The organism is Okeania sp. KiyG1 (assembly GCF_014132355.1).
GTDB lineage: Bacteria > Cyanobacteriota > Cyanobacteriia > Cyanobacteriales > Microcoleaceae > Okeania.
Map to the genome: position 1 here is coordinate 1 of NZ_BLZO01000018.1, position 56,339 is coordinate 56,339.

Genomic DNA, 56,339 nt, shown 5'->3' on the forward strand with positions numbered 1-56,339 from the left:
TCCCACCTGAATCAAATGATGCTCCAATAAATCCTCCAACCAACACATCGCACGGTCATCAGGAGCTTCTACTTTCCCCCGCAAAAACTCCGTCAACACCTCCTCAGCTTTTTGTCGAGAAATAGCAACCATAATCTCAGTTTTCGACTCCCCATTCGTCATCACCCACGCCAACTCCTGCAATAACCTATCCCACCAACGTCGAGAACTTTCATCAACGGGAACATCTTGCTTGAGGCGACTCCTATAACTCTCAGTAAAACTCCGAAACACCAATCCCAGATTGCTTGGTATTACTTTATTATAGCCAAACACCGAACACAACATCAACAAAAACATCGGAGTTTCTCCCAACTCCCGCAACCTCCCCTGCAACTGCTGCCATAATTTTTCTCCCTGCTCAGGCAAATAAGCACTGATAAACTCCCGCATTTGAGATTCAGTCAGAGGTTGCATTTCCCACCTTTTCTCTATCCCCAAATCTCCCCCCAGACTCAAATCTCGCGTCGTAAACACCATGGCAGTTTGGGGGTAGTCTTGCCGAAACGTTCTCACCTGTTGTCGTGCCGCTTCCGATGCCATTTCGTTAAACCCATCGAACAGGAGCAAAAATTCACCTTGACGGAGCCAAGTTTCTAGAGTTGCTGTATCTATATTTATGGTGGGGTGGTGTTTGTGGATAAATGCTTGAATTCTGGAAAGTATGGAAGATTGACTGTAGCGGAGTTCGATGAGGATGGGAATTTTTCGATCCCCCCCTGCCCCCCTTGGAAAGGTTTTATCCCCCCCAACCCCCCTTGGAAAGGGGGGAGTTTTTCCTGTTTCCCCTTCCTCCTCCGTCTCCATTGGAAAAAAAGTATTTTCTCCTGTTTCCCCCCTTCTAAAGGGGGGACTAAGGGGGGATCTTAATTTCTCCGCCTCTTCCAACAACAATCTAGCCAAAGCAGTAGATTTTCCTGACCCCGGCCGCCCCAGCAACAACACATGATTTGGAGCATATTTGCGCAAACCCTCCAAAACGGTCAACCGTTCAATTTTCTCTTCTTGTCTTTCCCTCTGTTTTTCTTCCGCAACAGTTTGTACCATCAAACCCAAATCCAACAGTGGGGAAATATGCTGCTGCTGCTGAAGAGACTTTTTTCCCCTCACATCCGTCAGAGTATAAACCTCCCACCATTTGGCATAGTCCCGACAAACCGATTCTAGATAGGGCTTCCAATTAATCATAAGTCAAAAGTCAAAAGTCAAAAGTCAAAAGTGAGAAATTTTAAATTAAAAGTTAGAATTTAGGAGATTCAGTAGTATTTTAAGTCAAAAGTCAACAGTTGCACCAGTTTCGCTAAGGCGATCGGTAGTAACGGTACGGAAAGAAAGGCAGGAGACAGGAGGGAAGAAAAGGCGCTTACGAGAAAAAGTTTTTGCATCACTAATTATCCGGACATAATATTAATCAGGGTTTTAATAATTCTCACAGCACCTCAAATGGTCTTAGTGCATAAGTTTTTGTACCAAAACTACCGAACGCCCAATTACTTCAATATTTAGTCTACTCCCCCACTCCCCCACTCCCCCACTCCCCCACTCCCCTACTTAGTATCATTGCCTATAAATTAGAAGCACGAATTGCTGCACCAATTAATCCCACTTGAGGGTTTAACACAATATGAACAGGTACTTTTTCTAACAATGCTCTCATTCGTCCCTTATGATGAAAAGCTTCCATGAAAGTACCTGACTTCATCAATGGCAGGATTTTAGCAGCGATACCACCTGCTATATATAAGCCACCATAAGGTAAAAGTTTCAATGCTAAATTACCTGCTTCTGCTCCATAACCTTCCACAAAAAGCTCTAAAACTTTCTCGCACAAGCGATCGCTCTTTTCCAACGCAGCTTTCCCAATAATTGCACCTGGATCTACTGTAATTTCATTTGAGCCAATTTCTGTTTCCCACTTTCTTAGTACTTCCGCTATTTCAGGAGATTCAGCAGCAGATTTGCGATCGCGTAAAAATTGATAAATTGCCACAATTCCCATGCCTGAAACTACTCTTTCTACAGACACTCGGTCTATATTATGCTTTGCTAATAAATATTTTAATAGATCAAATTCCAACTCAGAGCGTGGTGCAAAATCTGCATGACCCCCCTCTGTGGGATAAACTCTAACCGTTCCCGCAGCTCTAACCAAAAAACATTCTCCTAACCCAGTACCTGCACCAATTACAGCTATTGGGGCATCACCTTGGGGTTCGCCAGTTTGTAAAGTCTCTAAATCATTGTCAGTTAAACCCAAAATTCCATAACCCACTGCTTCAAAATCGTTGATCAGGCTAACTTGAGATACCCCTAATTCATTTTCTAGCAGTTTAGCATCCAGCATCCAAGGCAGATTCGTCAATTTAACAGTATTGTTGACAATAGGACCAGCGATCGCAAAACAAGCTTTTTCTGGTTGGAATTGCTGTCCCAATTGCTCATTTGCTTCTGCCAAAAATTTTTGTACTATAGGTACTAAATCTGGAAAATCGTGACTAGAGTAACGATTCTCATAAAGGCTCTGAAATTCCACGGTAGCCTTTGATTCTTCTCGTGTAGCCTCTACCAGTTGTAGTATTGTTTTAGTACCGCCAATGTCACCAGCTAGTAGCAATGTCATAGATTATATCCTCCTGAACAACTATTTAGTTTTTATTATCATATCCTGTTTGGTAACTTTGGTAGTGAGGATGACAAAGGTTTTTTATTATACTCATTGACTAATTTTTGGTATAATTAAGTAATGCTTTTTCAATTGTATAAAAATATTCTGGGAAAAAGCAACAAAGGTTCAACAATTATTAATTATTAATTATTAATTATTAATTATTAATTACCTCTCCTTGAAAATAAGAGGATTGACTTAAAGGAAACTTTTTTTCTCTCTTGGTCGATTGGATATGGCGAGGAGACCCGCTCTTATCAGAGCCACTCCGCTTTTTCGATCGGAATGCGCTCGCATTCATGTCGGCGACAGCCGTTAACGTAGTTATGCGCTAGCAAAACGCCATCCCATCCTAACGGACTGCTCCGCAAACGACCGCTTGTTTCTCCTTTAAAGGAGAGGGTTTAAACCTTAGTTATTCGGTAAGATTTCAAAACTGTTTATCCATTTGGGATTTGTTGATTTTTTTTTACTTATGCAAAAAGTCTATTTTTAAATCATACTTCTTCCTTCTTACTTCTTCCTTCTTACTTCTTCCTTCTTACTTCTTCCTTCTTACTTCTTCCTTAAACTAAATTATTACCAGTACAAAATATGAGTTATTGCTACAATCCTACTTGCCAAAAACCTCAAAACCCAGATAAAAATAGATTTTGCCAAAGTTGCGGTGCAAAACTCATCCTGAGAGAACATTACCGCCTCCTCAAACCAATCGGAATAGGTACATTTAGCAGAACATTCTTAGCAATCGATGAAGATATTCCTTCCAAACCAATATGTGTAATTAAACAATTTTTACCTGTAGGTATTCCCGGCAAAAATGCAGCACAAAATATTAGTGAAATAGAAAAAGCATCAGCCTATTTTAACCGAGAAGCATTACAACTAGACAAACTGGGAAAACATCCACAAATTCCTAGTTTATTAGCCTATTTTGTTGTATCATCTTATAGGTATTTAGTACAAGAATATATAGAAGGCAAAAATTTAGCTCAAGAATTAAAAGAACAGGGGACATTTAATGAACAAAAAATCAGAAAATTTCTGAGAGAAATACTGCCAGTTTTGCAGTTTATCCACAAAAATCAAGTAATTCATCGGGATATTAAACCAGAAAATATTATTCGTCGTGGTACTAATGAGAGTGAATATGACTGGGGAATAAATTTATATTTAGTAGGTTTCGGCGCTGCAAAAGCTATTTCTACTAATCCCGCAGTCAAAAGTGGTACGGTTATCGGTTCTCCAGAATATACTGCACCGGAACAGTTAATTGGTCAAGCAGTATTTGCTAGCGATATCTATAGTTTAGGTATTGTCTGCATTCAGTTAATGACTCTACTCGACCCCTTCGACCTGCGTCATGGTGAAGAATGGTTATGGCAGCAACATTTACCTAGACCTGTAAGCACATCTTTGAATAATATTATCGAACGGATGTTACAACCATCGCTGCAACAACGCTATAGTTCAGCAGAAGAAGTACTGAAAGATTTAATGCAGACAACAAAGAGTTCTTGGGAAGGGTCTGAAAGTATAGAAAGTCACGGCGATAAAGTCAGAACAGTAGCATTTAGTATTGACGGTCAGACTGTGGTGAGTGGGGGTGAGGATAATAGCATTAAAGTCTGGACTCTGAAGACTGGTAGCGAACCCCGTACTTTGGGAGGGTGGATGTTTAGTCATTCGGGATGGGTGCAGGAGATCGCTTTTAGTTCAGATGGTCAGACTTTGGTGAGTGGTAGTAATGACGGTACTGTAAAAGTTTGGAATTTGGGGACTGGTAAGTTAGTGCGAACTCTAGGTGGTTGGTTGGGTCAAGACTGGGGTCCCGTGCAGGCGATCGCTATTAGTCAAGATGGTCAGATATTGGCAAGCGGTCATGGTGACAAGACGGTGAAGGTTTGGTATCTCAATAGTGGGAAAATGCGAGGATATTTGAAAGGTCATACTGCATGGGTGGAGTCGGTTGCTATTAGTCCTGATGGCAAGGTCTTAGCGAGTGGGAGTGGGGATAAGACGATTAAGTTGTGGGATGTGGGGACAGGGAGGTTGTTGTTGACTTTGACTGGTCATAGTGATGTGGTGCGGGGTGTGGCGATCGCTCCTGATGGTCAGATATTGGCGAGTGGGAGTAGTGACAATACTATTAGGTTGTGGCAGTTAGCGACTGGAGATTTATTGGGAACATTGCAACATCCTGATGGAGTGAATGCTGTTGCTATTAGTCCCGATGGTTTGATTTTAGCAAGTGGATGTCGAGATGGGAATATGTATTTATGGAACCCTTATACGATGGAGGAGTTAGGAGTATTGAGTCAGGAAGCAGCAGTGAATGCAGTAACGTTTAGCGTAGATGGTCAGATGTTGGCAGCAGGTTGTGGTGATGGGAGTGTTGGTATTTGGCGGAGGTTGAGTTAGAGTAGAGGAGTAGGAGAGTGGGGGAGTAGGGGAGTGTGGGAGTGGGGGAGTTAGGGAATAGGAGAGTAGGGGAGTGGGGGAGTTAGGGAGTGGGGGAGTTAGGGAGTAGGAGAGTAGGGGAGTGGGGGAGTGAAGTAATTATAGAATTATCAAATATTTTCTTGCATCCTGTTTAAGTCGGAAATACTGATAACTGATAACTGATAACTGAAATTACCTACTACCGCGCCGACCAAATTTTAATAGTTTTGTCATCGCTACCACTAACAATAGTTTGTCCGTCGGAACTTATGGCAATAGAAGTTACGACCCATGTATGACCAGTGAGAGTATTTTTGAGACTACCCGTTGCTAAATCCCAAATTTTGATAGTTTTGTCCTCGCTACCACTAACAATAGTTGTATGACCCCCAGTTGTAATTGCTAACCCCTTAATTTCTTTGACAGGACCAAAATCGATTAATACAATTTTTCCATCAGATTTTCTCCGCATAATATTTTGCAGTTTTAATACCAAGCGTGAAAAAAGAATGTTACAAATGATTAGGAGCGATCGCATAAATTAAAAATCGATGTCTGGAATACTAAAAATTAATATTACAGAGTCAGAAGAAGTCCTAAAAAAGTTGTTTTTGGACCAAAAAACGGCTAAACACAGAGAAAGAGTACAAGTTTTATATTTGCTTGTTACTAATCAGGCTGAAACTGTTGGCCATTTAGCTGCTTTGACTGGTCACCCCGTGAGGTGACAATTTCTAGGTGGTTAAGTCAATATCGTCAAGGTGGACTAGAAAATTTATTAACAATTAGCACAAGTCCAGGTCGTCAATCATTAATTCCAGAAACAGTTAAAGATAAATTAAAAGGAGAATTAGAAGACCCAGAAGGTTTTGATAGTTATACTGAAATTCATGGCTTGGCTCCATAGTGTTTATGATATTCAAGCAAGTTATTCAATCCTCTTCCTTTTAGGGAGAGGTAATTATCAATTATCCATTATCAATTATCAATTATTGAATCACCTTAATAGTATTTGCAAATGAATTGTTTTTAGAATTATTTGCAGAGCAATTCAAAGATGAAATTCACATAATTCAGCTAGACAATGGTGGTTTACACAAAGCTTTAAACTTAAATCTTCCTGAGAATATTATTTTATTGTTTCAACCACCATATAGTCCACAAATTAATCCCATAGAAAGATTATGGCAATACATGAAAGAAGATTTTAAGTGGATTAATTTCGACAGTATAGAAGAGTTACAAAATGCTCTGACTAAGAGTTTAAATAAATTAACCCAAAAAGTAATATCTCAAATAACTGGCTGGGAATTTATTATCAATGCTTGATCAATGGCCAATATTTAGCACTGCGATCGCATTTAAGTATCCAATATTTTCAAAGTGATTGCACTAAAGTATTTGTAACATTCTTTTTTCACGCTTGGTATAAGCACTGTAAGCCTTTGCCAGTAATACCAAGGGTGATAAATGTTTGTTACAAATGGTAGGGACGTTGCATAAGGGCGTCCCTACGAAAGAAGGAAGAAGTGATAAATATTTAAAAAAATGGAAAAACGATATAAATAACTATCTAAAATGAACTAGACTAGCTATTTTTAAGCATATCCGATCGAGGTCTACCTTTTTGTAGCATTCTTTTTTTAAATTGGTATAATATCTTCAGTCTTCAAAATAAATCGTTTTTTGGAAGAACTTTGTACTCTCCAGTTATTAATTATTAATTAATAATTATTAATTATTAATTACTAAAACTCCTTCCATTTTACTCAACCAATCTATTAAACTTTCTAACTGTTTATCAGCACTTAAAACACCTAAACCACGAACTGTTACTTTACCCTTACTAAACACAAAACGAGACTTTAAATGACCTGGTAATTTCTCCTTTAATAAATTCCATGCAGGTTCCTCCATTGGTGTTTCTAAAACAACGTGTTGTTTGCCTTCTACTTTAATTCGAGAAAAGCCTATTTTTTTGGCAATTTGTTTTAATTCCATCATCCTTAATAACTGTAAACCAGCTTTTGGGATACTACCGTAGCGATCGCTCCAATCAATTTCTATTTGACTCAACTCTTCCCGACTATTAGCAGCAGCAACTAACCGATATGCACTCATTTTTTGATCTAAATCTAGAATATAGTCTGCGGGAATAAATGCAGTCAAACTCAAATCAATTTGCGTATCATCCACCTGCGGAATTTCTTGACCTTTAACCTCACTAATTGCCTCTTGCAGCATTTCTGTATACAGATCGAACCCAATAGTATTAACCTGACCAGACTGCTCTGCACCCAAAATATCCCCCGCTCCCCGAATCTCCAAATCTCGCATTGCTAACTGATATCCAGAACCCAACTGGGTAAACTCCTGAATTGCGCGCAACCGTTTTTGAGCATCATCTGTCAGCGCTATCCCACCGGAAGCAGTAGTCGGATAAAACAACCACGCATGAGCTTGCACCCCCGCACGACCAACCCTTCCCCGCAACTGATACAACTGAGACAAGCCAAACTTTTGAGCATCCTCTATTAATATCGTGTTAACGCGAGGAATATCCAAACCAGACTCAATAATTGTGGTACAAACCAAAATATCAGCTTCACCAGCACTAAACGTGAGCATTATTGACTCCAATTCGTTAGCATCCATTTGACCGTGACCAATATTTATTCTAGCTCCGGGAATCATTTCTCGTAACTTTCCCGCTAATTCCTCAATACCCTCAATGCGCGGCACAACATAAAATACCTGTCCTCCTCTATTCAACTCTTGGCGAATTGCAGTGCGAGCAGTTTCCAGATCGTAAGGTGCAAGATGAGTTTTTATCGGACGACGCAATGGGGGTGGAGTCGCAATTAAACTCATTTCGCGAATTCCTGAAAGCGCCATATATAAAGTCCGAGGAATTGGCGTTGCAGTCAATGTCAGCACATCTACCTGAGCTTTGAGCGCCTTAATTTTTTCCTTCTGGTTAACGCCAAACCGTTGTTCCTCATCCACCACCAACAACCCTAACTCCCGAAAGTTAATTGTTTTGCTTAAAATAGAATGGGTGCCAACAATAATATCCAACTCCCCAGTCGCCAACCTCCGCTGAATTTCTTTCTTTTCATTAGTAGTACGGAAGCGGTTGAGTAAACCTATTTCTATAGGATAAGGTGCAAAACGTTCCTTGAGAGTATGATAATGTTGTTGAGTTAAAACTGTAGTCGGGGCGAGAAATGCTACTTGTTTGTTAGCAGTGACTGCTTTGAAAATTGCTCGAATAGCAACTTCTGTTTTACCAAAACCCACATCACCACAAACAAGACGATCCATTGCTCGCTCACTTTCCATATCCCGTTTCACATCTTGAGTTGCTTTCAACTGGTCGGGAGTAGGTTGATAGGGGAACGAATCTTCCATTTCTTCTTGCCATGGGGAGTCAGCAGGAAAACTATAACCTGTTTGTTTGGCGCGTTGAGCATAAAGTTTCAGCAGGTCAACGGCTAATTTTTTGATTGACTTACGGACTTTATTTTTGGTGCTTTCCCAAGTTTTACCCGTCAGTTTATTGAGCTGCGGTTTTTTCTTATCCGTACTTCTCAACCGCGACAGGGAACTAAGTTGGTCGGCGGCAACTCTGAGTAAACCGTCCGCATATTGAATTACTAGATAGTCGCGGGTTTCATTATTCAGAGTCAGACTTTCTAATTTGACAAACTTGCCGATACCATGTTGACGGTGAACCACATAATCTCCGGGACGCAGTTTGTTGGGGTCTACTTGTTTGGAAGCTGCTTGACGACGTTTGCGAATATAGGTGGGAGTAGCGAGGGTGTGTTGTCCATAAAATTCTCGGTCGGTGATGACAACTAACCGGAATGTGGGCAAAATAAATCCTTCTAATTCTGCTAAACCACTATATTTGAGAGCAACAGGGGTATGTTGGGTTTGCAGTCTGTCAATGGCAGGGTAGTCGCGGGGGGTTGGGGATGAACTGAGCGGGACAGTCGTGTTCCTGGAGTAGGGATACGGAGCGCGATGGTTGAGCGGAAATGAGGAATACGGAAAATTTCCGTTCCCTTTCCTGGCGCAGGTTTTCTGCCAGTTTTGCGTATTGGTGCGGCATTACTGGTAAGGGACGACTGGCGAGGTTGAGGGTGTATTCCACTGAGCTGGTAATACTGCTATTGCTTTCTTTGACGAGTTCGGATAAATATAGTCTGGGAAATAATTCTACTTCTGCGAGGGAGTCGGCAAAAGTACGATGAATTTTTGGTAATGGTTGGGATGTTTGGTCAGCGTTGAGTTGTTGCCAGTTTTCTTCTACCAGTTCAAACCAGCGATCGCCATGAGCAGCACATTGGTCAGCTTCGTCTATGGCGACTAGGGTATTTTCTGGCAAATAATCTAAAAGGGAGACAAATTTTGAGTCGGTTATTGACTCTAAGTTTCCCCACCCCCACTGACTAAAGTTTGTGGGAGTCACTACTATTTTGGCAATTTTGTCAAGGGAGCGTTGAGTCGAGGGGTCAAATTCCCGAATTTTTTTCGAGTTCGTCACCAAACCATTCTAGGCGTACTGGTAATTCTGAGGCGACAGGAAATATATCTATAATATCCCCTCGGCGACTCCACTGACCCTCGGTTTCTACTAGGGGTACTCTTTCATATCCCATCTTGGCTAGTTTTTCATCGAAGGTTTTAGAATTGCTGCTAATACCTGGGTTGAGTTTTAGGCAGTATGGTTGAAATTGTTTAACTGTGGGTAGGTGGGGTTGGAGCGATCGCTCTGTTGCCACTACGGCCATTTTTGCTTTATTGCTTGCATTTTCTGGCGCATTCTCACTCAGCAAGTCTGCCAATACCTGCATTTGTCCCCAAATCATTTCTTCGGACTGGGAGGTTTCGTAGGGTGATGCTTCTGAGGTGGGATAAAAGTGTACTGTCGGCCATCCTATTGCTTCTAATTGTGCCGCCCACCGTCCCGCTTCTTCTAAGGTAGCAGTGACAATGAACAAATTTTGCTGTTGTTGTTGGGCCAGGGTAGATGCAACTAAGCCTTTGGGTAAACGGGGAGCGCCGTTTAGTTGTAGGCATTGGTGTTGTTGGAGTTTGTTTAGGAGTTCGGTTGTTAAGGGCGATCGCCCTAGTAGTTTAATAATAGAAGATAGTGTCATTTCAGTTATCAGTTATCAGTTATCAGTACCTCCGACTAAAGCCAAAGGCTTGAAATACTTAAGTTTACTTTTTCTTGGTCGATTGGATATGGCGAGGAAACCCGCTCTTGACAGAGTCGCTCCGAATGGCGTCATCCCACCCTTATGATACATATAGTGTTTTTGTCGGAAAATCCTTAAGTCCTGTTGGAATTGGAGCTGAAATAAATCTTCTTTCTTTGACAATAATTAGGCAAAACCACTGTATATAGTAGATAAAAACTATAGCACTATGGTACATATAGTGTTTTTATTGGAAAAATCTTTAAGTCCTGTTTGAATTGGAACCGAAATAAATCTTCTTTCTTTGACCAGAATTAGGCAAAAGCACTATATTTAGTAGATAAAAACTATAGCACTATGATACATATAGTGTTTTTGTCGGAAAATGCTTAAGTCCTGTTGGAATTGGAACCGAAATAAATCTTCTTTCTTTGACAATAATTAGGCAAAACCACTGTATATAGTAGATAAAAACTATAGCACTATGGTACATATAGTGTTTTTATTGGAAAAATCTTTAAGTCCTGTTTGAATTGGAACCGAAATAAATCTTCTTTCTTTGACCAGAATTAGGCAAAACCACTGTATATAGTAGATAAAAACTATAGCACTATGGTACATATAGTGTTTTTGTTGGAAAAATGCTTAAGTCCTGTTTGAATTGGAACCGAAATACATCCTCTTTCTTTGACCAGAATTAGGCAAAACCACTGTATATAGTAGATAAAAACTATAGCACTATGGCACATATAGTGTTTTTTTTGGAAAAATGCTCCCTACTCCCTTACTCCCTATCTTCCTACCTCCCCTCAGATGAGTTATATAGCAGTCTAAGGAAAGGTTAGGACAGATCGCTCATCTTAAAACTCAGACAACGCAATATTTTTCCTTCTTCCTTCTTCCTTCTTCCTTCTTTCAATTGGAAACTATAGTTCATAAAAATATAGTCAAATATGACATATCCTTATTTTGCAGGTGTTATTCTGACTGGGTGAACTACAACACCCTCTATCCCATGGTCAAAGACATTTGGGACTGCTTTTTTCATTATGTTTAGAGAACCGTTCACATCAGCATTAATCAATCCAATGCTTGTGGTACGATACAAACCTCTTTTTACTCTTTTTCCAGAAAAAGTGACATGATTATTCTCACCTTCCTTGTACACTGGAATCAAATCATTATCTATAAAACTCGCTTTTGACGTATAAGATTCTTCTGTAATAATTACATCTATCCCTACCATCTTGGCTTTATAAGATAAAATTTCTATTAACTTGTTGTAGGGAACACAGACAAAATTTTGATTATTTCTTTTCCCTAGATTTATCTTCTGTTTCCATTCTTCATTGTGCCCAATTATCAATGTTCCTATTTTCTGATTAATCAGGGTATTAATAATTAAACGAGATGATTTATGAAGATAATCATTGATTTTGAATTCTCTCTTATTACAAAGCTTTTTTAGTCTCTTACTTGATTGATTTTCCCGGAGTTGAGATTGTAGTAAGCTTTTAACTTTATTATAGTATTGATTGATAGATTTTAACGGTCTGCCATTTATCAAGAGTGGTTTGATTCCGGCTTGATTAAAAGTTAATGTAGCTAGATTGTTTAATCCTATATCAATACTGGCACAACGATTTTTCTCTAGCTCGTATTGTTTTTCGCATTTCTCATAAATCACCTCAATTACATAATGGTTAAGTCTAGGCACGAGACGAACTTGCTTAATTTGTGAAGTAGGTACTAATGTTTTTAGATAAATTCCGGTTTTACTGGGATTAATAATTCCTTGTTTAAGTTGCCTCTTGCTGATAGCTTGTGTCGTATAAACTACAATATTTCTTCCTGTTATTTTATTCTTATATCCAGGAATACGAGGACGAGCATTAAACTTTGATGGGTTCTGTTGATAAACTTCGCTTGCTGCTAAAAAACTCTTCCAGTTTCTATCTAGTATCATCAATATTTGTTGAGATACTTTAGCTGGCATTGCTTGATAATCTGGTTGAGTAGAGAGTGTTTTTTGCAGGTCGTAATAGTGACGATAATTATTTTCAAAGATGAAAGATTGACGAACTAAATAATTAGCATAGTTATAGAGATTTTTAGACAAGAAACACAGTCGGTCTATTTCAGGATAAAACCGATGATTTTTTTGAATAATATGTCTCTCAACTAATCTCATAAATCAAGGGGTTAAAATTATATTAGGATTCGAGGACGCGCGGAATTTTGATGATTATTTAGTCTGGAACTAAGCGTGCCAATTTCATTATACTATTAAACAGATGGCCTTTGAGTTATTAAATTTTGTCAAATATTTAGTAACTCTTTTGCACAAATCAACGAAGATATTTGACATTATTTGACTATATATGACTATATTTACGTATAACTTTTATTATACCAGAGCAAAGTACTATATTTTTAATTCCCTATATTTTGATTTTGGGTTTAATACCCCACCGTCAACGGTCGTGTTCAAAATTACTTGGGGAAGGCTAGACGCAGAGCGGCTATTCGTTGACTATCCATAAGTAATTTCCCTCCTGTCTCCTGTCTTCTGTCTCCTGTCTCCTTCTTCAATATGTTATCAAAATACCTGAAATTGATTAACTGGAAAAATTTTAATACATTTTTATTATTAACATTTACCTGGATAGTTATACCTCTGTTTTTGGTAGAAGTTGTGATGATTGTTTTGGAGCCTTATCTATTTAAAGGTCTCTATCAGTACGATTCAGATTTAGGATTTAGAGTACGACCTTATATTAATGGAAATAATCAATTTGGTTTTAATGATAGAGATTATCCTTTGCAAAAAGACCAGAATAAATTTCGCTTGTTAGTAGTTAGTGATTCGTTTAATTGGGCTGGTGGAAAGGAGGGAAATTATACGGCTTTGTTGGAGAAAAAATTTGAGAATTATTATGGCAAAAATCAGGTTGATGTGATTAATGTAGGCTATCCAGGAACTCATACTGGGGAGCAGTTAGCTATGTTGAAAAAGTACGGGTTACAATATAATCCCGATTTGGTAGTATTGGGTTTTTTTGTTGGTAATGATTTTCGAGATGCTGACCCAGAAAGAAAACGAATTATTGTCAATGGCATATATATAGATATAGATAAGGAAGATGAATTAATTATTTTTGGTTATCCGATTATTGGTAGGTCTAGATTGTTGATGTTTTTACAGCAGAAATATCAAGTTTACCAGGAATTACAAAGGGCTAAACAGGATTCTGCCCAGTTATCTAGTAGTTCTCTAGTCGCTAGTTTAAATTTAGCATCAGCTCCAATTATTGAACGGGAAAAGTCACCGGGAATTTTATCTGAAAAAGCTTTTCTGCGGGTAGAAAAAAGTAGGCTCAAGTTTTGTAAGATTAGAGATTTACTTGAGGGTAAGCGAGACGATAATGTTAACTATATTTTTCAGAGTATTTCAGAAATGCAAGCATTATTAGAGTCTCGAAATATTCAGTTTGTGGTGGCAATTTATCCCGATGAATATCAAGTTAATGATGAATTATTGAATGATATTTTTGCCGAATATGATGATTTGAAGCCAGAGTCTTATAATACGACTTGTCAGCAAGAGATTTTAATCAAGTATTTAGAGGCTAATGGTATTCCTTATATAGATATGTTAGATAGATTTAGAAGAGAGCAAAAAAATCGTCCTTTATACTTACTGAGGGAACCTCATTGGAATAGTTCTGGAAATTTATTAGCTGCGGATATTTTATTCGATTATTTAGTTAAAGATATAGATGAGTTTTTTGAATAAGCAAGATTGCTATAGTAGAAGGAAGAAGGAAGAAGATTGCCTTGTCTAAGAGGATATCTGAAAAGTTTTTTGATACTGAATTTTGCCCCCCTAGCCCCCCAAGTTTGGGGGGAACAAGAGTTAATTTGCTTGCTCTAGTCCCCCTTTATTAATCCCCCTCCCGTCCCCCGCAGGATCGGGGGAAGCCAGAGGATGCTGCGCTTTTTTTTGAACGGAGGATGCGCGGGGGCTTGGATGTAGCAAATGGGACTTCTCAGACAACCTCTAAGTTATAAACTTTAAACAGAACTGATATAGCGGTCCAAGGAAAGTTTAACATAGATCAAAAGCTGATACAATTTCTCCATAAATTTGCACTGAATATAAAGATGAGAATAGTCAGTGTAATAAGGTTTGAACAACAATTATTCAGCACATTGTTACAGAATAAAAATGATATTAAAGCATTAAAACTTAAAAAACGTAAGATTTTCCTTCTTCTTAATTTATTCCTTCTTCCTTCTGCTATACCCGTTTAATTTTTCTCTTTTGACGGTTCATTTTTGATTAACTTTAAGAGTTATTCCCGTGATAAATTCAGTAATTGAATTAGTATTTGAGCATATTCATCAGCAGACAAGTTTAATAAAGTTTCCACAACTTCTAATACCAATTTTAAAAAAGAATGCTATGAAAAGTGCCACTCTATCAGATATGCTTAAAAATAGTGACTATCGTGGATTTTAGATAGTTATTTATATCGTTTTTACATTTTTTTCAATATTTACTTCTTCTTCCTTCTTCCTTCTTCCTTCTTTCTTACTTCTACTATTTGTAACAAACACTTATCAAATTGGTATAATAACTCTTGGTCGAGTTCGTCAAATCGATTTTTTAGCAAGCTTTCCAGTATAATCTTTCGTTCTTCTTGTTGTCCTTCTTGTCGTCCTTCTTGCCTTACATCTTCACGCCATTTTAGATAAGCTGGTGATAAATTCATAATTAATTCTCTCTCCTCATTAGTTAAATCTTGTTTAATTTCTAAATTAGTTCTCCAAATTGAAACCTGTTCTAGTGCCAGATTTTTAAAAGGGTTTTCTGGCGATAAATCAACCAATTCTAATATGGCTAATTCTTGAGTTTTTCCCTTGCCTAAAATTCTTAACCACAATGTTTCTGGAATTACTGGTAATTGGTTAATAGCAATTAGATTTATTTTCCATCCTGCTGGAGAAACATAAACTCCTGTAACCCAGTTTTCTTGGTCTAACTGAAAACCAAAACTATTGATCAATTTCTCAGAAGCAGAAGTAGCTAAAATCCTTGAAGAAGGAAGAAGGAAGAAGGAAGAAGAAAGAAGAAAGGAAGAAGAAAGAAAGAAGGAAAAAAAATGGATTGGGACTCAAAACCCAACCAATTGTAAACACCGTGTAGACGGCGCTTTTTTCAACCCAAAAGATAAATTAGGCAAATATAATTCTGGAATATATTCTTGATTCCGTTTTGCTTATCGCTGCAATTCACTCTGAAAATAAAATAACTTCAGCAAACAACTACTAACTTCATTCAAGGTTGTTTGATTCTGAAATGGTTCAATTAAAGAATCACTCAATAATATTTTATCCAATACTCCTAAATTTAGGCCAGAATTAGGAGGGTTTGATACCGGAGAAAAATAAATATCTACCTGTCTAACTTCCCCTGTTACTTCTCGACTAATTTCGACTTTACCAAAAGGTCATTTCAGTTACCAGTTATCAGTTATCAGTTATCAGTTATCAGCACCTCCTGTAACGGGAGGCTACGAAAATACGGAATTCTCTTTTTTTTATCTCCTTAAAAGGGGAAGCTATTGACCTGATTTTTTGGTCATTTAATGTTAGGTTTTTATTTGCTAGTTATATTCAGATATGAGAAATAGTTTTATAGCAATTATGAAAAAGAAGACTAAGTACCTAAGCAAAATTAATCGTGTATTTATACTCTATTTTATGAACGTTAAATATCCTACTCTATCTAAGCTGCAACTATTTTTTATGAAAATTAAAATGCACTGGTTATTTTGTGTATCTTCTTCCCTAAAAAAATTTAATTTTTGGCTAAAAATTAGCTTTTACCATCCTCTGTACAACTTATTTATATCTCTAAATTTTTTCCTATTCCCTCTTCCCTCTTCCCTCTTCCCTCTTCCTTCTTCCTTCTTCCCTATTTATTGAAACAACACTAAGATTTTGACCATTCTTATTAACAATATGAATACCAGGAATTAGATAAAATTTAGCAGTATCTGTATCTAATGCCCAAGCTTTAACATTAATATTTCCTTGGGGAAATTTATGAGTAGATAATACCTTTTGCCATCCTGACTTAAAGTATTTTTGACCCTTAAATCCTTGCACCAGATAAGGTCTTGATATTGTCATATCTGCCACAGCAGAAACAATAGATTCACCTTGAGAATTATCATAACTCAAAACAATGGCATCTACAGGTAAACCCGTATCACTAAATATTGCCCAACCAGTTGCTAGTAAATTATTACCACCAATGAATTCTAGCTTTTCAAAAAGACCTTCTACTTCTCTCTCATTATTAGTATTTACAAGGTCTTGAATGCGATTAGTTTGAATTAAACCAGGGTGTAAAAAACCCATTTCGCTTAAGTAACGCGCCCGCTGTCTGTAAGATTCAAAATAGTAAGAATCAATCAAATTTTGACAGTTATCGTGAGTAAAATTAATGAGTAATAAACATCCTTTATATTTCAAATAATTTTGTCGCCATAATTGCATCTTTTCTATACCATAAGTAAAATTATGTATTTGCAGAACAGTTATTATCCCGAGAAACCAGCAAATTATTTTTGATAATAAGCTTCTATTAATTAACAAGTATTCTTTTTTATCCAATCTTCTCCCACAATTATCATTAAATGAATTATGGAGATAATTAGATAAGTGGAAAAGGTTGTATATCTTGAGGAAAGTGCTTGTTCTATACCAAATGAAACTCTACCAAAGGATGTAACTAAGGCACTAATAATTGTATATGAACCAAGCATAATCCAACCAATGGTTTGAGACAGAATTTGATAGTCTTTAATCTGCCATAGTACATAAGAACATAAACAAATAAATAGAGTAATAGTTATTGAGCCAAGAATAATTGAATTATTGAGGGGTTGTATACTGCTACCTATACCAAGAGCAGTACCTATAAATGCTAGAAAATATTGAAATATTTGATATGGATATTTAATAGATTCTACTGGATTAGGGTGAGATAATGGCTTTTGATAATCGTAAAAATATAAAGCTATATTTGCTATAAATCCAATTATCCATAGGAGATATAAATTGATATTTTTTAGTATATCTGACCAAGATTTTAGTTTGGCTAAAGCTAAAACTGGCAAGACAATTACCCAGGCTAATAAACCATTAGCATAAGAAAAAGTGCTGATGGTTGCCAATAACATACAAATTAAAAATTTCGCTGTATTATTCAGTCGAGAATAAGCAATTAATATAGAGGTAGTAATACAGGCGATGGGAATAAAAACAACTATTTGAATACCCCATAACCAATTTTCATATTGCACGGCAGAAAATATAAAAATATTAGATACGAATGCTATAGTCAGACTTTTGATAAAGGAGGTATTAATTGTTAATCGATTTAAAAGATAAATATTTACAGCAACTATACAGGCAAGTAAAAATATGACTAACATTTCATATCTAATATTCCATTTTGTCAGAAATGCTAGGGCAATAAAAATTAGTCTGGGGAAAAATTTTCTGCTTTCATTATGCTGTGCCATTAAATCGCTGAAAGACAAAGTTCTGGTATTAACTTTTTCAAAAATAGCAGAAATTTGCCATTGGTCTTGAATCGGTACATTAAGGCTATACTTAAGAATAAGAATTCCCAGAACTATAGCTGGAATTATCGCTAAACATAAATTGATTCCTAAAACTAATTTAGAATGAGTACGTTGCATATTTATAAAAAAAGGGAACAGGGAACAGGGAACAGGGAATGGGGAATAGGGAAAAATTACACTCAAATTTAATTTTCCAGATTGCCAAATCTAAACCTCCCTTATAGCGCTTCTCTATCTAGACAAAATTAATTTAGAGGTATTTTTAAACTGGTGTTATATTAACATCTTAGCAATCGCTAATCTAGATTAACTGTACTTAATCCAGTCAAAACATTGCATATTTATAAAAAAAGGGAATAGGGGAATAGGGAATGGGAAATGGGGAAAAATTACACTCAAATTTAATTTTATAGACTGCCAAATCTAAACTTCCTATATCGCGCTTCTCTATCTAGAAAAAGTTAATTTATAGATGTTTTTTTACTTGTTTTTACCCTGTATAAAAAAGAATGTGTTTGAATAATAAGTACGATTAAAAGACTTTTCGGAGATATTCCTTTGATAAAAAAATAGAATTACCTACCTAAAAATTGGTATTAAAGTCATTCATTCTGACTCCTGAGTTCTGACTCCTGAATCCTAATAAAGAGCCTAGTCATTTGTAACAAACATTGATAAAATTGGTGTTATATTAACATCAAGTGCGACCGCTAATCTAGATTAACTGTACTTAATCTACTCAAAACTTTCATACTTGAAAATTTAATAATGAAAAGATTTTTTCTATCCTCCGTCAAACAGCAATTATATCTTTAATAACTTTTGGCTTAACAGAAGTCACATTCAGAATTTATCACAAAATTAATCCATCTTTTATGTTTTATGACCCCTCATCTTATAATCGTTGGCGTGGGAAACCATTATCTACAGATTATGACTTCCAATTAAATTCTCGGGGATTTAAAGATGTAGAATTTAATAAACAAAAAGCAGAAGGTACATATAGAATTCTGGGTATAGGTGATTCTTTTGCTTATGGAGGTATTCCCTACAAACATAATTTTCTAACTCTATTGGAGTCAAAACTTAATCAAGATAGTCAGCAACCAATAGAATTAATAAATATGGGAATAATTGCTATTGGGCCAAAAGATTATTTATCCCTATTAGTGAATGAAGGATTAGAATTAAATCCTGATATGGTGTTGTTATCTTTTTACGTCGGAAATGACTTTTCTGATAACTATAAATCACAACAAGACCGGAGATTACTTAAAGTTCAAGATTCTTATGTTTTCTCATTTTTTATTTTCTGATTAAGGTAAATAGTAAGTTTGAAGGTAATCTTTATCATCATAATATTGAGTATCGAGAAGATTTACCTACTGTACCGGATGACTTTCATCTGGAAGAGGCAAAAAAGAGGAGTTATATTTTTCTCAAAAATCCTGAAGAAACTGAATTTAAAGAACATTTTAATGATGCTTTGGGCGACTTATTAAAAATCCAAGAAATCTGCGATCGCAGAAATATTACTTTAGTGGTAGTCTTAATGCCTGATGAAGTACAAGTTATCGAAGAATTAAGAGATAAAGTAGTTGCTAGTTACAATTTTACTCCTGATAAATTTGATTTTCGACAGCCTAACAAATTATTATCTCAAGCACTTGTCAAAAATAATATATATTATCTTGACATTGTTGAAGAATTTGTGGCTGCAGGTACTCAAACTCCTCTTTATAAACCTAACGATATTCATTGGAATATTGCTGGTAATAGATTAGCTGCTGAAGTAATAGATAAGTATCTTTCTGGAGAATTTTTTCAGTAGATATGGCAATTCGCTCATTGGTTGTGAAAATTTCTATAATAGACATCTGTTCAACAATTAATAATTAATTAGGGTTTGCTGATTAAATATCAAAGCATTGACTGATATTGGTTTTAGTATTTTTTGGTCTAAAAAAGTGCCAGCTTTTCAGCTCAAAAAGCTCAAAAAGTTAGTATTTTAGGATGATTATGACAGAAAAATCAAGGGATAATTTTTCCGACTACCTCTTCTATAATTCCCATTTCTCCTGTCTTCCCCTCCTGGGAGGAGGGGCGAGGGGTGGGTTGTCTCCTGTCTCCTACCCCTACTAAAAGACTTTTTCAGCAGACCCTAATTATTAATTATTAATCCCACATTCCACACTTCAATTTGTAACATGAAAATTAGTATAAAATCTGTAGCTTGCTTAGGTATTTATACTATATAAATGATCTTAATTTACCTTTATCAGGAGTCAAATTCTCAGTTAAATATTAAGCATAAATACTTACTGAATCCTTGACTCCTATTGACCACTATAATTTACTTCTTACTTCTTACTTCTTACTTTTGACTTTTGACTTTTGACTTTTGACTTTTGATTTGGAGCAAGTATATTAAAGATTGAATTAGCTATATATTCAGACAAAATATTTTCTCCAGTTTTCGTATAATGGCAGCAACTATCAATATAAACTATCTCTTTTTCATTATCTAAAATATTCACACCATTAAAAATATTCACGCCATTATTTTTTAAATCATCTATCTTGTTCAAAAGCACTGGATACCCCAATTCTGTTGCTTCTTTAAAAGGAGTATCAGAATCAAAAGCAATTTTCTTTTCTGCTTCACTGTAAATTCTATTGGTCGGATAATATTGATTTGGCTGTAGAATATGAAAATATAAAATATTATTATTAGCAGCAATTTGCTTCATCATTATAGACGCTTTTTTCCAGTGTTCTGCCATAATCTTATATAATTCTGATTTTTCTAGTTGAGGAGATTGTGCATAAAAATAAACAATACTAGCTTCAGTTTCTCCCGCAGCTTGTTTAGCTGCTTTTTTCCTTTCTTTATCAAATATTTTTACATTTTTGCGATAGGTACTTGCTAGATTTTGTACATAGATTGATGTCAAGGCATAACAGTAAGCTACTTGACACTTATCTAAAGTTTCTAAAGCATCTTTCAATTTACCTTTACTGTCGTTAATTTTTAACATTGCTCTAATAGATTTTGTCGAGAGACTATTATTCGCTATATTAGTTAACGGCACAACGTGATTGGTACTTGGCATCATAATATCAATATTATTTTTATTGTTTGCTTTTGCCAAAGTTACCTCATTAAAACCATCTATATTGATAATCATATCAAATTGCTGACCAATGGAAAGAAAGTAGTTTAATAATATTAATTGCTGTGGTTGTTTATAGCCTCCCGTGGCAAAGGATAAGATAATAAATTCCCGGTCTTTAAATTCTGGAATTTGTCTTAATTTCTTTTCTAAGATTTGATTCTGAATTTCATATATTGAATAGTTTGAGGCAACGGAACCACCGAAAATTCCAATTATATATTGATTATCATGCTTCTTTTGATAAGGATAATCATAAGGAGAAATAAAACCAGCAGTATTATATTTAAAACCTTTTCTAAAATCTGGTCCGGGTTTTTGTACATACCCAAAGTAAGGATGAATTCTTTCTATTACAGAATCTTCTAATCTAATTCCTGCTAAGTTGATTCCCATCGGATTTGTATTGGTATTAATATTTTCATTTTCTTCTTGATTTTCTAGTTCTTCTCCTTGATTATTTTCTGCTACTTTTTCTCTGGTGTAGAAAAATTGCTTATATTTGAAAAAATACCAACCCAGAGAACCCAACTCTAAAAATACAAATAAGAAAATTATATTTATCAAAATTATTTTCCATAGTTCTGAGGTTTTATTCAAAATACTCAAGTTTTTCATGGCAATTTTATAGCAAGTAATTTAGAGATTTTTTCAATTTTGCTTCAGCAGAAGTATCTAGTATTCCTGACTGATGTTCTATTTATCCTAAGAGTTATCCGATGAAGGATTTTTCTGATTATATAATAGTCTTTAACCTGGTTATTTAAAAGATATCTGGGAATTAAATAATACTAATTTCATCAAATATTACTACAGTCATGGCATAGGGAACAGGGAATAAGGAAATAAATGCATATAAAAAGGTTGTTTTTTGACAATTTATAGGACAAGTATTGGGTTATATAATTTACAGCAGATTCGGTGGTATATGAAGTACAGAGATTAACAATTAGGGCGTGATAGATCAAATATAAAAGCACTGACAGATAAATATTTTAGCCTTTAAAGAATGGAAAAAAGTGCCTAGTATCATGTTGAAAACGCTCAAAAAGTTACCATTTATAAGCAGAATAATAGCAGAAAAATCACTCTGACAAATATATCCGACTATATCCTAATTAATTCCTCGTTTCTCCTAACTACTCCCCACTCCCCCACTCCCCACTCCCCTACTCCCCTACTCCCTACTCCCCTACTCCCCTACTCCTTTCCAACTTATACTTATCACATAAATAATTTGACATGATTTTTCCTACAAATTTATGACCTTCAATATTCCAATGACCTCCACAAGGTTCTGCATTATCAAATCCATACAAACACTTGCCTGTTTTTTGTGCTTCATTTCCTAATGGTCCAGATAAAATATAAACTGGAATATTTTCTTGTTTGCCAAACGCTTCTATTCTCCGGTCTGGATAGTATAAATCTGATAAATTATGATTATTTTTAAATTTTTCACGGTGTTCTAAATTGGGATGCACTTGATGAGAATCACTAATTGCTATAACCATAAAACCTGCACCTCTTTCATATACTTCATCTCTCATTAATTTAATCAAACCTTCTGTAACTTTCCAAGCTTCATCCCACTCGGAATTTAATTCAGGTTCTCGATAAAAAGAAATCAAACTTTTACCTTTTTCATCTAAAAATTGACGTGGTTTAGCATCCATATCAACTTTTCTGATTAGCTGTAAAATTCGGGAATTTCTCACTAACCAAATTGGTAATATATCAACCATTGAAAAAACATAACGACCTCTTTCCCAAGGTTTCATTGTCTGGAATGACATATCTAATTCTAACTCACCATTTTTATAGACAAAATAAGGTCTGAGGTAGTCGTGGTCTAGAGGGCGATAATTATTCCGAAGATCATTAGCAGCATAAAAAGCTAATATAACTAAATCTGGTGCATAATCCCAAACATGATGCCTTAAAGTCATCAATTCTTGAGCTGTTCCATAACCCTGTGATCCAAAATTCATTACCTCAACTTTTTGGTCTTTTAATACAGAACATTGTTGTAATTTTTGCTCCATAATTGCACCATAAGTATCCTCCAATTTGACATGAAACGCTTCTGTAAAAGAATCTCCTAATAAAGCAATTCTTAATCCATTTTTTGGTTTAGTTTTACTACGTTCATAATCACGAAACCCTCCACTATTCATTTTCAATTCTGAAGGTATACCTTCTCCTGTCCAAAATGCTGTGGCGTTAGGATTTCCTGCCCAACCTCGATGAGGATCTTTGCTAGTATATAGAGATTTACTTTCTGATTTTTTATCTGTTCTTGGTGGTGGGGGATGTTTAATCCTAATATTCTTAATCCTATTTCTCCTACTATCAAAGCGAATATAAATGTACCTATTGTTATTCCTAGATTTACTACTAAATTTTGTGTTTTTTTCATTTTTTATACTAAGTTTTCCATCTGGACTTTCGGTGAAACTAGATAAGCAAACAGCCGTCAGCTATCAGCTATCATCTATCAGCTTCATTACTGAAAAATTCAGGTCTAAAGTCTCCCTTTTTAAGGGGATAAAAAGCGGTCGAGAGATGGCGAGGAAACTTCGCCATATCTAATCGACCAAGAGAAAATAGCATATTCCGCATTTTCTTGCCTCCTTATTGTAGATGTACTGATAACTTATAACTGAAATGACCTGTAGTTGACAACTAAAGAGCGTCGTTCTTGTGCTTCAATTCTCTGGTTGAAAATATAGCAGAAGTTAAGTGAATGCTTGTTTCATTCATTAAAAAGCTAAGAACTAACTACTAATAGTTGAATCCTTATGAAACTAGAAAGATAATTAGGGTTTGCGCTCAAAAGTCTTTTGGTAGGGGTAGGAGACAGGAGACAACCCACCCCTGACCCCTCCCAACCCACCCCTCGCCCCTCCCCTCCCAGGAGGAGGGGAAGACAGGAGACAGGAGAAATGGAAATTATAGAGGAGGTAGTCGTAAAAATTGTCCCAAGATTGTTCTGCCATAATCATCCCAAAATACTAGCTTTATGCAGCTCTTTAGACCGAAAAGCTTGCACTTTTTAAAGGCAAAAAAATGCTGAAAGCAATATCAGTCAATGCTTTGATATTTAATCAGCAAGCCCTAATTACTTCTAAGGTTTGGTCTGGGGACTTTAGCAGTAACTTTTTATTCTTTCTCAATTTCAAAGATTGCTTTTACCAAATAATTAATAATTAATAATGAATAATTAATAATTAAGAGTTGATAGTTAATAATTAAGAGTTGATAGTTAATAATTATTCATTCAACAATTCACGCCTTGAAGCCTCCCCTTTTAAGGGGATAAAGTGGTCGTAGCGCAGCTTCCCGGAGGGTGGGATTGCTCCGAAACCTGCGCCATATCCAATCGACCAAGAGAATCAAAAAAAATCCTTTTAGTCAATCCTATCCGTTTTAAGAAGAGGTAATTATTAATTGTTAATTGTTAATGACTGAAGCAGACCCAAAATTAATAACTGACGGCTGAATACTTACGGTTGAAAATGTAGCATAAGTTAAGTGAATGCTTGTTTCATTCATTAAAAAGCTAAGAACTAATTGCTAACAGTTAAATGCTTATGAAACTAGAAATATAATTACCGAATAATTAATAATTATTAATTAAATAATTAGCAATATTTGCCTCCCCAAGGCGAGGCCGCGAGCTGTTGCTCTACAAGGGAAAAAAAGTGCTAGGATATTTCCTTATATTCAATTCCGTAACGGTTAAAACCCGAAGTAATTATCCATTAATGAATATAAGCTTTAACCATTCAACTATCATCTCAAGTCAAAACTATTGACTGTAATAAATTTTAATTTTATCAAAGTCATATAAGGCAAATATCACTCTTTTTATACTTTATAATTCTCCTTAAATCTCTCAATACTAATTCCTGTGAGAAAAGCCATGAATTAATAGCTGATAGCTGATAGCTGATAGCTGAATGCTTACTCTTCCATGATAGTTTTGATGGCATTAACAATATATTCTTCTAATATTGTCTGACCCATCATATTGTAATGGCAGCAAGCATCTCGATAAACTATTTCTTTTTCCCCATCAAAAATATTCACAGTATTAAATATATTAACCTCTGCTTCTTCTAAGCTATTAATTTTAGAAAATAATACTGGATAACCTTTTCTAACTCCTATGGCATAAGGATGACCTTCAATAATAAAAATTTTTTCTTCTGGGCTAAATACTCTTTCTGTCGAATAATATTGATTAGGCTGAATAAAGTGAAAATACCATATATTTCTCTCGGCTAGAATTTGACTCATTGTTAGTGATGACTCATACCAATTTTGAGCAACTTTCTCAAAAGCAACTTTATCCTCTAATACTTCTGACATTTTCTTCAAAGATACTAGACTATTACTCCCATCAATTTTGCTAGAATTTCTGGCGACTTGTTCATCATATTTGATAATCTCTGCTTGATATCTATCTAATAATCCTTTAACCTGCAAACTTCTCCAACCATGACACAATGCTAATTTACAACTTTCCAATTTATTAATAGCAGTTGATAAATTATTTTTCAGTTCGCTAATTTGAACGATCGCCTTCATTACTGACAAATCATTGCTAGCTAACTGTGTTAAAGGTAGGATATGTTGTATGCTTGGCAAAGATAAATCTATTCTTTCCTGATTATTTTGGTGAGATAGTGCTACTTCATTGAACCCATCTATATTAATAACTAAATCAAATTCTTGCCCAATAGAAATAAAATAGTTAAGCATTAATAACTGTTGTGGTTGTTTATAACCCCCACCGGCAAAAGATAAAATGATAATTTCTTTGTCTTTGAATTGAGGAATTCGTTTTATATATTCAATAAATCCTTCATTTCCTCTAGCTTGATTAATAACCGAATTTAGAGCCAAATCATTAGCAACTGAACCGCCAAATACACCGATAACAAACTGATTTTTATTGCTTTTAACAAAAGGATAATCATACTTAGATAGAAAACCATAATTATTAACCCTTATTCCTGATTCTTCGTGGGTAAAACTTCCTTCTTTTAATACATAGCCAAAAAAAGGATGTAGTCGCTCTAAGATTGATTCATTATTTATATCTGTATTTAGTCTAGTTCCTGTTTTTTCCAACTCTTCCCGAACTTGAGAAACAGTATTTTTTCTAGTATAAAATAGTTGCTTTTCCTGAAAATAATAAAATCCTAATGAAACAGCCTCTAAGCCAATAAATGCTAAAACCAAGTTAATACTAACTAAAGTAAATCCTGTTTTTATTCCCTGCATTAATTTAAAAATTTTCATAGCATTGCTGAATTTTTGTTTACCCTAATTGCGTGTTGTTATAATTAGGTTTGCTGAAAAGTCTTTTAGTAAGGGGAGGAGTCAACCCATCCCTAGCCCCTCCCAGGAGGGGAGGAGCGAGTTAGGATAAATGGGAATTATAGAGGAGATAGTAGGAAGAATCGTCCCTTGATTTTTCTGCCCAACTCTTGACCAAAATCCTAAATTTTTGAACCTGAGCCACTTAAAACTGCGCACTTTTTGATACTTAAAAAGGCACTTACTTTTATCTGTAAACACTTTTAGATTTAATCAGCAAGCCTTAATTAAATGTACTTATTGTTATTCTTAGTGCAGGATGGCGGAAATAACTGACCAGTTACAAAATCCTAAAAGCCTTACTTTTGACTTTCTTGAGTGCGTCTTACATTCTGAGGAAACCTCGCCAATTAGCACTCGCTTTTGTATGGGGGAATGGCTATTCCCCCATACTGACTTTTAACTTCCGCGTAGCGACACTAGGGTTACTACTAAATTTTGTAGCTTTTTCATTTTTTATACTAAATTTTCCATCTGGATTTTTGATGAATGCTTACTCTTTCTTTTCCATAGCAGTTTTAAATGAATTAGCAATATATTTGTCTAATATTGTTTGACCAATTTTTTTCAATATTTACTCCTTCTATCTTAGATAACTAAACTTCTTCTCTCCTACCTCCTAGATAACTAAACTCCTTCTATCCTAGATATAATTGTTCAACTTAAGGATGAGACAAAAATAGAGTAAAATCTTCAAATAGAATTGAGGGGAGTTTAAAGAATGACTTATAGTTTAGAGTTAAGAAAAAAAGTAATAGTAAATGATATTGAACATGATTTTAGTGCATTAAAGAGAGCCAGAATGTATGCCCCTTCACATAAATCTTTAGATGAAATTATCCGTGATTATTGTATAGCTTAATGTCTCATACCAAATTGATAAATATTTGCTACAAATAGCTAGGATATTTCTTAGGAGTCAGGAGTCAGGAGTCAGGAGTCGTATGGGAATAGCTTAAATACCATTTTTCAGGTCGGAAATCATTCTTTTTGTCAAAGGACATATCCTGCATTTGTCTTTTTATTTCTCTTACTATTCGTAACATTCTTTTTTCAAATTAGTATCATTCTTAAGTCAAATAACTATAAGTAAACTCCTTCTATTCTAGATAAGTAAACTCCTTCTTCTCTCTTCCTTCTTCCCTCTTCCTTCTTCCCTCTTCCTTACTTCTATTTACTTAGCAAAGTAGTATATCTTTCACAAAGATAATTTGCCATTATTTCCCCTACAAATTTATGACCTGCCATATTCCAATGACCTCCACAGGGAATTGCATTATCAAAACCATGGAAACATTTACCTGTTTTTTTAGCCTCATCCCAAATAGGTCCGGCTAAAGTATAAACTGGTATATTTTCCTCCTTACCAAAATTTTTTAGCCTGATATCTGGATAAAATAAATTTGGTACATTCAAAGACTTTCTCAATCCATCACGCCTTTGAATATCCGGTAAAACCTGATGAGAATCACTAGCTGTTATCACCATAAAATCTGCCCCTTTTTCGTAGACTTCATCTCTCATTAATTTAATCAAACCCTCAGTCACTTTCCAAGTTTCTTCCCAATCATAATTTGCTTTTGGATCTTGATAGAAAGCCATATTAATTTCACTATAATCTTTTTCATACTGACGGCGTTTTCCATCAATATCTACCTTTCTAATTAGCTGTAAAATCCGAGAATTTTCCACTAACCAAAATGGTAAGAAATCCACTAGAGAAAAAGCATAACGATCTCTCTGCCAAAACTTCAAATCACGGAATGACATATCTGCCACAAGTTGACCATCTTCATAAATAAAATAGGGTCGTAAATGGTCATGTTCCAAAGTACGAGAATTATTACGAAGGTCGTTAGCAGCAAAAAAAATTAAGATGACTAAATCTGGTGAATAATCCCAAACATGATGTCTTAAAGTCATTAATTGTTGTGCTGTTCCATAACCCTGTACTCCGAAATTCATTACCTCAACTTTCCGGTCTTTTAAAACAGGACATTGCTGTAAACTTTCTTCTATTATTGCAGCATGAGTATCTTCTAACTTTACCTGAAGTGCTTCCGTAAAAGAATCTCCTAATAAAGCAATTCTCAATCCATTTTCCGGTTTAGTTTTACTCCGTTCATAATCCCTAAACCCTCCACTATTCATTTTTATTTCCGAAGGTATACCTTCTCCAGTCCAAAAAGATTTGCCATTAGGGTTTCCTCCCCAACCTCGATAAGAGTCTTGGAAAGTGTAGGGAGTATTTTCATCTACTTCCGCATCCATTCTTGGCGGTGGGGGATGCTCAATTCCTCCTACTCTTAGACCTATTTCACCTATAGCGATAGTAAATATTAATGTACTGAGTGTTAATCCTAAATTGATAGCTAAATTTTTCAGTTTTTTCATTCTATAAAATTTACTTGAGCAAGAAATTATTCTTAGTTTTAGTATTGAGAATAAGTTAAGTTAAAAATCAAGTTATATATAGTAGCCGAAAATTGAAACAATTCTGGGAATTTTCTTATTTTGTAAGCATTCAGCCGTCAGCTATTAGCTATCAGCTATTAATTTTGGAGAAGATAAAAGCAACCTTTTCAATTGAGAAAGAATAAAAATTTACTGGCAAAGTCCCATTTCTAAACCGGAGAAGTAATTATTCATTACTAATTAGCTGATAGCTGACTGCTAATAGCTGTTTGCGCAGCATTCCGCAGGAAATGCTTACCTTATTTTTGAAGATACAACGTGGAAATAATAGTCTCTTGCCAAATTTTTTCATTCATATTTTATACCAATTACTAAAAGTAATGCTATGCTTCAGCTATACTTCAAAAGTTAAATAGTTGCCAAGGTTTTTATCTTTTTTTGACAATTATTTATCAATCAGTCTTGATTGAGACTACTTTGACTTCTCCCTGTTCCCTCTTTTCTGAAGAGGTCTAATATTAATATTTAATCTCATACCATTTTTGAGCGTTAATAAAACGACTCAAATGCTTAACATTTGCGGTAGCAACTACGAGGTTTTGACCAGGATTTTCGATTTGCATTAGTTGACATTGAGCTGCAATAATTACATCAACATCAATATTTTGAGGATTAGCTGTAGGCATCCCTTGAAAACGAGAAATTGCCCACAACTGGGCAGCTTGTTGCATCACTGATTTTGTAATAGGTAAAAAATCAATTAAATTGTCTAAATTATTTAGATTATCAATACTTTGATTTGATGTTCCTCTGATTGATTTTAAAATTAAACTTCTTCTGACTTCATAATCACATAAATCTGAACTAATAACATAAACACCTTTTGATAATAAGGAGTATAGCCATTCTTGACATTGTTGAACTTCTAATTTTTCGTTTGGAGATTATAGTAAACCTAAAACACTACTATCAATAAAAACTATCATTTTTCGCTATATAATTTATGTCCTAGTGGTCTGAAGCTGTCAAGAATTTGTTTGAATTTTTCTAAGTTTTCTTTTCTGGTTTGTATTTCGGTTTCTGTGACTTTTTCTTCTATTTGTTTTTTTAACCATTCCATTACTGGTTGATTAAGACGTAATTGTTCTTCTATTGTGCGACCTTGATGTTTTAAATAGGGAGCAAAATTATTAGGATTTTCTTTGTAATTAGACATAATTTTATTCTGGTTTTTTCAGTTCAAATTCTAATAATTAGTTATTGTAGATCATTGCGACTAGAACAAAGTGGAAGGGAGCAATCTTGAAAATCCCTGAGATTGCTTCCTCTCGTCGCAATGACCACTTTTCAGCCGGGTTATATCTACATATATATAGTATAGGCATGAAAAAAATGTAGGGACTTTTCATGGTTAGGACTTACACAGATACGCTATATATAGTACTTGTAACTATTGGACAATAGTTACTGGACTCTATACATAGTGTCTTTGCGTAAGTCCTGATGGTACATCCCTACAAGTTCTCCATCGAAGCTTTAAAGCCAGGACTTACGCATTTTTCCGATAAAAACACTATATATACCATAGTGCTATAGTTTTTATCTACTATATATAGTGCCTTTTCGTAAGTCCTCAAAGCTTTAAATTTTGCCTCTCCTGTCCTAAACTAAACCATCCGTACCTGGAGGAAGTGCCCAGAAACCAACAAACTCGTCTCGATAGTTAAGTGTATCAAGCACTAACTGCCTATTCTATTATTTGGATCGGAAGTATAAAAATGATTGACTACTCTCCTGGCTAAAGCCGAGGGGATTCTAAGTTGATACTACGCAACAGGATAAGTCCATGTTGCTCCGTTTTTTCTTAGCTGACCAAAGATACACTCTCTGGGGACAAGTCAAAGTGCCCCTACACAGTCGGCTTAAGTTTAACCCTAGCTTTCTGCTTACTTTTGTGATGATATTTGCAGCCCCATTACAGTCTGCATTAATCAAGCAATTATTACCAGTTCTATACAAACCACGCTGTCTTGATGCAGTCGCTCATGGGGGAAACCCCCAAGACCGCGCTGCATCGCTTTATTCTTTTTCCTGTTTCGCTGCGCGACATGAAAAGCGTTTGCGTAGCATTCCGTAGGAAAGCTTGTCTGAAAGACTTAGGTTTCCAATCATTGGGTTTCTCACCATAAATAGGTAGATAGTCACCATCTAAAAATGAAGGGGCGAATGCCATTCGCCCCTACAAGTATAACTTTCTTCGGTTTCTATCAATATTATTCCATATTCGTCGCACAACTGAGCTATTCTTTCTTTGATTCTAGCTGTGGGAATTGGTACAAATTCTGAATTACTTTTCTTTCCTAATTCTATTTGATTTTTCTGACCTTTATTCCAACCAAATACAATTTTACCAATAGAATTTTTAAACAATGATTAATTACTATTCTAGCTGCTTTGTTAATACCGTCACGGATTTGGCGGTTACGAATTTCAGTAATGGCAGCTAGCTTATTTGACCAAAATCCTTGAGATTTATTTTCTTTGATAGTTGATATCTGTTTGTTGTACCAACGATTCATTGATTTGAGATGTTTACCATCTACAATTAAACTAGTACCTACATTAGAGACACAACTCAACCAATTATTTACACCATGGTCAATTCCTAATACATTGTCTTGATTTAATTGAGGTTTAATTACCACTTCTTTTTCATAGACACGCTTCCCAATAAAAACATTTATTTCTGGGTAATATTCTCAGTTCTTTCAGAGATGAAAATTCTAGATTGCTCGGCATTGGAATTAAAAAGCTATCTACTCCAAACCAGCGTTTACAGGTATTACAAGCGTGGCACTCTAATTTGATTACCTTTAAGTTTTAATGCTTGCTTGGGGTAACTTACTGTAGCCATTCCCCCTTTTTTTCTGTAGTTAGGAATTTTTGGTCTGTCTGAGATTTTTCCTTCATTGTAGGCAATAATCAGACCATAATAAGAGCGAAATGATTCAGCTACAGTTCTCAGTATTTGTTGTGCTGAAGAGCGAATATAAAACTTTGTAATGATAGTTCTTTTTGTAGACTAATTCCTGCGTCATACTTACCCAGAGTTTTGTGAGACTTAAAATATAATTGTCTGCCATAATATATTCCCATGTTAGTGAGCTTGTGAGACTGTTCGCACAAGAATGTTAAAATAGCAATTAATTCGGGATTTTTACCTACTAAAACTTGCTGACAAGAGTACATTTGAAACGAGGATTAGATGGCTTTATTCTGAGTAATAATTAACTTGAGCTGAACATCTTTAAAATTCTGACTGATAACTGATAACTGATAACTGATAACTGAAAAGACTCCTAACTCCTATATTTCTCGCACAAATAATTTCCCATTATTTCCCCTACCAACTTATGACCTTCTACATTCCAATGACCGCCACAGGGAAGTGCATTATCAAAACCATGTAAACATTTACCTGTTTTTTTAGCCTCATTCCAAATAGGTCCAGCTAAATTATAGACTGGTATATTTTCCTCTTTCCCAAAATTTTTCAGCCTGATATCTGGGTAAAATAAATTTGACACATTTAAAATTTTTTTCAAGTTATCGCGCTCTTGAAGATCGGGCAGTACTTGAGAAGAATGACTAACTGTTATCAGCATAAAATCTGCCTTTTTTTCATGTACTTCATCTCGTATTAACTTAATCAAACCCTCAGTTACATCCCAAGCTTCTTCCCAATCAGAATTAGGTTTTGGTTCTTTGAAAAAATCTATATTAATTGCATTGTAATCCCGATTATACTGACGGCGTTTAGCATCAATATCTACCTTTCTAATTAACTGTAGAATTCGAGAATTTTTTATTAACCAATATGGCAAGAAATCTACCAGAGAAAAAGCATAACGATTTCTCTGCCAAAACTTCAAATTTCGGAATGACATATCTGCCACAAGTTGCCCATCTTGGTAAACAAAATAAGGGCGTAAATGGTCATGTTCTAGAGCACGATAATTGTTACTAATATCGTTACCTGGATAAAAAGCTAAAATGACAAAATCTGGTTGATAATCCCAAACATGATGTCTTAAAGTCATTAATTGTTGTGCTGTTCCATAACCATTTACGCCAAAATTCATTACTTCTACTTTTCGGTTTTTTAACCCAGAGCATTCTTGTAATTTTTCTTCCATTATTGCACCATAAGTGTCTTCTAACTTGACATTAAGTGCTTCTGTAAAAGAATCTCCTAATAAGGCAATTCTTAATCCATTTTCTGGTTTATTTTTACTCCGTTCATAATCGCGAAATCCTCCACTATTCATTATTATTTCAGAAGGGATACCTTCTTCCTGCCAAAATCCTTTACCATTAGGTTTTCCTGCCCAACCTCTGTACATATCTTTGAAAGTATGGAGAGGATTTTGATCTCCATCTATTTTTATCGTTGGATGCTCAATTCCTGCTATTCTTAATCCTATTTCACCTACTGTCAGAGTAAATATTAATGTACCTAATGTTAATCCTAAATTGATGGCTAAATTCTTGAGTTTTTTCATTCTATTGGAGATTTTTTTGTTAAGAAAAAGTCTTTTGGTAAGGGTAGGAGTAAGAATTCAGGAGAATTACAGAGAAGGAAGGAAGAAGAATTGTCCCTTAATTTTTCTGTTCTCATCTACCTAAAATACTCCCTTACTCCCTTACTCCCCTACTCCCTTACTCCCCTACTCCCCTAAGCCCTTTACATAAATTTTCAGCAATAATTTCTCCTGCCAATTTATGTCCTGTAGCATTCCAATGTCCTGCACACATTGCCGTATTTTTAAACCCATGAACACAAACAGGATTTTCTGCAACATAATCATCAAAAGGTTCAACTAAATCAATCACAGAAAAATTATAAGTTTCTCCTAAATTTTGCAGTCTTTTTATCGGATATAACCAGTCTTGAATATTCATGATTTTCATATATCCTTCTCGCCATCCTTTATGGGGATGAACTTGCATCGGAGTCATCACTGTAGCTACTTTAAATTCTGCTCCTTTTTCTTGAACTTCTTTTGCCATAATTCCAATTAGTTCATCTGTAATTTTCCAAGCTTCTTTCCAAGCATAATTTGGTGGTTCTCTAAAATTATTTGCTTGTAAATTTTCAAAGTGTCTTGCCGCATTTCTCTTCCTTTGGTCTGCCTCTACTTTTTTGATAATCTGTAAAATTCTTACATTATTTACTAGCCAAGTCGGTAATTTATCAACTGTAGTAATCATGTAGCGGTTTGCTTGACTAATAGTTAGCTGTCTAAATGATAAATCTAATTCTAACTTCCCATTTTCATAAACAAAAAAAGGTCGATAATGATTATTTTCTAACTTTCGAGAATTATCCGTAACATCATTGCCCATAAAAAAAGCTAAAAGCACAATATCAGGCTGAAAATCCCATACTTTTTCTCGCAGAGTTAATAATTGTTGGGCTGTACCATAACCATCCACTCCAAAATTAATTACCTCTACTTTTTGACTTTTTAAATCGACACATTTTCCCAATTCCTTCTCCATTACTGCCACAAAAGTTTGCTGATAAGAAATCTGCACTGCTGAAGTAAAAGAATCTCCAAGTACAGCAATTCTTAGAGTATTTTCTGGTTTTGCTTTAGTAATTTCCGGTCCTCTAAGACCATGACTATTAAACTCTAAATAAGCCTTTCCTTCGCTCGTCCACCAACCAGAAACATTACCTCTATATTCCCAACCTCTAACCGGATGAGGAATAGTATGAAACGTAGGATAAAATTCTGCATGGGTACTTTCCGGCATTTTTTTTAAACCCTCCAAACCAGCAATTCTTGCTCCTACTTCAGCGATCGCTACCCCAACAAATAAACTGGCGAAAATCATACCTAAATTTACCGCCAAAGTTTTTAGTTTAATCATCCTCTCAGCTATAATTTTTTTGTATTTTGATCGTGTAGATTGGGTTGAAAAAAATTAGCGGAGTTTATCCGCAGGATAAACCCAACTTTTCAATTATCAGTTATTAGTACCTCTAGTTGAAACCTTCTGCTGGAAATGGAAATATAGAATATTCTCTTTTTTTTATCCTCTCAAAAGCAGAGAGTCTTTAGCCAAAATTTTCGGTAATTTCAGTTATTAGTACCTCTAGTTGAAACCTTCTGCTGGAAATGAAAATATAGAATATTCTCTTTTTGTATCCTCTCAAAAGCAGAGAGTCTTTAGCCAAAATTTTCGGTAATTTCAGTTATCAGTACCTCTAGCTAAAACCTTCTGCTAGAAATGGAAATATAGAATATTCTCTTTTTTATCCTCTCAAAAGCAGAGACTATTTACTCAAAATTTTCGGTAACTTCAGTTATCAGTACCTCTAGCTAAAACCTTCTGCTAGAAATGGAAATATAGAATATTCTCTTTTTTTTATCCTCTCAAAAGCAGAGAGTATTTACTCAAAATTTTCGGTAATTTCAGTTATCAGTACCTCTAGCTAAAACCTTCTGCTGGAAATGAAAATATAGAATATTCTCTTTTTGTATCCTCTCAAAAGCAGAGAGTCTTTAGCCAAAATTTTCGGTAATTTCAGTTATCAGTACCTCTAGCTAAAACCTTCTGCTAGAAATGGAAATATAGAATATTCTCTTTTTTTTATCCTCTCAAAAGCAGAGAGTATTTACTCAAAATTTTCGGTAACTTCAGTTATCAGTACCTCTAGCTAAAACCTTCTGCTAGAAATGGAAATATAGAATATTCTCTTTTTTATCCTCTCAAAAGCAGAGAGTATTTACTCAAAATTTTCGGTAATTTCAGTTATCAGTACCTCTAGCTAAAACCTTCTGCTAGAAATATAGAATATTCTCTTTTTTTTATCCTCTCAAAAGCAGAAGCTATTTACCCAAAATTTTCGGTAACTTCAGTTATCAGTACCTCTAGCTAAAACCTTCTGCTAGAAATGGAAATATAGAATATTCTCTTTTTTTTATCCTCTCAAAAGCAGAGACTATTTACCCAAAATTTTCGGTAACTTCAGTTATCAGTACTCCTAGCTAAAACCTTCTGCTAGAAATATAGAATATTCTCTTTTTTATCCTCTCAAAAGCAGAAGCTATTTACCCAAAATTTTCGGTAACTTCAGTTATCAGTACCTCTAGCTAAAACCTTCTGCTGGAAATGGAAATATAGAATATTCTCTTTTTTATCCTCTTAAAAGCAGAGAGTCTTTAGCCAAAATTTTCGGTCAAGGAAGACATAGGTAAAGTTAAAAAAACTTTTTCCTTTCTTCTTTACTGCCAACATAGTCAGATTAAAACAAAGTATAAATAAACGGCGCAATTACAGAAGACTGACTCAGAACAATCAAAGCTCCTAACAAAACTAAAGTAATAATCAAAGGCAATAACCAATACTTTTTCCGCTCTCCCATAAAACCCCAAAGGTCTTTAAGAAACTCTAATATTCCTTCAAACATTTAAAAAGGTCGCTCCATACTTTCTCTAGTTTTTAATTGACTCATCACCCGATAAGTTGAAGTTTCAGTATTAAATTGTCGCTCCATAGGGTCTTTTTTAAACATTCGCATAATCAAACCCATTGGCATAACTACAAGATAAAATACTAACCCCATCCATAGGGGAGTCATTATTGTACTCAGGAAAATTCCCACCCGCATCCAAAACTTATAAACAGGTCCCAAAGTAGAGGGTGAAACAATTGCCAATACCAATAGAGGAGTAGCAATTATCCAAGGCCATGGATGCGGAGGCCAATTTCTGTGGAGTAATGGTAGTAATAGGCCAAATAAACCGCCAAAAACACCACCTACTATTAGACCAAACTCCCTGAGACCCTTTTTATCAATTTTCGGTATCATAAACACTCAACACAAATATAGTCTTATGTAGTTAAATATAGTCTTTTGTCTCCATAAATTTGGGCGACTATTGACATAATCTAACAATGCCTGTAATAATAGAAAACTAAATAGCCTCAAGAGTCAACGATCTGAGTTCAATAGGGTGAAATTCCTGGACTGACACGCTACCTCTAGACACATAAGAACCTACGTCCAAGCCTCTGTATTATGACCAAGTAGAAATTGAATCAGGGAGATCATCATGCAAAGAGGAAAAGAAAAAGCAGTCCCAAATGCTTTTGGCTATGGGATAGAGAAGCCAGTGCGTTGGGCGGGTCCCCCGACTTGAAGCAACTGGCGTGGTGTTGTAGTTCATCCAGTCAGAGTAAGACCTGCAAAATAAGGATATGTCATATTTGACTATATTTTTATCAACTATCTCGCGATCGCTCATTAGTTATCCATAAATCAATATTTTGTTAACTTTTAACTCGTAGCAGAAAAGTAATCAAAAGTCAATGTAGGTTGGCTAGAACGATAGTGTTAGCGTAGCTTATCCGTAGGAGATACCCAACAAATATTTGTTGATGTTGAGTTTTCTCTATTGAAGACCCTGTGGAAACGGGACATTCCTTAATCTCATATATAAATACTAATCGGTCATATTTGTCTTCCTTTTTCCTTTCGCATACCACAAAATTGTCAATTTCTCAAACTGCCCAAAAGTTAGGAGATAAAAATTTGTAATTTATGCTTGAGGAACACAAGACTATTTGCCTCTAAAACAACGAAATAATCAGTATTTGCAGCGTCAAAATTCTCTTAAGCAATACTTACTCTTGGATTTTTCTATTATTTAGAGTATCACACAACTGAGCTAAAGTGCTAAAAACATTGAAACTTAGTTAGGTGCATCAGACAAATCTTCTCCTTTTTTGTCATCAAATCCTGACAAAATTAAAAATATTCAAACTAAAAGACTAAAACTTATAAGTAAAAGTTAAGTGTTCAACTAATTTTGAGATATAGAAGTTTTTGAAGCGTTGGCGGAGCCTAGCGGCAGCTATATCGCTTTAGTGGAGTGAAACATATTAGTCGGAGCGATCGCTCGTCCGTCCGCTGCAAAAAATTGTGAGACTGGATAAAGGCAAATCAAATTGCCGACAAACGCTTGACCTCAATATCACGGATGGTCATTTCTGCTTGCCATATTATGTTGTATTGGGTTTGCTGGTTGAGCCAACTTTCGGCAGATGTACTAAAAGACTTAGAAATTTGTCACCCTGTAAACTTTTTGAGCTTTCTAGACTCAAATAGGCGCACTTTTTTCCACCCTAAGATGGAAATGAACTATGCGTAGATTTGCTTGCTGGATTGCCTTGCGGTAGCTGGATTCGATTTAGTATCTATAAATTGCACAGAATCAAAAGTATTAATCCACAAGTGAGCGCCACAACTTGCTGGTTTATAAGGTCGATAGACGATTTGGCAAGGACCTGAAATATATAACTCATAACCATAATAGTTCTTACCGCCGTGCTTAACTGACACTACAGCTTCCAATTCTGTTGGAGGCTTACTTTTATTACTTTGAATTTTGTTTTGATTGACATGAATCATTTTTGGTGTGGTAGATTCTCTCTTGCGCCACATACCTTTCGGACCCCGCCGAGCCGGAATTATTACCGGCATTCCACTCTCAGAAGCTGGTATTTCCCAGAATCTACCCTTTTTTTCGGCTCCTTTAACTCTTCCTTGAGCGAGTAAAACTAATAAACGTTGACGAGATATACCTAATAAAAAAGATGCTTCTCTAGTACCCATGATTTTTTTCCTTAACTGTTGGACAATAGTTAGTGTTTTATAAAAAAGATAACATTAATTATCAAAGTTACCATAGCCTAAAAAGTGTTTGGGGAAGGGTGGAGCGATCGCTTACCTACTACAATTTTCCATTTTTCATTACCACAAAATTGTCAATCTATCAAATTGCTGAAAGGTCAAAATGTAGGGGCTTTCTCGCAATTCGCCCCTACCGTCTGCTGCACTGAATTGTTAGACCGGATAAAGGCAAATCAAATGGTGGACAAACGCTTGACCTCAATATCAACGTTAATATTTGATCATGTATTAGCAACATCAGCTAAGGGAATTTTATTAAGTTCAGAGAGATTTTTTGCACACTGATCAATAATTTGTTCCTCATTTGCTGATAACCAATCAAAATTAGTAGCGGTACATACTTCTTGCACAATCTCATAACGTCGAGCAATTACCAATTCATCAACTTCTTTCCCAACAGCAAATCCATGCTGTGAAAGTGCCCAAATGACAGTAATACAAATACACTCAATTTTACTAAGTTCCTCTCTAGATAGCTGTGCACTAATATCTGTCTGGGCATTGTCTATAATTCCCCAAATTCCTCCTAGACAAGTCCCAATCACCGAGCCAACTTGTGTACCTATCCAAATACCACTAATAATTCCGACTCCTCCTGTTAAAACACCAGAAGTCGATGCTCCAATAGCTGCACCGAACGTAGCTCCAAGAGCAGCAAGCCCACTTGTAGTAGAACCTGTATATATCAAAAGCTCTCTAATATTAGTTTTTCTTCTTATATTAGGTTCAGGATTTTTAATAACTGCATTATCTACATTTGACGGTACAGATACTTCGTAATACAGCTCGGAAGCATTCTGAATAAATTTTGTCACTGCATCATAGACAAATTCAGATATTATGAATAGAGCTTCCTCTTTTGATTTGTCTAGATTGTAATCAAATTTTGAGGTTTGAACAGTTATTGTCTGCCGACATTCATCTAAACACTCGAATATGAAATTGTAAGCTTCCTTAACTTTATTTTCTTGGTGCTGCTGAAAGGCTGACAGACTTTTCTCAAATAATAAACTTTTATCATAAGGGAGACATTCTTTTATAGCGCTATATATCTCTACCACTCTTTCTGGATCATACCAATGAGCATCAAATACAAAGGTGTCAGACACACCACAGTTGTAAAGTACGTCTTTCCATTGTCCAATTCGTGTTATCCGTTCAGCAACTACATTTGACTCTATGGTTGCTTGAAGCAAGGAAATACCTTTATTTAAGAGAGCTACAACTCCTTTTTGAGAAGATACGACTAACTCTATCTCTGTTTGATGAGAGCCATCTGGCACTGTCTCTAAAGAGGCTACATACAATATAACGTCACTTGATTTAATTGCCTCCCAAGCTTTCATTTCATACTCTAACTTTTTTCTAATACTGAATCTAATTTCATTAAACCTTGTTGTACATAGAGGAGAGTATTTGCTTCTTGGAAACCAGGAGTATCAATAAAAACAGCCTGTAGCCCTTCATATTCATATGGAGTAAGTTTAATCTTTTTCGTCACATTTGCTCGATCATCTATTTTTCCTATTTCTTGCTTCATTAAAGTTTGGATCAGAGTAGTTTTTCCACTATTAGTATGTCCAACAACTGCAATTTTAATCAATTCAAATTTTGGCATCTTATTCATATCCTATACATTTCTTGAGAAACAATTGAGTCTAATAACAATTACTACATTAGTTTAGAGAACATTATCGGAATGGAGGGGAATAAATTAACCCTGGCTCCTCTTGGTTATTCCATAAGTTATTTAGCCCTCGTCTAATCCGAGTAGAAGAATTTGGACCTAAATTTCTCTCATATATTTCACCGTAATTTCCAACATGACGAATAATTCTTTGGGCATAATCTGGCTCAAGCCCTAAACGTGAACCTATACTATCCGCTGTTCCTTCTAGACCTAAAAAACGAATGATTTTGGGATCTTTACTGGCTTTCTTCTGCTCAAGATTATTTTGATTAATCCCTAATTCTTCAGCCTCTATCAGAGCAAATATAATCCATCGAACAATATTAACCCACTGTGAGTCACTATCGATTACAACTGGAGCTAAAGGTTCTTTAGATAAGGTTTCCCGTAAAATAAGATGCTCATCTGGATTTTCAAGTAAGTTCCTATTTACATCAAGTTGCGATCTATCAGAAGTTACTGCTTGACACTCACCTGCTTCATATAGTCGATAGACATCCTTTTTATCTTGAAGCTCTCTAATTTGAAATGTTAAGTTACGCTTCTTCCTTTCATCTTCTAAATTTTTTTGGCTAGTAGTTTCTGTCTCGACACAAATTACCTTACCATTTAGATCGTTAAGTGACCTTACTTCACTATTTTCTCGAACCAAAATACTTTGTTCATCATAAAAAACTATTGGAGCAAATTCGATATTAATTGATACATCTCTCTCGATAGTCCACGTTGTATTTCTGGAAAGAACATCAATTTTTCTTGAAGAGATTTCTTCAAAGCGTTCTTTAGTATCAAGAAACCGATATTTTACTGCATTGGGGTCGTCGAAAATAGCCGCAGCAATAGCCCTACATATATCTACATCAAAGCCAACAACAGAACTTTGTATCTGCTCATAAATATTATTTGGAATGTTTGGATCGTTATCTATTTTTGTTACGTCAAAATCTTTCAATTGCACATAACTGAAGCCTGGTATATTACCATTTACGCCACAATTTAACCATCCTCTTTTTTTTACCTGTTTCAAGATACTCCGTTCTCCTAAAGTCTGTTCTGAAGTCTTATAAGTTTGGGTTAAAGAACAAGCATTCAAAAGCAACAATATCAAACCTAATAACCAAATATTTTTAACATTTTTAAATTTCATAGCATTATTCCTTGCAACAAAAATACCTCAAATTAACAAATAAAGTATTTCATTTTTGATTTACAGAATTACTATTTCTCTTCTCTTTTCCAAATTATAATTTTGCGGTCTAAGCTCCCACTTACAATATGAATTTGATCTGAGCTAATATCAACTGAGCGAACCGATCCTTTGTGTTCTGATAAAGTTTTAAAGGTTTTTTTGCTGCACAAGTTCCATAGCTTTATTTGATTATCATTACTTCCACTCACAAGTAGTTTTCCTTCTTCCGAAATTGTCAAAGTATTTACTGGTTGAGAATCATGTTCCCCAATGAATTCCCTAGCTGTTTCTGGTTGCTCTTGTGTATTCCAAACTTTAATTTGGCCATTGTTTGTACCAAAAATAAGTTCATTATTATCAGCTCTAAAGACAAGAGAATTTATTGGCCAAGAATTTTTGTATGAAGATACTTCGTCCCCATTATTCATAGTATTTTGAGTACCTAAATTCCAGGTTTTAATCAGTTTGTCATTTCCAACTGTAAATAAAGTTTGATCGTCATTACCAAAAACTAGAGCAAAAACCTCGCGTCCGGAATGCCCTGAAAAAATTCTGTAACGAAGTTTCCAACCATTTCCACTTTCACTATGTTCCCAAATCAAAATCGTGTTGTTGCTACTTGCACCAATGAGCTTCCCACTTCTACTAATATCAATTGATGATACCTTTTCACTTTGCTTTTCAGGAAAAATTATGTAATCCTCACTCCAACCATTCTTTGATGATTTATCTGATTGCCATAAGACTACAGAGCCATCTGTAGTGCCACCAGCAAGATAACCTATTTCTTCATTTACATCTAAAGACCTAAATCCTTTAAATTCTGTCTGGAGAATTGGATAATCTTTTTTACCACCCAAATCTAAAATATAAATTTCAGAAGAATTACCAGCGCCTACTACTGTTTTATTTAAGTTGTTAATGACTACAGATGATACGTCAAACCCAAGGTCAAAATCTTGAAAAGAAACATACTTAGGAGGGGTATAGTTTTGATTATTACACTTTTCTAGATTGCTATTAAAATGAATCCCTATTGGGACAATAATAAAAACCGAGAGAACTAATATAAAAATAAGTCCTGGAGGAGGAAGCCTGAAACTCATGGGAAATAATACTTTAGATATTCAAGTCAAAATTTTTCGTTAATTTTAACCTGAGTTTGATGCTCATGGGATGATAAGCAAGCTACAAAACTGATTTGGTAATAGTTTCGGAGATTAGCTTTAATTATTTTTAACTCAGAAAGAGAGCTTATTCGGAATTAGAGTAAGTTGGCGACATAACCATAAAATTATGGCCTTGCTGAGACATAATGACCAGTAGTTAAAGGTATAATCAAAAAACAAAAATCTAATTTTTTCCTTGATATCTAAATCTAAAAATCATTGCCATTCAGCAAAACCAAAATTACTTTTAACTGAATTCTAATCCAACTCAAACTCGTCTTTCCAAGAATCATCCTTTTTCCAAGGAATCTGCTGAGTCTTCGCCATCAAAAAATTCTCCACCACCAAATAATCCATCTCTGTCCGCATAAAACACCGATAAGCATCTTCGGGCGTACAAACAATTGGCTCACCTCTTACATTAAAAGATGTATTCACTATCACCCCACATCCGGTCAACTTCTCAAAATGCCGAATTAAATCATAGTACCGAGGGTTAGTTTCCTGATGAATAGTTTGAATTCTCGCCGAATAATCAACATGAGTAATTGCCGGAATTTCCGATCGCGGCACATTCAATTTCTCAATTCCAAACAACTGCTTTTGCTCCTCAGTCATCGGAATTAATAAACTCTCCTGCACCGGAGCTACTAACAACATATAAGGACTAGAATGTTCAATGTCAAAATAATCAGAAACTCGGTCTGCCAAAACTGAAGGAGCAAAAGGTCGAAAAGACTCCCGATACTTAATCTTCAAATTCATCACCGACTGCATTTTTTGATTCCGGGGGTCGCCAATAATAGACCGCCCTCCCAAAGCACGGGGTCCGAATTCCATCCGACCTTGAAACCATCCCACCACATTGCCGTTATTTAAAATTTCTGCTAACCGTGGCATTAATTCTGTATCTGGCAAATATTCATATTTCGCCTGAATAGCATCCAGATATTCCCGAATTTCCTCATCTGCAAATTTCGGTCCGAGATAAGCTCCCTGCATCATGTCATTAGGAGCAGGACAAACGGGAGGTTTTGCTAAAGAAACAGCAGAATTTCCAGACTCCACAGAAATTAATTCCTTTTCTGGAATATTCTCAACCACTTTTTCTATTACCCGTGGTTGGTTGTGATATTCGTACCAAATAGCCAAAGCAGCACCCAACGCACCACCAGCATCTCCCGCAGCAGGTTGAATCCAAATATCTTTAAAAATACCTTCCCGTAAAATCTTGCCATTCGCCACACAATTGAGAGCAACTCCCCCTGCCAAACAAAGGTAGTCAGCATCAAGTTCTTTTTGCACTGTGCGACTCAGACGTAATACTACTTCCTCAGTAACTCTCTGAATAGAAGCAGCAATATCCATTTCTCGTTGACTAATTTTAGTTTCAGCTTTGCGAGGAGGTCCGCCAAAAAGTTTGTCAAATTTCTCATTAGTCATAGTCAACCCAGTCGTATAGTTGAAATATTCCATATTCAACCGGAAAGTACCATCAGCTTTTAAATCTATCAAGTTGTTGAGAATCAAATCTACATAATTAGGTTCTCCGTAGGGAGCCAAACCCATAAGTTTGTATTCCCCAGAGTTGACTTTGAAACCTGTGTAATAGGTAAAAGCTGAATAGAGTAAACCCAATGAATGAGGAAAATCTATTTCCCACTGGGGAGTAAGTTTATTTCCTTCTCCCAACCAAACCGAAGTTGTCGCCCACTCACCCACTCCATCCAAACACATTACTGCAGCACGGTCGAAGGGACTGGGGAAAAAAGCTGAAGCTGCATGAGACTGATGATGTTCAGTAAACATCAGTTGGGGAAGATGGGATGATTTACATTTACCTAATGTAGCTAATTCTCTTCTTAAAAGTGTTTTTAAATATAGTTTTTCTTTTAACCAAATTGGCATTGCCATGAGAAAAGACCGAAAACCTTTAGGAGCATAACTAAGGTAGGTTTCCAGAAGTCGCTCGAATTTAATTAAGGGTTTGTCGTAGAAAACTACTTGGTCTAGGTCGAGTAATTCTATGTTGGCTTCTTTCAAACAATAGGAAATAGCATTTTGGGGAAATCTGGCATCGTGTTTTTTACGAGAAAATCTTTCTTCTTGAGCGGCGGCGATAATTTTTCCATCACATACTAGGGCGGCGGCGCTGTCGTGGTAATAAGCTGAGATTCCCAGGATTTTCATATTTATCTTCTTAGTCTCCTTCACAGATAGCTTTATATATTTTTTGGCCAAATTTTTAGCAAAATATCCTCAAATTATAGTTCATCAAAGCACAGTGTCTTGATCTCCCCATCCTCCCCACACTCCCAACACGAGGACACGGAGACACGGAGAGAGAGACACGGAGAGAGGGAGATAGGGTGTCACTGAGACACCGCATCACCTCGCCTATAGAGCGTCCCCGCGTCTCCGTGTCAAATCTTACACCCTCCCCCTGTTGAGGCAAAACTTAGAGTGGGTTCCCTGTTCCCTCTTTTGTGGAGATGTCTATTGCACAGTTTTAGCTGTGTCAGTCTACTAGGAGAAATTACGATTTTAAATTTATTTTTAAAAATAAAAAGTAATTACTGACTGAAATCAGCTTGTGGAGCGATCGCGAAACTGTATTATCAGCATGACTTACGCAAAGGCACTATTTATAGAGTGCAAGTACTATTGGACAATAGTTTTGAGCGCTATATATAGCGTATCTGCGTAAGTCCTAATCAAAATATTCTTTTTCTTTAGACTATTGACTCTTCATTCAAAGACATTTGGTTTTGCAGATAAGCTCTGCCTATAAATGATAAATATTTTTATATAAAAAATGTATTGTTATCTGCTTTGATTATGTGTATATTAAAACTATGAAGTAAAGCAGAGCAAAAGATATGTTGAGTAGCAGTTCAGAAAGGTCAATTATCACAACATTTACAAATACACATTCAGTCACGAATATAGAAGATATTGACAGTACTAAATCTCCAATTGCTTGGCAAATATATGAAGAGTTTTTAGGCAATATAGCTAATCGACAGAAGCAGCAAATAGCTTCTATGTTTGATGATTACTGTAGACAAAATCCTCATGCTGTTGAGTGCAGTATTTACTAATCGTAATTCTCTTTTTTTCAAATATCTATCATCATTGCAATTAATTCAAAATAATAGGAGAAAAAAGATGCAAACTACTACCAATAATTATCCCCAAAACCCCATTGATGTTTTGCTACAACCAGGCCGTAACTTTATAGAAAATATAGATATTAATAATCCTGAATTTGCCAGAAAATTATGTCAATTGATTCCAGCTCAATGCCCCTTTGCCAGAGATATTAAATTCTTCGGTCGTACAGTTTTGCATATTCCACCTCTATGTAAAATAAATCCTTTTTACTATGAACTAATGACTTTACGTTTTCGTGCTCTAACTTTCTTAGCTGATGTTTGTTTAGAAGATGTTACTCCTTATTGTTAAGCAGAAGGAAGAAGGAAGAGAAAAGAAGGAAGAAGGAAAAATATTGCTTTGTCTGAGTTTTAACAATCATTCCTTCCACTGCTATAACTACTCTATAACAGACAAAATAGCTCAAACTTAATTACTAATAACTATTAGCACTATAAATCATTTCAAAACTCAGAGCTAAATATCTGACTTTCTCCAGATACAATCTTCTACTACCGAAGCGATCGCTTTATTGTTAAGTAGAAGGAAGAGAAAAGAAGGAAGAAGGAAAAATATTGCTTTGTCTGAGTTTTAATCATCATTCCTTCCACTGCTATAACTACTCTATAACAGACAAAATAGCTCAAACTTAATTACTAATAACTATTAGCACTATAAATCATTTCAAAACTCAGAGTTAAATATCTGACTTTCTCCAGATACAATCTTCTACTACCGAAGCGATCGCTTGATTGTTAAGTAGAAGAAACAAGGAAGAAGAAGGAAGGAAAAATATTGCTTTGTCTGAGTTTTAATAATCATTCCTTCCACTGCTATAACTATTCTATAACAGACAAAATAGCTAAAACTTAATTACTAATAACTATTAGCACTATAAATCATTTCAAAAATCAGAGCTAAATATCTGACTTTCTCCAGATACAATCTTCTACTACAGAAGTTATAACTTTATTGTTGAGTAGAAGGAAGAGAAAAGAAGGAAGAAGGAAAATATTGCTTTGTCTGAGTTTTAATAATCATTCCTTCCACTGCTATAACTACTCTATAACAGACAAAATAGCTCAAACCTAATTACTAATAGCTATTAGCACTATAAATCATTTCAAAACTCACAGCTAAATATCTGACTTTCTCCAGATACAATCTTCTACTACCGAAGCAATCGCTTGATTGTGGAGTAGAAGGAAGAGAAAAGAAGGAAGAGGGAAAATATTGCTTTGTCTGAGTTTTAATAATCATTCCTTCCACTGCTATAACTATTCTATAACAGACAAAATAGCTAAAACCTAATTACTAATAACGATTAGCACTATAAATCATTTCAAAACTCACAGCTAAATATCTGACTTTCTCCAGATACAATCTTCTACTACCGAAGTTATAACTTTATTGTTGAGTAGAAGGAAGAGAAAAGAAGGAAGAGGGAAAATATTGCTTTGTCTGAGTTTTAATAATCATTCCTTCCACTGCTATAACTATTCTATAACAGACAAAATAGCTAAAATTTAATTACTAATAACTATTAGCACTATAAATCATTTCAAAACTCAGAGCTAAATATCTGACTTTCTCCAGATACAATCTTCTACTACCGAAGTTATAACTTTATTGTTGAGTAGAAGGAATAGAAAAGAAGGAAGAAGGAAAAATATTGCTTTGTCTGAGTTTTAATAATCATTCCTTCCACTGCTATAACTATTCTATAACAGACAAAATAGCTAAAATCTAATTACTAATAACTATTAGCACTATAAATCATTTCAAAACTCAGAGCTAAATATCTGACTTTCTCCAGATACAATCTTCTACTACCGAAGTTATAACTTTATTGTTGAGTAGAAGGAAGAGAAAAGAAGGAAGAGGGAAAATATTGCTTTGTCTGAGTTTTAATAATCATTCCTTCCACTGCTATAACTATTCTATAACAGACAAAATAGCTAAAATTTAATTACTAATAACTATTAGCACTATAAATCATTTCAAAACTCAGAGCTAAATATCTGACTTTCTCCAGATACAATCTTCTACTACCGAAGTTATAACTTTATTGTTGAGTAGAAGGAAGAGAAAAGAAGGAAGAGGGAAAATATTGCTTTGTCTGAGTTTTAATAATCATTCCTTCCACTGCTATAACTATTCTATAACAGACAAAATAGCTAAAATTTAATTACTAATAACTATTAGCACTATAAATCATTTCAAAACTCAGAGCTAAATATCTGACTTTCTCCAGATACAATCTTCTACTACCGAAGTTATAACTTTATTGTTGAGTAGAAGGAATAGAAAAGAAGGAAGAAGGAAAAATATTGCTTTGTCTGAGTTTTAATAATCATTCCTTCCACTGCTATAACTATTCTATAACAGACAAAATAGCTAAAATCTAATTACTAATAACTATTAGCACTATAAATCATTTCAAAACTCAGAGTTAAATATCTGACTTTCTCCAGATACAATCTTCTACTACCGAAGCGATCGCTTTATTGTTGAGTAGAAGAAACAAGGAAGAAGAAGGAAGGAAAAATATTGCTTTGTCTGAGTTTTAATCATCATTCCTTCCACTGCTATAACTATTCTATAACAGACAAAATAGCTAAAATCTAATTACTAATAACTATTAGCACTATAAATCATTTCAAAACTCAGAGTTAAATATCTGACTTTCTCCAGATACAATCTTCTACTACCGAAGCGATCGCTTGATTGTTAAGTAGAAGGAATAGAAAAGAAGGAAGAAGGAAAAATATTGCTTTGTCTGAGTTTTAATCATCATTCCTTCCACTGCTATAACTACTCTATAACAGACAAAATAGCTCAAACTTAATTACTAATAAATATTAGCTCCATAAATTATTTCAAAACTCACAGCTAAATATCTGACTTTCTCCAGATACAATCTTCTACTACAGAAGTTATAACTTTATTGTTGAGTAGAAGGAATAGAAAAGAAGGAAGAAGGAAAAATATTGCTTTGTCTGAGTTTTAATCATCATTCCTTCCACTGCTATAACTACTCTATAACAGACAAAATAGCTCAAACCTAATTACTAATAACTATTAGCACTATAAATCATTTCAAAACTCAGAGCTAAATATCTGACTTTCTCCAGATACAATCTTCTACTACCGAAGTTATAACTTTTATGCCTTCTTTTTCAGAAGTATGGTAATTTTCAGGTATATCAGTATTATATGTTTCCACAGGTTGAATATTTAGAGTAAATTTACCCTTGATAATTCCCCTATATCTGCTAATAAATTCACCTAACCAAACCTCTCCTTCAGTCTGAAAATTTCCTTGAATTTGATTACCAACTTTCTTTAAAGTTCCTTGAGTGATAAAGTTAGTTTCAATAATTGCATTAAAAGGAAGAACAGAAAGTGTATCCTTTCCTTGATTACGATTGCTTATAATTTTTTTGACGACAAAATTCACAGTTTTATTTTCACCAAGGGGTTCAAACAAATATATTTCCACTGATCTGCCACTAATTTGCAGTATCATGTGACGATTAGATGGATTGTAACTTCCAATTACGCCAGATTTCTCCTTATCAACAGGAACTAACCGAGGATACTCACTGTAGGTTATTTTGCCACTACCATCAGTTATTTGGAAATAATTACTAATAGTTTGAGTAGGTTTTTATTAAGATTTTCCAAAGATTGTTGTAAATCTAAAATAGTTTTATTTTCACATTTACTTCTCTCTGGATTAGGAAATGTAGAATCTTTCATAACCTCTTCAAGATGTTGCTGTGCATCAATAGGTCCATAAAAAATTAAACTGCTCAAACTAGCTTTATTTAATAGTTCACACTCATCAGCTTTGCGATTATCTTCTTTGCCAAACCATCCACATTTTTTATCCGTATATTGACGCCATAAATCTTCAATTTTCAGTAAAATTTTTTTTGGCATTCTCCTAGCTTCTTCTTCATTACCTATAGAACCACTTTTATTAATATCTGCTCCTAAATCAACTATGAGAATTTTATATGTTTCTCGTAATGCTCCTTCAGTGAACTGCTCTTCAAAATCGCTAGGTCTCTTATCAGCTTTTTTATATCCTATATATTTTTTCTCTTTTTTCAGATCTGCTTTTTTCAGGTATTCTTCCAGTCTTGGTATGCGATATTTGAGAATTATTTCAGTTAATGAATTACTAGCTCTTTCTTTGATTTTTATAATTTCAATTAAAAGCTTTTCTTCTTTAGAGTATGTAAAAATATTTATCAATTTACACTGTATAAAATATTTAGTTAAATCAGTCACCATATCATCAGAAAACTCTCTGATATCTTGATATTGATTTTCACATTGAAGAATATGTTTATATTTACTAGGATTATCTGCTAGAGAATCTTTAATTCGTTTTTGAGCTAAATTGATGAAGTTTAGTACATTTTTGTAATCAGATATAGCACTCTCTATATTTTTGTTTCTTTGATTTTTATCTTTTGCTGCTTCTATCAGCTTTTTATCACCTTTTTCTATCATCTTAGGTAATAATTTAATTGTTTCAGATTCAAACTCACCTCTATTAATATTTATAATTGATTGAAGCAGTATTCCTTGTTGTTTTCCTTGCCAAAATAACCATCCTAATACTCCTGCTAATAAACTTAGAATAGTAGCTATAACTAATGTGAGCAAAAATTTATTTTTTGTTCTCTCTTTCTCTAGGGATTCTTTAGCCAATTCTTTCTCTGTTATTTCAAGTTTTAATTCTTTTTGTCTCTTTTCCTCTTCTTCATTCTCTAATTGTTTTTTTCGCTCATCACTTGCTTGAATAAACTTCTTAGTTTCTTCATCGAAACTACTAAATTCCTCTTCATTAATCAATCTATGAAATTTTTCCAGATTGTATCCCACCCATAATTCCTTTTCCACGTTATGATTATTTTCCTCTTTTAATCTTTGCCACTGTTGAACATCACTAAACAATCTATTTCTAAGAATAATAATTTCTTCTTTGTCGTTAATTAACTTTTGAAGAACTTGCCAAGAGCGGAGCAACTGTTCATGGGCAACTTCAACAGTTGACCTCCTATATCTTCCACTCACTAATAGCCGATTATCAATTAGTTTTTCTAAAACTTTATTGATAGTTTCATTATTTCTAAATTGAGACCGATCTACCCTTCTACTAATTGGCTCTTTAACCTTCAAATCTATTAATTCAATAAAAATTTTTTCGGCAGTTTTTCTTTCTTCATCATTCAATAATTCTGAATTGTATATTTTATTGGCTTGCTTTTGTAAAGCACCAGAAACTCCACCAATCTTTCGATAAGTTTCACGATTTAAAACTCGATTATTTTCAGATGGTTTGTCTTCTCTCCAAAGCAAATCTAAAGTGTATTGTAATAAAGGAAGAGAACCTGCTTGGTGATAAAAATCATGAATAATTGTCTCAACCAGACCCTTTTCAAAAGTTACTCCATTTCTAGCAGCAGGTTCAGCGATCGCTAATCTCAATTCTATTTCGGTCATTTCTCTAGTGAACCGAATCTTCTGTTTTTCTACTTCATTAGTTAAATCAGCATATTGTTGAAGCTCGTCTAAAAAATCAGAGCGCATAGCAAGAATTAGCTTAATAGATTCATCCTGTTGCTGAACTAAAGGAATCAGATTAGCAATAAATTTATCTCTTTCCAACTTAGGTGTTCTGGCAAATAATTCTTCAAACTGATCGATAAAAATAATCCATTTGAATGACTCTTCCTGACAACTTTTAATAACATCAATTAGAGTCAAATTATTTGGCGAATTAAAAAAATTAGACGCTTTATTCTGATATTTTTGGGAAAATTTTCAGAGAAAGATGTAAAAGGATTATTATCAGGGACAAAAATTATTGTTACTAGCTGAGATGTTCCCCATTGATCTGATAAATAAGGAATTAACCCAGCTTGAACTAAGGAAGATTTACCACTACCCGAAGCTCCTAATAGTAAAAGTAAATTATTGTTTTTTAAGTCATTACTTAATTTAATAATCCACTTTTCTCGACCAAAAAATTTGTCTTTATCTCCAGGTTCAAATTTATTAAGTGACAAGTAAGGAGAACCTGGTTTTAAATTTCGACTATGAATTTCAGCTTCGGAATGTTGGGCGATGATATATTGATTGACAACTCCTCCTTTAATATCACCAATAATACCTTTAACATCACCATCACCAATAATACCTTTAACATCACCACCAATATCATTTATATAAGCAGAACTTGGCTCGCTCATATTTTTCTCCAGTTATTACGAACTAAAAAGTCATATTAATTTGTCCACCACTAACATCTCCAATAACACCCCCCTTAATATTAGTCTTATCTCCTATAGAACCCTTTACATCCCCAGAAACCTTAATATTTAAGCCTGTTGCTGCTTCTTCTGATTTTAACTTTTCTAGTAACTCCTCAGCTTTCTTGATCACTTCTTCGTCTTTATCAATACCCCCTTCAATTAATTTCTCTTTCAAGGGTTCTTGATAAGTTTTAGGGTTTTTCTCGTGTTCTTCTAAAATCATATTTGCTAATGAGTTGTCTGCAAATTTACGCTTAATTAATGCCTTTAAGTTCTGATAAATATCTTTAACTAAACTACCAGCAGTCGCTTCACCAGCGCCAGTAACTAGAGCGGTAAGAATCAAAGAAATAGGTTCCATAAACTTAAACTTTTCTCAAATTATGTACGTCTTTATTATTATATCAACATTCAAAATTAAGCAGCAACTGCCACTCTATTTGACATACTCCCCGGCTATCAGGCACGGGGATTCTCACGAAAAGTGATTCTTTGCTCATCGACACAACTTACTAAATTAAGTTACCCATCATTAGCAGAGGCTGTTATCTCCCAAAGCGTTCCCTATTACTAGGAGGTTCCTGAATGCCCTGCCTTCGGCGCGCCGCTCCGCGTCTACAGTACCTTGATTCCACTCAATACCTATTATTTCTAATCCACGATTCAAGATGTTTCGTGCTGCGTTAGTATCACGACATATTTCAACATGACAACTAGGGCAAACATGAGTACGAGTTGACAAAGTTTTCTTGACTCTATGCCCAAAATTAGAACAATCTTGAGAAGTAAATTTGGGATTTACTGAAACAACTGCTTTATCCCAAATTTTTCCATAGTATTCCAACCATTGAGTGAACTGATACCACGATGCGTCAGATATTGACTTTGCCAAATGATGGTTTTTGACCATGTTTTGTATCTTCAGGTCTGCCTTCGGCGCGCCGCTCCGCGTCTACATAGACTACAACATCGTTAGATGCTACTACGCACCGGGCTTGTTTAATGCTCCAGTCTTTACGCTGCCTACTTACCTTCAAGTGACATAACCCTAGTCTCTTTCTGGCTTTATGGTAATTGTTTGATTGAGGTTTCTTGCCTTTAACAAACTTCTTGCTTAATTGTCGTTGCCGACGCTTTAATTTTTTCTCTGATTTTCTCAGATATTGAGGATAAACAACTGCATTATCTTTTTGGTCTTTGTAGAAATATTTCAATCCTAAATCAATGCCTATAAAATTACCAGTATAATTTCCTGGTTCTTCTCTATTAGCATCTATACAAAACTGACAATAATAACCGTCTGCACGTCTAACTATTCTCACTCGATTAATTTTTGACCTAAACAAATCCTCTCTTGTTTCTGAGTTACAATACAGAGAAAATTTGCCAGATTTAAACTTATCAGTAAAAGTTATAAACATACAATCATCTGATAATTTCCAACCAGACTGTTTATATTCTACAGACCGACAATGCTTTTTGAATTTAGGATATCCTCTCTTGGTGCGCGTTCCCTTGCGACTATCGTCGTCGCGGGGTCGCACCGCTTTCTTTTGGCTCCTTCAAATGCAGCGACGATAAAAGTTACTAATCGAAGTCCAAGCTACTTCTACTGAGGCTTGTCTAGCTGATGAATTTAATTTGTTTGCAAAAGCAAATTCACTAGCTAATTCTTTACTCAGTTTGTATAAACGCGACTTATCTACTCCTTGGTTGTCTATCCAGTATCTGACAGCTTTATTTCTAATAAACTGTGCTGTTATGATAGCTTCATCCAAGGATTTATATTGATTTGATGTTCCGTTTAATAACTTAGCCTCTCTTACTAACATGGTGATTTTTTGTTTCTATGCTATTATTTTAGCAGATATTTTTTCCGATCAAACAATTATTAAAAAAATATTGATGCAGAAAAGTCGCTCGCTTATGGGCGAGGCTTTAAACCAATTTTTTCGGTAAATCAAGCATATCTACTCAGGCTAAGTATTGATTTTGAAAGAAAAATTAACTTTTATACTACTGTAAAATAACTGCAACTTCAGGCAAATATAATAACTTTTCATACAAAAGATTAGCAAAAAATTCATTGCCAAATACAGAATAATGCCCATCACCTTCCAAGAAGACTCTTTCTACTTTTTCATTAGGTATGATTTTTCTAAATTCAGCAATTAAATCAAGATAAATTATGTTGCGTTTCTCTAACTCAACCTGTAGATATTGTCGCCAAAAATCAGATTCATTTCCATAATAGTCAGAACGAATAGGTAAATAAACCACCACCAACTTACTATTTTTATCCCTATTTATTTCTGCCAACTTCTCAAATATTTTCATAGCTATAGCAGGAGTTTGAGCAACATATTGATTATCAGTTTCTAACTTTCTCGGAAACAATGTTTGCCATAGACCTAAAAATCTTAACTCTTGAATATATCTGCTGCCTTCTCTAATTTTTGGAAATAAAAAAGCACCTCTAGGCGCAGGAAAATTATGATTAACTAACTCCCCACTTTTTAAACTTGTAAAAATCATTATATTTACTCTTTAGTATGAAGATTAGTGGTAAGCATTTCCTGCGGAATGCTGCGCAAACAGCGGTCAGCTATCAGCTATTCCTAGGTCATGCTACGCAAACAGCTTTATAGAATTAAAAGTATGAGTAATAGAATTGCCAATTACTTAACCTTAGCAGTAAGCGCGAACCACATCTACATTTCCCTCCATAGAGTTAAAAATGTAGTAGAAGTTAAGCGAGTACTTGCTTCATTCATTTTTATTGCGCTCTAGCTGACTGCTAATAGCTGAATGCTAATAGCTGAATGCTTACGATTAGTGTTTTATCGATGCCATAGTTAAATCATTTGAATTTCAGTGAGCGATCGCCTTCATCAGATGTTTGAACGTTAATATTTTTACTTCACATAGTTAGAATCTGCTTTTTTGCTTGTTCTGTATCCTATTCCTTATCCCCTTGTAAAATAACTGCAACTTCTGGCATAGATAATAACTTTTCATACAAAAGATTAGCAAAAAATTCATTACTCCTACCAACAGAATAAAACACTGTAACAGTATTTTTTGAAAATGGTATCAGTTTAATTTCAGTGAGCGATCGCCCTGACCTTAAGTAATATCAAGTCTAATTGATAGCCATAATAAAAACGTTCTTCTCTCAAATGCGAGAATATTTTTTAAAATTTCCCCTGTTCCCTACTCCCTGCTCCCTAAATTTTTCCTGGTTATTAAAAGAGACATGATATAAGCTATCAGCACTCAGGTATCAAGTTTGTTTATACGCTATTATTGCCTACTAAAAAGAAACCTATAAACTTAATTATACTGCTGCAAAATAACTGCAACTTCTGGCAAAGATAACAACTTTTCATACAAAACATTAGCAATAAATTCATTGCCAGATACAGAATAATGCCCATTACCACCTAAGAAAGCAGTTTCTACTTGTTCATTAGGCATTCTCTTTCTAAATTCAGCAATTAAATCAATATAAATTATGTTTCGTTTTTCTAATTCAGCCTGTAGATATTGTCGCCAAAAACTAGATTCATTCAGATAATAATCAGAATATATCGGTAAATAAACAACCACTAACTTACTATTTTTCCCTTGATTAATTTTCGCCAACTCTTCAAATATTTTGATAGCTATAGCAGGAGTTTGAACAACATATTTATTGTCAGTTTCAAGTTTTATAGGAAACAATTTTTGCCATAAACCTAAAAATCTTAACTCCTGAATATATCTGCTACCTTGTGTAAATTTTTGGAGCTAAAAAAGAACCTCTAGGCACAGGAAAATTATCATTAACTAACTCCCCATTTTCTAAAGATAATAATGGTTTGCCGTAACCCGTAAAATTTGCACTCTGCATCCGCACAAAATCATCAGTAATAAAAGCAAATATCTGAATTTTATGCTCAAATTTAGTACCATCACGTTTGTACCATATCCCCCTTAAACCATATTAATAGTTTGTAGCCTTTGGTTGATTGATCTTAAAAGGTGACACCAGCTTTGATTGTTGCT

Annotated in this window: 44 protein-coding genes and 3 pseudogenes; 12 read left to right on the top strand and 35 right to left on the bottom strand. The window is 34.9% G+C overall.

Translation table 11 applies throughout. The annotated features are described in order from the left end of the window. The coding region (locus SAGCYANO_RS01870; RefSeq protein WP_375339855.1) for an NACHT domain-containing protein at nucleotides 1-1,227 on the bottom strand (1,227 nt) is incomplete at its 3' end. A 376-nt stretch (nucleotides 1,228-1,603) separates the two neighbouring features. Further along, nucleotides 1,604-2,659 (bottom strand): glucokinase, encoded by a 1,056-nt coding sequence (locus SAGCYANO_RS01875; protein ID WP_202218533.1) that lies wholly within the window; start codon nucleotides 2,657-2,659, stop codon nucleotides 1,604-1,606. 639 nt (nucleotides 2,660-3,298) lie between these two features. On the opposite strand from SAGCYANO_RS01875, the gene SAGCYANO_RS01880 reads away from it, so the two are divergent. Next, nucleotides 3,299-5,125 carry a serine/threonine-protein kinase gene (locus tag SAGCYANO_RS01880; protein ID WP_202218534.1) on the top strand — a complete coding sequence of 609 codons (1,827 nt, stop codon included), beginning with the start codon at nucleotides 3,299-3,301 and terminating at the stop codon, nucleotides 5,123-5,125. Between the two features lie 220 nt (nucleotides 5,126-5,345). Here the strand turns inward: SAGCYANO_RS01880 and SAGCYANO_RS01885 are convergent, their stop codons facing one another. Continuing rightward, on the bottom strand, nucleotides 5,346-5,618 hold the full coding sequence (locus tag SAGCYANO_RS01885; protein WP_237395584.1) for a WD40 repeat domain-containing protein: 273 nt from the start codon (nucleotides 5,616-5,618) through the stop codon (nucleotides 5,346-5,348). A gap of 79 nt (nucleotides 5,619-5,697) precedes the next feature. On the opposite strand from SAGCYANO_RS01885, the gene SAGCYANO_RS01890 reads away from it, so the two are divergent. The 3 genes from SAGCYANO_RS01890 (at nucleotide 5,698) to SAGCYANO_RS01900 (ending at nucleotide 6,475) form a co-directional block, all read left to right on the top strand. Further along, the gene (locus SAGCYANO_RS01890) at nucleotides 5,698-5,874 is read left to right on the top strand and encodes a hypothetical protein (RefSeq protein WP_202218536.1); all 177 of its coding nucleotides are present in this window, start codon (nucleotides 5,698-5,700) and stop codon (nucleotides 5,872-5,874) included. Then, a complete protein-coding gene (locus SAGCYANO_RS01895) occupies nucleotides 5,871-6,053 on the top strand; it encodes a helix-turn-helix domain-containing protein (protein ID WP_202218537.1) in 183 nt (60 codons plus the stop codon). The genes SAGCYANO_RS01890 and SAGCYANO_RS01895 overlap by 4 nt, the downstream gene beginning before the upstream one ends. 116 nt (nucleotides 6,054-6,169) lie before the next feature. Next, a complete protein-coding gene (locus SAGCYANO_RS01900) occupies nucleotides 6,170-6,475 on the top strand; it encodes a transposase (RefSeq protein WP_202218538.1) in 306 nt (101 codons plus the stop codon). Nucleotides 6,476-6,880: 405 nt separating this feature from the next. On the opposite strand, the pseudogene mfd reads toward SAGCYANO_RS01900, so the two are convergent. Together mfd and SAGCYANO_RS01910 are read right to left on the bottom strand one after the other, a co-directional pair. Further along, nucleotides 6,881-10,314: pseudogene (gene mfd / locus SAGCYANO_RS01905) on the bottom strand (transcription-repair coupling factor). A gap of 1,006 nt (nucleotides 10,315-11,320) precedes the next feature. Then, nucleotides 11,321-12,547, bottom strand: coding sequence for an RNA-guided endonuclease TnpB family protein (locus tag SAGCYANO_RS01910; RefSeq protein ID WP_202218539.1), 1,227 nt, complete (start codon nucleotides 12,545-12,547; stop codon nucleotides 11,321-11,323). A gap of 423 nt (nucleotides 12,548-12,970) precedes the next feature. Between SAGCYANO_RS01910 and SAGCYANO_RS01915 the strand changes: the two genes are divergently transcribed. Beyond that, nucleotides 12,971-14,152 (top strand): hypothetical protein, encoded by a 1,182-nt coding sequence (locus SAGCYANO_RS01915; protein WP_237395594.1) that lies wholly within the window; start codon nucleotides 12,971-12,973, stop codon nucleotides 14,150-14,152. A 763-nt stretch (nucleotides 14,153-14,915) separates the two neighbouring features. On the opposite strand, the gene SAGCYANO_RS01920 is transcribed toward SAGCYANO_RS01915, so the two are convergent. Next, on the bottom strand, nucleotides 14,916-15,425 hold the full coding sequence (locus SAGCYANO_RS01920) for a hypothetical protein (RefSeq protein ID WP_202218541.1): 510 nt from the start codon (nucleotides 15,423-15,425) through the stop codon (nucleotides 14,916-14,918). Here SAGCYANO_RS01920 and SAGCYANO_RS01925 point away from each other — a divergent pair. After that, complete coding sequence (locus SAGCYANO_RS01925; RefSeq protein WP_202218542.1) at nucleotides 15,418-15,627, top strand: hypothetical protein; 210 nt, start codon at nucleotides 15,418-15,420, stop codon at nucleotides 15,625-15,627. The genes SAGCYANO_RS01920 and SAGCYANO_RS01925 overlap by 8 nt on opposite strands. Nucleotides 15,628-16,287: 660 nt before the next feature. Here the strand turns inward: SAGCYANO_RS01925 and SAGCYANO_RS01930 are convergent. Together SAGCYANO_RS01930 and SAGCYANO_RS01935 are read right to left on the bottom strand one after the other, a co-directional pair. Next, a complete protein-coding gene (locus SAGCYANO_RS01930) occupies nucleotides 16,288-17,040 on the bottom strand; it encodes a hypothetical protein (RefSeq protein ID WP_237395595.1) in 753 nt (250 codons plus the stop codon). Further along, on the bottom strand, nucleotides 17,016-18,134 hold the full coding sequence (locus SAGCYANO_RS01935) for a hypothetical protein (RefSeq protein ID WP_202218544.1): 1,119 nt from the start codon (nucleotides 18,132-18,134) through the stop codon (nucleotides 17,016-17,018). Before SAGCYANO_RS01935 ends, SAGCYANO_RS01930 begins: the two co-directional genes overlap by 25 nt. Before the next feature lie 758 nt (nucleotides 18,135-18,892). Here SAGCYANO_RS01935 and SAGCYANO_RS43835 point away from each other — a divergent pair. Together SAGCYANO_RS43835 and SAGCYANO_RS43840 are read left to right on the top strand one after the other, a co-directional pair. Further along, entirely contained in the window at nucleotides 18,893-19,333 is a 441-nt protein-coding gene (locus tag SAGCYANO_RS43835) for a hypothetical protein (RefSeq protein WP_237395597.1), read from the top strand. Between the two features lie 170 nt (nucleotides 19,334-19,503). Further along, nucleotides 19,504-19,848: a hypothetical protein gene (locus SAGCYANO_RS43840; RefSeq protein ID WP_237395599.1), complete on the top strand. Its 345-nt coding sequence runs from the start codon at nucleotides 19,504-19,506 to the stop codon at nucleotides 19,846-19,848. A gap of 529 nt (nucleotides 19,849-20,377) precedes the next feature. Here the strand turns inward: SAGCYANO_RS43840 and SAGCYANO_RS01945 are convergent. The 4 genes from SAGCYANO_RS01945 to SAGCYANO_RS01955 form a co-directional block, all read right to left on the bottom strand. Next, on the bottom strand, nucleotides 20,378-21,757 hold the full coding sequence (locus SAGCYANO_RS01945) for a hypothetical protein (RefSeq protein WP_307785798.1): 1,380 nt from the start codon (nucleotides 21,755-21,757) through the stop codon (nucleotides 20,378-20,380). 617 nt (nucleotides 21,758-22,374) lie between these two features. Next, nucleotides 22,375-23,367 (bottom strand): SGNH/GDSL hydrolase family protein, encoded by a 993-nt coding sequence (locus SAGCYANO_RS01950; RefSeq protein WP_237395601.1) that lies wholly within the window; start codon nucleotides 23,365-23,367, stop codon nucleotides 22,375-22,377. Between the two features lie 2 nt (nucleotides 23,368-23,369). Continuing rightward, complete coding sequence (locus SAGCYANO_RS43845) at nucleotides 23,370-23,609, bottom strand: hypothetical protein (protein WP_237395603.1); 240 nt, start codon at nucleotides 23,607-23,609, stop codon at nucleotides 23,370-23,372. A gap of 1,547 nt (nucleotides 23,610-25,156) precedes the next feature. Beyond that, nucleotides 25,157-26,500, bottom strand: a complete 1,344-nt coding sequence (locus SAGCYANO_RS01955) for a hypothetical protein (RefSeq protein WP_202218546.1) — start codon at nucleotides 26,498-26,500, stop codon at nucleotides 25,157-25,159. Nucleotides 26,501-27,335: 835 nt separating this feature from the next. Between SAGCYANO_RS01955 and SAGCYANO_RS01960 the strand changes: the two are divergent. After that, nucleotides 27,336-27,440: pseudogene (locus SAGCYANO_RS01960) on the top strand (IS630 family transposase); the annotation flags it as partial. 308 nt (nucleotides 27,441-27,748) lie between these two features. Here the strand turns inward: SAGCYANO_RS01960 and SAGCYANO_RS01965 are convergent. The 3 genes from SAGCYANO_RS01965 to SAGCYANO_RS01975 form a co-directional block, all read right to left on the bottom strand. Then, complete coding sequence (locus SAGCYANO_RS01965) at nucleotides 27,749-28,972, bottom strand: SGNH/GDSL hydrolase family protein (RefSeq protein ID WP_202218547.1); 1,224 nt, start codon at nucleotides 28,970-28,972, stop codon at nucleotides 27,749-27,751. Nucleotides 28,973-29,511: 539 nt separating this feature from the next. After that, nucleotides 29,512-29,727: a type II toxin-antitoxin system VapC family toxin gene (locus SAGCYANO_RS01970; RefSeq protein ID WP_237395605.1), complete on the bottom strand. Its 216-nt coding sequence runs from the start codon at nucleotides 29,725-29,727 to the stop codon at nucleotides 29,512-29,514. Nucleotides 29,728-29,975: 248 nt separating this feature from the next. Beyond that, nucleotides 29,976-30,209 (bottom strand): hypothetical protein, encoded by a 234-nt coding sequence (locus SAGCYANO_RS01975; RefSeq protein ID WP_202218548.1) that lies wholly within the window; start codon nucleotides 30,207-30,209, stop codon nucleotides 29,976-29,978. A 630-nt stretch (nucleotides 30,210-30,839) separates the two neighbouring features. Between SAGCYANO_RS01975 and SAGCYANO_RS43850 the strand changes: the two genes are divergently transcribed. Further along, nucleotides 30,840-31,130, top strand: coding sequence for a hypothetical protein (locus tag SAGCYANO_RS43850; RefSeq protein ID WP_237395614.1), 291 nt, complete (start codon nucleotides 30,840-30,842; stop codon nucleotides 31,128-31,130). A gap of 71 nt (nucleotides 31,131-31,201) precedes the next feature. Here SAGCYANO_RS43850 and SAGCYANO_RS01985 read toward each other — a convergent pair whose 3' ends face one another. The 13 genes from SAGCYANO_RS01985 to SAGCYANO_RS02050 all read right to left on the bottom strand — a co-directional run bounded on the left by SAGCYANO_RS01985 (nucleotide 31,202) and on the right by SAGCYANO_RS02050 (nucleotide 44,997). Then, nucleotides 31,202-31,423: a hypothetical protein gene (locus SAGCYANO_RS01985; protein ID WP_202218572.1), complete on the bottom strand. Its 222-nt coding sequence runs from the start codon at nucleotides 31,421-31,423 to the stop codon at nucleotides 31,202-31,204. Continuing rightward, nucleotides 31,360-31,698 (bottom strand): transposase, encoded by a 339-nt coding sequence (locus SAGCYANO_RS01990; RefSeq protein WP_202218550.1) that lies wholly within the window; start codon nucleotides 31,696-31,698, stop codon nucleotides 31,360-31,362. The genes SAGCYANO_RS01985 and SAGCYANO_RS01990 overlap by 64 nt, the downstream gene beginning before the upstream one ends. Before the next feature lie 316 nt (nucleotides 31,699-32,014). Next, on the bottom strand, nucleotides 32,015-32,242 hold the full coding sequence (locus tag SAGCYANO_RS01995) for a hypothetical protein (protein WP_202218551.1): 228 nt from the start codon (nucleotides 32,240-32,242) through the stop codon (nucleotides 32,015-32,017). Nucleotides 32,243-32,352: 110 nt separating this feature from the next. Continuing rightward, complete coding sequence (locus SAGCYANO_RS02000; protein ID WP_202218552.1) at nucleotides 32,353-33,555, bottom strand: SGNH/GDSL hydrolase family protein; 1,203 nt, start codon at nucleotides 33,553-33,555, stop codon at nucleotides 32,353-32,355. 157 nt (nucleotides 33,556-33,712) lie between these two features. After that, nucleotides 33,713-34,930 (bottom strand): SGNH/GDSL hydrolase family protein, encoded by a 1,218-nt coding sequence (locus tag SAGCYANO_RS02005; protein ID WP_202218553.1) that lies wholly within the window; start codon nucleotides 34,928-34,930, stop codon nucleotides 33,713-33,715. A 1,378-nt stretch (nucleotides 34,931-36,308) separates the two neighbouring features. Then, nucleotides 36,309-36,473: a DUF5989 family protein gene (locus SAGCYANO_RS02010; protein ID WP_202218554.1), complete on the bottom strand. Its 165-nt coding sequence runs from the start codon at nucleotides 36,471-36,473 to the stop codon at nucleotides 36,309-36,311. Next, nucleotides 36,474-36,875, bottom strand: a complete 402-nt coding sequence (locus tag SAGCYANO_RS02015; RefSeq protein ID WP_202218555.1) for an SxtJ family membrane protein — start codon at nucleotides 36,873-36,875, stop codon at nucleotides 36,474-36,476. It abuts the gene before it with no gap. Between the two features lie 1,332 nt (nucleotides 36,876-38,207). Beyond that, on the bottom strand, nucleotides 38,208-38,681 hold the full coding sequence (locus tag SAGCYANO_RS02020) for a hypothetical protein (protein ID WP_202218556.1): 474 nt from the start codon (nucleotides 38,679-38,681) through the stop codon (nucleotides 38,208-38,210). A 299-nt stretch (nucleotides 38,682-38,980) separates the two neighbouring features. Continuing rightward, complete coding sequence (locus SAGCYANO_RS02030; RefSeq protein WP_202218558.1) at nucleotides 38,981-40,105, bottom strand: hypothetical protein; 1,125 nt, start codon at nucleotides 40,103-40,105, stop codon at nucleotides 38,981-38,983. Nucleotides 40,106-40,113: 8 nt separating this feature from the next. After that, a complete protein-coding gene (locus tag SAGCYANO_RS02035; protein WP_202218559.1) occupies nucleotides 40,114-40,377 on the bottom strand; it encodes a GTPase in 264 nt (87 codons plus the stop codon). Nucleotides 40,378-40,450: 73 nt separating this feature from the next. After that, entirely contained in the window at nucleotides 40,451-41,596 is a 1,146-nt protein-coding gene (locus SAGCYANO_RS02040; RefSeq protein WP_202218560.1) for an amino acid ABC transporter substrate-binding protein, read from the bottom strand. 71 nt (nucleotides 41,597-41,667) lie between these two features. Next, nucleotides 41,668-42,744: a WD40 repeat domain-containing protein gene (locus SAGCYANO_RS02045; protein WP_202218561.1), complete on the bottom strand. Its 1,077-nt coding sequence runs from the start codon at nucleotides 42,742-42,744 to the stop codon at nucleotides 41,668-41,670. 321 nt (nucleotides 42,745-43,065) lie between these two features. Then, nucleotides 43,066-44,997: a carbamoyltransferase gene (locus SAGCYANO_RS02050; protein ID WP_202218562.1), complete on the bottom strand. Its 1,932-nt coding sequence runs from the start codon at nucleotides 44,995-44,997 to the stop codon at nucleotides 43,066-43,068. Nucleotides 44,998-45,686: 689 nt separating this feature from the next. Here SAGCYANO_RS02050 and SAGCYANO_RS02055 point away from each other — a divergent pair. Then, nucleotides 45,687-45,908, top strand: a complete 222-nt coding sequence (locus SAGCYANO_RS02055; RefSeq protein WP_202218563.1) for a CP12 domain-containing protein — start codon at nucleotides 45,687-45,689, stop codon at nucleotides 45,906-45,908. A 67-nt stretch (nucleotides 45,909-45,975) separates the two neighbouring features. Continuing rightward, on the top strand, nucleotides 45,976-46,272 hold the full coding sequence (locus SAGCYANO_RS02060; RefSeq protein WP_202218564.1) for a Mo-dependent nitrogenase C-terminal domain-containing protein: 297 nt from the start codon (nucleotides 45,976-45,978) through the stop codon (nucleotides 46,270-46,272). A gap of 2,800 nt (nucleotides 46,273-49,072) precedes the next feature. On the opposite strand, the gene SAGCYANO_RS02065 is transcribed toward SAGCYANO_RS02060, so the two are convergent. The 7 genes and pseudogenes from SAGCYANO_RS02065 to SAGCYANO_RS02095 form a co-directional block, all read right to left on the bottom strand. Then, complete coding sequence (locus SAGCYANO_RS02065) at nucleotides 49,073-49,450, bottom strand: hypothetical protein (protein WP_237395616.1); 378 nt, start codon at nucleotides 49,448-49,450, stop codon at nucleotides 49,073-49,075. Between the two features lie 143 nt (nucleotides 49,451-49,593). Beyond that, nucleotides 49,594-51,744, bottom strand: a complete 2,151-nt coding sequence (locus SAGCYANO_RS02070) for a hypothetical protein (protein WP_375339856.1) — start codon at nucleotides 51,742-51,744, stop codon at nucleotides 49,594-49,596. After that, complete coding sequence (locus tag SAGCYANO_RS02075; protein ID WP_202218567.1) at nucleotides 51,741-52,229, bottom strand: hypothetical protein; 489 nt, start codon at nucleotides 52,227-52,229, stop codon at nucleotides 51,741-51,743. Before SAGCYANO_RS02075 ends, SAGCYANO_RS02070 begins: the two co-directional genes overlap by 4 nt. Before the next feature lie 22 nt (nucleotides 52,230-52,251). Further along, on the bottom strand, nucleotides 52,252-52,653 hold the full coding sequence (locus tag SAGCYANO_RS02080; protein ID WP_202218568.1) for a hypothetical protein: 402 nt from the start codon (nucleotides 52,651-52,653) through the stop codon (nucleotides 52,252-52,254). 171 nt (nucleotides 52,654-52,824) lie between these two features. Continuing rightward, nucleotides 52,825-54,124: pseudogene (locus SAGCYANO_RS49890) on the bottom strand (RNA-guided endonuclease InsQ/TnpB family protein). A 184-nt stretch (nucleotides 54,125-54,308) separates the two neighbouring features. Further along, complete coding sequence (locus SAGCYANO_RS02090) at nucleotides 54,309-54,827, bottom strand: hypothetical protein (protein WP_202218569.1); 519 nt, start codon at nucleotides 54,825-54,827, stop codon at nucleotides 54,309-54,311. Nucleotides 54,828-55,625: 798 nt separating this feature from the next. Next, nucleotides 55,626-56,015: a hypothetical protein gene (locus tag SAGCYANO_RS02095; RefSeq protein WP_202218570.1), complete on the bottom strand. Its 390-nt coding sequence runs from the start codon at nucleotides 56,013-56,015 to the stop codon at nucleotides 55,626-55,628. Nucleotides 56,016-56,339: the final 324 nt, after the last annotated feature.

Excerpts from the sequence above, each read along its gene's own strand:
- SAGCYANO_RS02045 (WP_202218561.1), bottom strand. The coding sequence starts at position 42,744 with ATGAGTTTCAGGCTTCCTCCTCCAGGACTTATTTTTATATTAGTTCTC.
- SAGCYANO_RS01880 (WP_202218534.1), top strand. The coding sequence starts at position 3,299 with ATGAGTTATTGCTACAATCCTACTTGCCAAAAACCTCAAAACCCAGAT.
- SAGCYANO_RS02015 (WP_202218555.1), bottom strand. The coding sequence starts at position 36,875 with ATGATACCGAAAATTGATAAAAAGGGTCTCAGGGAGTTTGGTCTAATA.
- SAGCYANO_RS02075 (WP_202218567.1), bottom strand. The coding sequence starts at position 52,229 with ATGAGCGAGCCAAGTTCTGCTTATATAAATGATATTGGTGGTGATGTT.
- SAGCYANO_RS01995 (WP_202218551.1), bottom strand. The coding sequence starts at position 32,242 with ATGTACTCTTGTCAGCAAGTTTTAGTAGGTAAAAATCCCGAATTAATT.
- SAGCYANO_RS01935 (WP_202218544.1), bottom strand. The coding sequence starts at position 18,134 with ATGCAACGTACTCATTCTAAATTAGTTTTAGGAATCAATTTATGTTTA.
- SAGCYANO_RS02090 (WP_202218569.1), bottom strand. The coding sequence starts at position 54,827 with ATGATTTTTACAAGTTTAAAAAGTGGGGAGTTAGTTAATCATAATTTT.
- SAGCYANO_RS01975 (WP_202218548.1), bottom strand. The coding sequence starts at position 30,209 with ATGTCTAATTACAAAGAAAATCCTAATAATTTTGCTCCCTATTTAAAA.
- SAGCYANO_RS01955 (WP_202218546.1), bottom strand. The coding sequence starts at position 26,500 with ATGAAAATTTTTAAATTAATGCAGGGAATAAAAACAGGATTTACTTTA.
- SAGCYANO_RS01875 (WP_202218533.1), bottom strand. The coding sequence starts at position 2,659 with ATGACATTGCTACTAGCTGGTGACATTGGCGGTACTAAAACAATACTA.
- SAGCYANO_RS01890 (WP_202218536.1), top strand. The coding sequence starts at position 5,698 with ATGTCTGGAATACTAAAAATTAATATTACAGAGTCAGAAGAAGTCCTA.
- SAGCYANO_RS01910 (WP_202218539.1), bottom strand. The coding sequence starts at position 12,547 with ATGAGATTAGTTGAGAGACATATTATTCAAAAAAATCATCGGTTTTAT.
- SAGCYANO_RS02000 (WP_202218552.1), bottom strand. The coding sequence starts at position 33,555 with ATGAAAAAACTCAAGAATTTAGCCATCAATTTAGGATTAACATTAGGT.
- SAGCYANO_RS01885 (WP_237395584.1), bottom strand. The coding sequence starts at position 5,618 with ATGCGGAGAAAATCTGATGGAAAAATTGTATTAATCGATTTTGGTCCT.
- SAGCYANO_RS02005 (WP_202218553.1), bottom strand. The coding sequence starts at position 34,930 with ATGATTAAACTAAAAACTTTGGCGGTAAATTTAGGTATGATTTTCGCC.
- SAGCYANO_RS43850 (WP_237395614.1), top strand. The coding sequence starts at position 30,840 with ATGTTGCTCCGTTTTTTCTTAGCTGACCAAAGATACACTCTCTGGGGA.
- SAGCYANO_RS02010 (WP_202218554.1), bottom strand. The coding sequence starts at position 36,473 with ATGTTTGAAGGAATATTAGAGTTTCTTAAAGACCTTTGGGGTTTTATG.
- SAGCYANO_RS02040 (WP_202218560.1), bottom strand. The coding sequence starts at position 41,596 with ATGAAATTTAAAAATGTTAAAAATATTTGGTTATTAGGTTTGATATTG.
- SAGCYANO_RS43835 (WP_237395597.1), top strand. The coding sequence starts at position 18,893 with ATGTTTTATGACCCCTCATCTTATAATCGTTGGCGTGGGAAACCATTA.
- SAGCYANO_RS01950 (WP_237395601.1), bottom strand. The coding sequence starts at position 23,367 with ATGAATAGTGGAGGGTTTCGTGATTATGAACGTAGTAAAACTAAACCA.
- SAGCYANO_RS02030 (WP_202218558.1), bottom strand. The coding sequence starts at position 40,105 with ATGAAAGCTTGGGAGGCAATTAAATCAAGTGACGTTATATTGTATGTA.
- SAGCYANO_RS02035 (WP_202218559.1), bottom strand. The coding sequence starts at position 40,377 with ATGCCAAAATTTGAATTGATTAAAATTGCAGTTGTTGGACATACTAAT.
- SAGCYANO_RS02020 (WP_202218556.1), bottom strand. The coding sequence starts at position 38,681 with ATGGGTACTAGAGAAGCATCTTTTTTATTAGGTATATCTCGTCAACGT.
- SAGCYANO_RS43845 (WP_237395603.1), bottom strand. The coding sequence starts at position 23,609 with ATGAAAAAAACACAAAATTTAGTAGTAAATCTAGGAATAACAATAGGT.
- SAGCYANO_RS02050 (WP_202218562.1), bottom strand. The coding sequence starts at position 44,997 with ATGAAAATCCTGGGAATCTCAGCTTATTACCACGACAGCGCCGCCGCC.
- SAGCYANO_RS02055 (WP_202218563.1), top strand. The coding sequence starts at position 45,687 with ATGTTGAGTAGCAGTTCAGAAAGGTCAATTATCACAACATTTACAAAT.
- SAGCYANO_RS02080 (WP_202218568.1), bottom strand. The coding sequence starts at position 52,653 with ATGGAACCTATTTCTTTGATTCTTACCGCTCTAGTTACTGGCGCTGGT.
- SAGCYANO_RS01965 (WP_202218547.1), bottom strand. The coding sequence starts at position 28,972 with ATGAAAAAACTGAAAAATTTAGCTATCAATTTAGGATTAACACTCAGT.
- SAGCYANO_RS02060 (WP_202218564.1), top strand. The coding sequence starts at position 45,976 with ATGCAAACTACTACCAATAATTATCCCCAAAACCCCATTGATGTTTTG.